The organism is Geobacillus sp. YF-1 (genome assembly GCF_052692335.1).
In genome coordinates, this window is record NZ_CP199850.1 from 739,248 (window position 1) to 796,918 (window position 57,671).

Genomic DNA, 57,671 nt, shown 5'->3' on the forward strand with positions numbered 1-57,671 from the left:
TTGGAAACGGCGGACGTCGTGCTGATGGCCGACGACTTGCGCCAATTGCCCTACACCGTTCGCCTCGGTCGCCGGACGCTTGCGATCATCAAGCAAAACATTGCCTTTGCCTTAGGGTTAAAAGCGTTAGCGCTCGTTGCCGCCATCCCCGGCTGGCTCACCCTTTGGCTCGCGGTGTTCGCTGATATGGGCGCCACATTGCTCGTGACCTTCAACAGCATGCGCCTGTTGCGGGTGAAGGAATGAGAGGGGGCTATGGCCAGCGAGGAACGGACCTTTGTCCTCTCGCATGCTCGTGAGGGAGGGGGCGGCGGCTAGTCAAGTCAAACGGTTCAGGATGGCGTCTATGGAAGGAGGCATTATGGTCTCTGACTATGAAAAAGCAACGCAAGGTACGAAACACCATGGGTAGAAGAGAGACAACGGATGGATGATCGGGTATTTTCGCTGACCAAAGAGTGGGACCGCATAGCAGCGGGAGGGGGCGATGAAGCGGGAAGTCTTCGATTAGTCGGGATTTCCCAGGTGGATTCGGTATTTTGGGTGCATCGCATTGCCCTGCTTTGTCATCGTTCCTTTGTTGACGTGGCTATTGAACGTTTGTCTTCAACGCGCGGCGAAGGGGAAGAGCTGTAGCGGAAAAAGAACAAATAGGCACAGCGGCATTCCGCTGTGCCTAGCTTTTGTGAACGTTTTCAATCACTGGTGGCATTTGTCTGGCTTAGCGTGTTCGTTCTCCTTTTGTTTGTCATGGCATGGAAAGCAGTACAACATCTCTGTTTCGCGACTGACCACTCCGTTTAAAAACCCATGCAAACAATGGATCGGCTTGCCGCATTGCGCGCAAAAGCCAACAAGCTCTTCCAACCGCCATTTCTCCTTTCATGGGGATTGCACATGTTCACCTTCGGGCTGCGACGCTCGCCATCGCACCCTAAGGCTCCAGCGGTTATGATGCAAGTATATAATTCATTATACTACAAAGAAGGCTAATGTTATGAGCAAATTTGCTGCTAAGGAGTCAGTCAAGACTTTATGGAGAACGTTTTTTTCGGTCCACTACGGGCGTTATCAATCGCTGATTAGCAGACCGTTTTCAGAAGCGGAACAGCAAACATGCTTCTTCGCCAACGGGTGATGGCTGTTCGCCTAGTCTAAGATTTGTCGCGACAGGCGGATATCTTTTTTCTCGCCGGTTCGTATGGTACGGTAGGAACAGACGAGGTCCGGTAGCGTCAAAAGTTCTATGAAAACTCCACACAGACCATCCCATTGAGCATCGTGGGGCATGCAGAGAGCCGGATTCGCCCTTGACCAACACCCGCCAAAGGTGCGGAAGAGTCGTCAAGGGCGACGGGGACAAAAAAGAAGGCAATAGGAAAGCCGCCCTTGCCTTTACCGAATTTTACCTTTGGCGGTGTTCGGTTGGTCAAGGGTTCGCTTCGCCGAATCCGGCAGGAGTTCTGTTCAACGGGCTCTGGAGGACAAAAAAGTTAGGCTGCCTCGTTTTGAAGGAAGTCCTGAGCCATGGCGATCAGCTTCGTCCACCGGGCCGGCATATGCGGCAGCTCGGCGAGCTCCGGGATGACGACCGGCACCCGGCCTTCGAGCGCGCTATGCGGGCGCAGAAAGTTAAAATACGCCACAAACAGCGTCACAAAGGACACCGAGCCTTCCTCGGCGCCAAACCCATGGGTCGGGCGGTAGTTGCCTTTAAAGGTCCGGTTGAATCGCTCGATGATCTGCTTGAGAGGGCGAAATTCTTCCGAGACCGGATCTTCGTTGGTCAGGCCGATTACCTGGCGGACGTCAAACGAAATCCCGTGCTGGGCAAAGAAGTGTTGCGCCAACAGGTAAATCGGGTTGCCATCCACGACGAACGACAAGTCGTCTGGAAGGGACGGCAGCTTCCTGAGGACATCATTGATCGCCTTGATGGCCGAGAGCGTGTCCCGGTTGGGCGAGACGCGATAGGACAGCACGATCTTTTTCACCGCGTCGAACATAAAGAATAGGTAATGCCAACGGCCCTTCACACGAATATATGTCTCGTCCCCACAGAACGAACCGGACAGCTCATACGGAAATCGGTCGACAAAGGGCTTGATCCAAAGCGCGACGCTGTTGGCGTAGTTGAGCACCGTCTGATGAGAGATCGAGACGCCATGGATGTCCTTCAGGGCGGCGGCGGTTTCCCTCGAGGACATCCCAAAGTTGACGTAGTACGTCAACACGAGCCCCAACACGTGCGGCGACGCAGCCAGCCGGGACAAATCGACCTTCGGCTTGATGAGCGACGAGGAAGCCAACGGGAGAAAGTCAAACAAGAACTCCCGAAACAAATACCGCACCTTGAAGGCTTGAGGATTCTGTTGAAACTGTTGGCGCTCTTTCTTCGTCATCCGGCGAAGGTTGGCCTGGTAAAACGGGCAATCGTTGTTCTTGCACTTATAGATGTTGTATTCCTTGCGCTCCTTGATTTTTTCCAACGTCTTTTTGCAGTGCGGACAACGAAAGACCGCTTGCTTGGTGAACCGATTTCGGTGGTTGAACCGGCATTGGCACACTTTGCATTGGTATTGCCCTTTTCCGCCGTTATTGGCGTACAGGTAAGAAGAGGGAGCCTGGCAGCGAGGGCAGGTCAACGAATCCGGCACACGGTGTTTCGCATTCGCGCGGCGCTGGATGGGCCGTAAAGGACGTCTGTGCTGGGCTTCATAGTCTGCCAACAGCTTCCGGTAATCAAGGGTTTCCGGCACATCGATGATCGGAAGGTCATCGACCTGAAGTTTCCGGTACGGCTTTTGGATGGGTTCGTCCCAGTCCTCGAGATGCAAGGATTTCCCCAATATCACACCCATTAAATACACAATGATTTGATATTGGGTCTTGATAATTTCGAGCAAATAGGCTAATAATTGAGGTAACAAAGCTTGTCACTCCTTTGTTTTGGCTGTTGGGTGTCGTTACCTCAATGATGGCCGAAAACAATGGGGGTGGCAAGCTTTTTTTCGTTCAACCGTTGAAACTCAAGGGAAAACCGTGAGTGTGGAGGATAAACTTTTGACAATACCCGAGGTCCGGAAGGGGGAGTGTGATGAAACAAACGATTGCTGGAGTGGTGCTGGCCGGCGGCCAGTCGCGCCGGTTCGGGCGGCCAAAGGCGTTCGCGTTGCATCAAGGCACGCCGTTTTTCGCCTGGTCTGTCGCCGCGCTGGCTCCGATTGCCGATGAGTTGTATCTCATCAGCCATCCGGCGCTTGTCGGCGAGTTTCGTCGGCGAACGGACATCCCGGTGCTGCTCGATGTGGAGCGTTACCGCGGTTCTGGGCCGCTTGCCGGCATTTATACCGCCATGGAACGGAGCCAATCCGATTGGGTGTTCATCCTGCCGTGCGACATGCCGTATATGGACAAAGACGTAACGGAACGGCTCGCCGCCTATGCCGATCCGTCCTTTGACGCCGTCGTCCCGCTCCATGACGGCCGCCCGGAGCCATTGGTTGCCCTGTACCACCGGCGGCTTCGCCCGCTGATCGCCAAGCTGCTCGATGCCGGCGAACGGCGGATGGTTTCGCTTCTTGACGGCGCCCGCGTCCGCTATGTTGACGCCCAACCGCTTGCCGCCGATGAAACCGTATGGCGCAATGTCAATACCGAGGAGGAGTATCGATAAGATAGGAGGATCCATCTCTTGCTGATCGGAAGAGCGGTCCTTGACCACACGGCTCTTCACCACCAAATGTACTTGATGCAGAAAGACGCTCATCATGAAAAATGATTTTGCCTGTCCAATAGCGTTCCATCGTCAGTAAAAGGTCAATGATGAAACGGCAACAGTGCGAAAAAAGAGCCGAACGACCTCGGCTCTTTTGCGTTATTGGACTGGAGATTGATTTTGGTCCATTTCCTTCGCCAACTCTGCCACTTCGGCGACAGTCAGCCCCGTTCGTTTCGCGACTTCGTGAATCGGCAGGACGTCAAGAAAGTTTTTCGCGATTTCGATGGCTTTCTGTTTTTCCGCTTCTTTGACCGCTTTCTCTTTTTCCTGTTCTAGATCTTCTACGAGTAAACGAAAAACTTTATTCATTTTCATCCACTCCTTTATATTCAAGATACTTTAAATGGTTGTCAATGAATCGTTCGTTGCTTTCGTACTCAAGAAGCAAAATGGAATCATCTTCGAGAAGAAACACGGTGTCGGCGCGTTTGTCATCTGCCCGTACAGACGGAAATTCGTTCGGCAGCAGTGCTTTGATTCGCGGGAGTCCGTGAAGTCCGTACACATCGAGGGTTTGGTTTTGGTACAATGCACTGAGCGATTTGAACAAAATATCTTTGGCGTGGTACGAGATCCCGTCTGGCATCGTCTCATCTCCACTCGTTTTTACTTATATTATACCGCCTGTTCAGACGGCTGTCATCTTCGCTCGTGGCACGAGAGTCAGTCAAGACTTTGTGGAGAACATTTTTTCGGTCTACTACGGGCGTTGTCAATCACCGGTTGGTAGACCATTTTTAGGAATTGTTGTCGTAAGCGCTTTCGGACTCTCATCCCTCATCTATATAAGTTGAAATTTTGTTTTACATCCCGCTAATTACTCTCATATCAACTTATACTTAGATGAAACCCGAAACGAAAAGTCGGAAATTCTTTATTGCAACTTATCTTATATAGTAAAGAAAGGTGGGGCAGGGAATTTTATTTTAACTGGTTATACAACTAAATAACGGAATGGAGGGTAAGATGCTTTCTTAACGTTATCTGCCTAGCGTTGTCGAATCTCTTTAAGATGTTTAGAGATAGCCATTTGGCTGATTGGAGGAGTGGTGCTTGATCAAACGTATTCTTTTTTCGACTCTCCCCTAAAACCGCGGTTACTGAAGCAATCCAAGCATAAACGCTTTTCCTACCGCTCCGGACCGTGATTTGACGTTCAGCTTTCGCAAAATGGATGATACGTGGTGTTCGACAGTTCGTTTACTAATGTTCAATTGTTCACCGATTTCACTGATATGCAGAATAACCGAGAGGTTGGCTCTTCATGTCGCATGTATATATAAGAGGGGATCCGATCATAAGCTCGATCGGTTTCGAGTGTATAACGGGTTCGTACTGTCTGAAATTAGCAAATCCCAAAATCCCCCTTGTTCTCATATGTACTAAGTGATATAATACAGTTGTAGATCACGTGCATGATCATGTTTCTCCTAGTATAGAAGTATATGGGAAGGGATGTCGAACATGTTAGGCCATCAAGTGAAAGTTGAATTTTTGAAAGTCTTTACTTGGCGACAATGGATAGTTTGGGCTGCATTGGTGTTAGTTCTGCCTTCCATTCAATTTGTGTTGATAAAGGATGGTTATGTTTACTATAGACAGTTGGATCTTTTCCTGCGTGTAAATTCCAATTTTGTGCCGTTACTTTTTCCCATTATCATGATTCTTGTGTACGCGATTTCTTTTCCAAGTGAACAAAAAAATTATTTTCTTCCCTATGTGCGGATCCGTACCTCTTTGACAACTTACTTTTTTGGCAAACTAATCGCCAATGCGATTTTGTCCTTTTTGATCGCGTTTTTCATTGTATTTCTTCCATTTGTTTTTTGTATGTATGTTGAACCTCATTTAGGGATCGTTCGTTTGTATCCAACCGATGGCAATCCAATTCCTCATACCACATTTGAGCAATTACTGGTCTTAGGGACGTTGCCATATGGAATCCTTTATTCATCATGGGTTGGTCTAAATGGGATGATGTATGCGACAATGGGGTTGTTGCTCGTCATGATTTTAGAAAAGGCGTTTGTAGCGCTTTCCATTCCATTCATCTATTATTTGCTGGGAAACTTTATTGCTCAAGTTCTTGGATATGACCAATTTTCTCCGACTTATGCTATTTTTCCTTTTAGCATATCACAGCAACCTTTATGGACGGCATTCGTGCCTTTCGGGGTTTTATGCCTTATTGTTGTTATATTGATCGTTTATCTAAAAGAAAGGTTGCATCAGTATCATGATTAGAATGATAAACTATAAATGGAGCAATTTTTTTAATGAATTACTAAAAGTCAAGTGGATTCTCTTTGGAGTGATGATTTACATATATGGTGTAAGAGCCAAAGAGCAGATGTATATTCATTCCCTTCAAAGCAAACTGCAGTTGAATAAATGGGATCTGGTGCATAGTTCTTTTGGCAATATTTATCTAATCATTTACTTTGTTTTGCCTTTTTTTCTCTATCATTCTTTAGTAATTATTACATCTAACTTTGATTATACGATCTTCATACGATTTGGTTCTTACCGAAGTTGGGTATATGCAACATTAGCTCAATTTATACAAATTGTCGGCGTATCCATCATCGTCTGGGGAGCAGTGAGCGGAGTTTTGTCAATTGGTGCTCCTCATTTTGCTGGCTGGAGCCCGTTTAGTAAGATGGACGCGTTTTTGAGCGAAACGCAAATATTACAAAAATTGATAACTAGTCCTTTTTTGGCATTGTTGCTGCATTTAGCGTTGCTTGTTTTGAGTGTGAGTTGTTTTCACCTTCTGTTGGCTATTCTTTATGTGAAATGGCAGTACAAAAGGATAGTCGTATTCGCTGCCGTTCTTATATGGGTCTATGCTGGTGTGTCATTTAAACTTCTTCCTCCCCATTCCTTACTCAATTTATGCAATTACTTGATTTTGCATTCGGGAGTTATGCAATTCGGAACTATATGGATATCGATTGTAGTGGTTACAGTGGGGATGATCCTACTTATCTTGGTTATTAACCTATTAGATTTGAATTTAAAATTATACAATTGGAATGACTATGCGGCTATCCTTTTGATTGTCATGTCATTATGGGCGGGTATGAGAGGAAAAGAAGGAACAACGATTTGGGATCAGTTTCTTTTCATGTTTATAGGCGGTTCAAATCAGGCGTTTTATTTTAAGCCATTTTTATGCTATTTGATTCTCTATTTTGGGCTGGTTTATTGGGTTCAACTGTATTTGCAGAAGGAATTGTCAGAAATGGGATATTACAAGCTTTTGCGTTATCAGTCTACCAGTCGATGGTTTTGGGGTTGGTATTGCAAGATAATGTTATATATTGGGGTATATTTGTTCGCCTTAGCTTTACTAGCCTTATTCATTTCTTTTTTGAATGGGTTCTCTTTTGATTTCTATGTCTCTATTGAGCGTTCGGTCACCGTGCTTAAAATCGTTTATCATTTTTTTGTCAATGGTTATCTTCAACTATCATTTTATGTGCTATTTGTGTTTATTATTGCTTGGTTAAGCAAAGAAACGTTTTATAGTTTCGTTGGGATCGCTCTACTTTCATTTTTTATGTTACCGCACCTTAACAATTGGGGGATCGTTCCATCTGGATTAAATAGCATGTCGTATGTACTTACCGATAGCTCGGTGTATCGCATAAGCGTGATTTTAGCGTTATGGAATGTTTTAATGATTGTTTTCTTGCTGTATGTTTTTCGCAAGCAAGATCTTCATTTCTAAAAAGGAGTGAGAATGTTGGCGCATATTCAACTGAATCAAGTGAGCAAATCATTTAAAGGGGAAACGATTTTAGAAAATGTGAATTTTTCGGTGGAAAGAGGGAAAATTTATGGAATTATTGGCCCCAATGGCTCGGGAAAGTCCGTATTCTTTAAACTTATATGTGGGTTTCTACTCCCTGATCAAGGTAGCGTGATTGTGGACGGGGAAGTGTTGGGCACGAATAAGCGCTTTCCCAGTAATTTTGGAATTATCATTGATCGGCCAGGATATATAGCGGGGAAGACAGGATTTGAAAATTTAAAAGCATTAGCCCTCATTCGAAACCAAATCGATGATGACAAAATCAAGCAAACGATGAGAATGGTTGGATTAAATCCAGAATCACCGCAAAAGGTAAAACATTATTCACTTGGAATGAAACAAAAGTTGGCCATTGCTCAAGCCATTATGGAAGATCAACAAACATTAATTTTAGATGAACCATTCAATGCTTTAGATGCTGATAGCGTCGAAACGATCCGCAATTTGCTTCGAAAGTTTAGGGAAGAGGGAAGGACGATTTTGCTCACTAGTCACAATCAAGAAGATATTGATGTTCTTTGTGACGAAGTATATAGAATCAACCGTTTTACACTTGAAAAAGTGAAATAATCTTGTTTGATGATAGTGATTTTATCACAAATGTGTGGGATTTCACTAACGCGTCCAGCCATGACAGTAAAATGGAGGCCGACGAGTGAATGGAATGTGCCATTTCCACCAAAATCTATTTCTTGTGAGATACACGCGGTAACGCTCGTTCCCCCACCGTGACGAGGCGGGTGTCGTTGGGTTCGATATAGCGGGCAAACTCCTTCGCTTGGACGGTGATGCCGTTCGGGTAGAGAATCCGGTTCGTCTTGAGCATGGCGATGACATGGAATCCTTGTTTCAAGCCGTTTTTCCTCGTTCCAAGGGCTTTTCGTGAAAAAGTGGCTCAGTGTCGTTCGATGATTCGGGTGAAAACTCCAGTACCGGACATCCGTCAATGTCCCCGAACATCCCTTGGTCGTCAAGGCGTCGACAAGATGAACGAGAGGCTTGATGACCGGCTTAGAGAAATCAAGCGCCAATCCCAACGTCATGAAAAATTGGTGGATTCCTTGATGATGTGCTCATCGATTCCTAAGACATGAACCTCCTTGTGTGAACGGGTTTGAGCACATCTATTTTACTCAAGGAATCGGGTTCATGTCTCCTTTTTTGTTTGGTTGTCAATTTGTGTTAGCAAATTTGCTCATCGACAGTCGATTTATATATATTCCGAAGGCGCTGCGAAACAAAGAAGCAAACCGCCGCTAGGCCAACGGGGGCGGCTGTCCCCGGCTTGGCTTGCCGCCCCCGGACGCAGCGGGGGCCTTTTTGCGGCGGATGGATGAACGAGCGAGCGACACGGGCCGCTGGCCTGTGGCAAAAGGGGGGCTTTGGCGTCTATTCGTGTTCGAGATCGACAATAAACGTTTCCGGCCCGGTCGGCGTCGCGCTTCCCCCTTTTGGTTCGAGGCTCGCTTTAATTTGTTTGAACCGTTTGACGTCCTCGCCGGTGATCAAAATGCGCGATGCCCCATGGCGGATCGTCAATAGCTCTCCTTTCATCTCGTTGTCCGTGTACACAATCCACAATTGGTAGTCGCGAGCAGCGAACGGCTTGAGACCTTCAATCTCCATCACCATTTCTTTCGTATCATCATTGAGCCAAATCGTTCCGTTCAGCTGTTCGAAATGGGCCGATGGTTCGATCGGAAATCGCTTCGTTTCCGGGTGATGAACGATTCGTTCGGGCGGGGCTTCGACAACGACATACCGGTAATGATTGCTGCTTGGTTCATGTGGAACAACGCTCCCATCGTCAGAAAAGGAAGAGCGGACGAAGAAAAGAAAGGCGACGAGCGCCGCGCCCCCCAGCCCGGCCGCCCACCGGAGACGGTGCTGCATTCGCTTCGCCTGTTTTTGCGCCTCCATGTTGGCCCAAATTCGCTCTTTCATGGCAGAAGGAGGCTCAACGGATCGAGATGTCGCTTCCATCCCGATCGCTTCCCACGCTTTGAGCGCGTTTTGACAAAAGGCGCATTGACGGAGATGGCTCGACACGGCTTCTTTTTCTTGTTCCGGCAGCGTCCCGAGCATCCAATCGACGATTTTCGTTTCCGGAATATGGTTATGCTTCATGCTTGTTTTCACCTCTCCCGGCTTCCAACCAGCGGAACAATGCTTGTTGTTTTCGCAAATTGCGCAGCCCGTAGCGGATGAGCGACTTGATAGTGCCTAACGGCTTGTTCATCGCCGCAGCGATTTCCCGTTGGGTTTCCCCGTGAAAATAAAAGTGAATAATGGCTTGCCGCTGCTCCTCGGGGAGATGGGTTAAGGCGTCCAAAATGACTTGTTGTTCCAGTTGACGGAGAAAGTAGAATTCCGCCCCGTTTTCTTTTAATGCCGCTTCCTCAAGGCGGTTCACTAACAAATCCCGTTTCTTGCGCAGGCGGTCGAGCGACCGGCTTTTTGTTTTCACGGCAAGAAAGGCTTGAACGCTTCCCCGTTTCGGGTCGAATTGATGGGGTTTTTGCAAGATTTCGAGAAACACGTCTTGGCTGACATCTTCCGCCTCCGCCTCGTCGCCGACGATCCGAAGAGCGATATGATAGACCATCGGGGCGTATTTTTCGTAGAAACGGTCAAAGGCGGTGCGCGAGCCTTCGGCGATCTTCTCGAGCAGCTCGAGGTCTTCCCGTCGGTCTTCCATCTTGCCCACCTCCCGACGCATGCTTGGAATGGTTGCTCTGCATCTATTCTACAACTGAATTTTTCTCCTGCAAAACAAATCCATTGATCCATTTCTGGCGTATACGAAGTGAAAACAGAAGGAGGGAGTGAATGTCGTGCGAAGCAGGATGATTGCGATGGTTGCCATGATCTTGACTCTCTTTTCTCTTTTTCTTCCGATCCGTCCAGCCTCGGCGGCAAGCGGCGTTGTTCTTTTCACGCCGTACACCGGGCTTTCCGTGACGCCGGGGGAGACGATCGACTATACAGTTAATGTCATCAACAACGGTTCCAGCATCGAAAACGTCACCTTCTCGTTTGACCACCTGCCGAAAGGATGGTCGACGTCGATTACCGCGGAGGGGCGAACGATTGAACAGCTTTCCATCCGAGGCGGGAAAGAAGAAGAGGTCACGCTGGAAGTGAACGTGCCGCTGGATGTCGACAAAGGGGATTACCGCTTTTGGCTTGTCGCCAACGGGGAGAGCGGTTCAGCGAAATTGCCGCTGCTTGTCCGCGTGACGGAACAAGGGTCATTTAAAACCGAACTGACGTCGGATCAAACGAACCTTGAGGGGCATGCCGATTCGAGCTTCACGTATGATGTCACGCTGAAAAACCGAACCGCCAAGACGCAAAATTACGCGTTAAGTTCGGCGGCGGAAAAAGGGTGGCAAGTCACGTTCAAATCGGAAGGCAATTCCGTGACATCGGTCAAACTCGAGCCGAATGAATCGAGAGACATTACCGTAGAGGTCAAACCGCCGGAACAGGTGAAAGCGGGCACGTACAAAATCCCGATCAAAGCGCAAACGAGCGACACATCGGCCGAGCTGACATTAGAGGCGGTCATCACTGGCACGTATGAGCTGAAACTGACGACGCCGTCAGGAAACTTGAGCACCGATGTGACGGCGGGGAATGAACGGGTGATCGATCTGGTCGTTAAAAACACCGGAAGCGCCCCGCTTTTGAACATCAACATGACGGCTGACGCTCCGCCTGACTGGGAAGTGGAATTCGATCAAAGCACGATCGCCCAGCTGAACCCAGGCGATTCCAAAACTGTCAAGGCGAAAGTGAAAGCGTCGGATGAAGCGATTGCCGGGGATTATGTCGTCAACTTCCAGGCGCAAACCGCGGAAACGTCGGCGGAGGCGGCGTTTCGCGTCTCAGTCAAAACGTCAACCGTTTGGGGCGTGGTGGCGGTGTTGATCATTGTCGGGGTGGCCGGAGGGCTGTATTATTTGATCAAAACATACGGGAGGAGGTAAGCATGGCAGCACCCGCCGTCATCGAGCTGAACAACTTATGCAAAACGTATGGCGACCATCGGGCGGTTGACCATTTGTCGCTTTCCATTCGAAAGGGGGAAATTTTTGGCCTTCTTGGCCCGAACGGGGCCGGAAAGACGACGACGATTTTAATGATGCTCGGGCTTACCGAGCCGACATCCGGCTCGGTGCGTGTATGCGGCATCGATCCGGTGCGAAATCCAATTGACGTCAAACGGAAAGTCGGATACTTGCCGGATGATGTCGGGTTTTACCATCACATGACAGGCTTGGAAAACTTGCTGTATACGGCGGCGTTAAACGGCATCCCTCGCACTGAGGCGGAAAAGCGGGCATGGGAGCTGCTCGAGAAGGTGAATTTGACTGATGCAGCCCATAAAAAAGCGGGGAAATACTCGCGGGGGATGAGGCAGCGGCTCGGTTTGGCCGATGTGTTGATGAAGCATCCGGAAGTGATCATTTTGGATGAGCCGACGCTAGGCATCGACCCGGAAGGAGTGCGTGAGCTGCTGCGGCTGATCCGCGATTTGAGCCGCAATGAAGGCATCACGGTGTTGCTGTCCTCGCACCAATTGCATCATGTTCAGCAAATTTGCGACCGGGTCGGTTTGTTCGTTGATGGGAAACTGCTGGCCGAAGGGAATATGGAACGTCTCGCGCAACAGCTGTTTTTGCAGGATGCCTATGTCATCCATGTGTCCGCTTCACCGCTTGACGCTTCCTTACGGGCCAAAATCGAAGCGATTCCGGGCGTCAATAAAGTGGAGCAAACGGAAAATGGATGGGATGTGTATTGCCAAACGGATGTGAGCGCCGCCATCAGCAAAACTATCATCGAATCCCACGCTTCCTTGTTCCACCTGAGCCGCCGCCATTTCGGCCTCGATGAGATTTATCACCGCTATTTTGAAGGGAGGGATGGACGTTGAAGGTCCGTAAGAAGGGGCGATGGGAAAACGGTGGTTTTTCATATGCAAAAAGATGGGGAAAACGGCTGAAGGCGGGGGCGCTTGATGAGAAGAAGCGGACAAGAGGGGCAAGCAGCGCCTTTTCGGCCATTGTCAAAAAAGAACTGGCCGATTATTTGACGAGTTGGCGCATGATCATTTTGATCGCTCTCATCTTGCTCACTTGCTTCGGGTCGCTGTATACGGCGATGACGACGATTCGGGACGCGCTCGATTCGTCGGAAGAGGCCAAGGAAATCGCGAAAGGCGCCTACTTGTTTTTAAAATTATTCACTGTCTCGGACGGAACGCTGCCATCGTTTGTGACGTTTGTCGGTTTTCTCGGACCGCTGCTCGGCATCGCGCTTGGATTTGATGCCATCAATTCGGAGCGGAATCGCGGGACGTTGAGCCGGCTCATGGCACAGCCGATCCCGCGCGATTACGTCATCAACGGCAAGTTTGTCGCCGCGTTGTTGTTGAATGCGGTGTTGTTTCTTTCCCTCGGCTTGCTTGTGACGGCATTAGGCATTTTGGTCTTGGGGATTCCGCCTACTTTCGAAGAGTTTGCCCGCATGGTCTGCTTTTTGTTGTTATGCCTTGTGTATATCGCCTTTTGGCTGAATCTCGGCATTTTGTTTTCCGTCGTCTTCCGCCAAGCGGCGACATCTGCGTTGTCAGCGCTGGCCGTTTGGCTGTTTTTCAACCTTTTTTACGCGATGATCGTGGAAGTAGTTGCGAAGTCGTTTTTGCAGTCTGATGCGATTACGTCCGTTGAGCAGGCGGTCGGCCGTCAAGAGTTGGTGCTTGGTCTCATGAGATTGTCGCCGAGCTACTTGTTCAACGAATCCACGACCGCTTTGCTTTCGCCGGACGTTCGGACGCTAGGGATCGTCACCGTGGAACAAACGGCCGGTGCTGTTGCCGCCCCGCTGCCGTTCTCGCAAAGTGTCTTGCTCATTTGGCCGCAAGCGACCGCCTTGATTGCCGCCACCCTCGTCTGCTTTGCGATCGCTTATTGGTTGTTTATGAGGCAGGAGATACGGGCGAGCGGGTGAGGGAACAGGCTGTTTGGAAAGACGTGTGTGCGCCCCAACAGTGTTTCTGCTCGTTCGTATGGGAAAACCGTTTTGCCCGATCGTCCGTTCCTTTTAGGGGACGGACTTTTTTTGTAGGTGACAAAACCGTGGCAACGACGGTGACAAAATGGTGATGACAGACAAGCATGTGATCAACCTCACAAATTCGTTTCCTTCACCTGTGTATGATGAAAGTACAAATAAAGCCACATATTTTCGAAGATTAGGAGAGCGCAAGAGGGAAAAATCGTGGTTCGCTGCCGTTCCATGATCGACAACTCCATTTGTTCGGCTATTTCTATTGTAAACAACATCACAGTGGGGACAGCGTGAAAAACATCACCGTTTGTCGCTTTTTTGTTCAGGTTGTCACAAATTTTTCTAAGCCGGATTTCCCCGCCCATATGATACAATCAATGTAAGCAGCATCACAACGTTTACCTGCTTGTTTTCGTATCGTTAGGATGGAGATGGAACAAAGAGAGGCTGACCCATGACAACGTTTTGGTCACCGGTTTGGTTATCGATCAAAGTATCGCTTCTCGCTGGCTTGATTGTCGCGGTCTTAGGGACAGCGGCGGCGAGGCGGATGGCGCGCCGTCGGTTTCGCGGCAAGACAGTGGTGGAGACGGTGTTTATGTTGCCGCTCGTGTTGCCGCCGTCGGTTGTCGGTTTTTTGCTCGTCGTCTTGTTTGGCCGACATAGCCCCATCGGCCAGTGGATCGAAGCGTCGTTTCATACCACCGTACTGTTTACGCCCGGTGCCGCGGTGATAGCCGCCGTGGTCGTGTCATTCCCGCTCATGTATCAGGCGGCCAAAGCCGGGCTTGAAGCAGTCGATCCAACCATTGAAGGGGCGGCGCGCATCGATGGGGCGAATGAGCGCCAAGTCTTTTGGCATATTTCGCTGCCGCTTGCCAGACACGCGTTATTATCCGGGGCAGTGCTGTCGTTTGCCCGCAGCCTCGGGGAGTTTGGCGCAACGCTCATGTTTGCCGGCAATATTCCGGGAAAAACGCAAACGATCCCGACCGCCGTCTACATGGCCATGGAATCGGGGCGGATGGAGTTCGCGTGGGCATGGGTGGCGGTCACGATCGGATTGTCATTCAGTTTATTGGTCTTTGCGACGAAACTCGGTCGTTTACGGGAGTGAACAAAGCCGCCTGACAACAGCGTGCGGCGAACGAAACAGAAAGGAGGGAGCGCGATGGGCGAGCGCAACCGAACGAACGTCATGGACCGCCTGTCCCGCCCGCTTCGCGATTTGCGGTTATCGGTGATCGACCAATGCAATTTTCGCTGCGTCTATTGCATGCCGGCCGAAGTGTTCGGGCCGAATTTTCGCTTTTTGGCGGAAGGCGAGCTGTTGACGGTCGAGGAAATGGCGCTTCTTTCGGAATGCTTTGTCGAGCTTGGGGTCGAAAAAATCCGCCTGACAGGCGGCGAACCGCTCTTAAGGCGCGATTTGGATGCGCTTGTGGCGCGGCTGTCTGCGATTCCCGGCCTGCGCGATATTGGCTTGACGACCAACGGCGTCCATTTAGTGAAATGGGCGCAGCGGCTGAAAGAAGCCGGGCTAAAGCGCTTCAACGTCAGCTTGGATGCGTTGGATGATGACATTTTCCGCAAAATGAACGGCATCGGCATCGGCGTCGCCCCGGTGTTAAAAGGCATTGAAGCCGCCCGGGCGGCGGGGCTCGGCGTCAAGGTGAACATGGTCGTCAAAAAAGGGTGGAACGACTCGCAAATCGTGCCGATGGCGGCCTATTTCAAAGAACAAGGCATTCCGCTCCGCCTCATTGAATTTATGGACGTCGGCACAACGAACGGCTGGGATTACTCCCATGTTGTGACGAAAAAAGAGATGTATGAACAAATCAACGCCATGCATCCGCTTGAACCGGTTGAAAAAGCGTACTTCGGCGAAGTGGCGAGCCGCTATCGCTACGTCGGCACGGAGGTGGAAGTCGGCTTTATCGCCTCAGTGACAGAAACGTTTTGCCGCAGCTGCACGCGGGCGCGCATTTCTGCGGACGGGAAGCTGTATACGTGTTTGTTTGCCTCGAAGGGCGTGTCGTTGAAAGACGACCTGAGAGCTGGAGCGACGAAAGAGGAACTGAAGTCGCTGATCACCGCGGTTTGGAACCAGCGGACAGACCGCTATTCGGAAGAACGGACGGAAGAAACGGCGAAGCAACGGAAGAAAATTGAAATGTCGTATATTGGCGGGTGACAAAGAAGCAGGGCCGCTCTTTCCAGCGAAGAGCGGCCCTGTTCATCGCTCGCTGCGCCTGCCTTTGCCTTAGAAATGGGGGAATGGCTTTGCTTGCTTATGCCTTCACCGCCGCCAGCACGCGCGGGAAGAGGACGTTGTTTTCTAAATGGATGTGGGTAAACAAATCTTCTTCGAGCGCCGCGCTTTCAACCAATCAGCTGCTTTCGGAAATGGAGTGACAATATCGCCAATCAATGATTGTTCAGTAAACCGCTGTTCCATTCATCATCCCTCCATTGATCCAATCGTTACAGCTTCAGCATACCGTGTTTTCCCCGGCCACGTTGTGATTCATCTCATAGCAGCGAAAAAATGAAGATGGAGAACGAATGTGATCAACATCACAACGGCATTTTTCGTTTTTATGTACAATCAAGACAAAAGAGCCGGTCGACCGAGTCGAACATCGGGCCCAAGACGTGCTAAACTATAGTCAGGAGCCATATCGCAATGCGGCTGAAGGGAAGCAAGAGCTCGGAACCGTCGGCCGCTTTGTTCGGCGAGACGCGGGAGATGATTTTGCAACATATCGCCGATGCGAGCGTCGTTGATGAAAAGTTGGCGGGAGGCATCAAACCGCTGCAACCGCGTGAAAAGGACGAGACCATAGCCGACAGCCATATAGTTGAAAGGAGAGAGAGACATGGTTGAAAGACGAACCCCGATTCCTGTAGCGGAAGCGATCGATCGGGTGATGCGTTACGCCGGAGTGGGAGAAGAGGAAACGGTGCCGCTTCGCCAGTCGTATGGCCGCTATTTGGCTGAAGATTTGCGCGCTGACCATGATGTGCCGCCGTTTGACCGCTCCCCGTATGACGGATTTGCCATTCGCGCCGCCGATTCGGAAGGAGCGGGGCTGGATCGTCCGGTCGAGTTTGAAGTGATCGAAACGATTGGCGCCGGACAAGTGGCGAAACAGCCCGTCGGACCGTTTCAAGCGGTGCGCCTGATGACCGGAGCGCAAATTCCACAAGGGTGCGATGCGGTCGTCATGTTGGAGCTAGCCAAACAGTATGAACGGGATGGAAAAACGTATATGTCGATTAAGCGCTCGTTCCGCCCCGGCGACAACATCTCGTTTCAAGGAGAAGATGCCAAAAAGGGACAATCGCTCGTCGAAAAAGGAACGCGCATCAATCCGGGAGTGGCGGCGCTGTTGGCGACGTTTGGCTACGCCGAAGTGAAGGTGGCGAAAAAGCCGCGGATCGGCTTGTTTGCGACCGGCAGCGAGCTGCTTGACGTTTCTGAACCGCTCGTTCCGGGAAAAATCCGCAACAGCAACGCCTACATGATTGAAGCACAGGCGCTCAAAAGCGGCGCTGAGCTGATCTATTTTGGCCAGCTGGCCGACGACCTTGACGCGTGCTTTCACGCCGTGCGCGAGGCGCTCGACCAAGTGGACATGCTCATGACGACCGGTGGCGTCTCGGTCGGCGATTACGACTATTTGCCCGCCATTTACGAGCGGCTGGGGGCGAACGTTTTATTTAACAAAATCGCCATGCGCCCGGGGAGCGTGACGACCGTCGCGGAGTGGAATGGCAAGCTGCTGTTTGGCCTCTCCGGCAATCCGTCGGCGTGTTACGTCGGCTATGAACTGTTTGTCCGCCCGGTCGTGCGGACGCGCTTGTTTTCCCCCAAGCCGTATTTGAAAAAAGTGAAGGCCACGCTCGGCGCCGATTTTCCCAAACCGAATCCGTTCACCCGCTTCGTGCGCAGCCGAGTCGAAGCGATTGACGGCCGGCTGATCGTCAAGCCGGTCGGCATGGATAAGTCGAACATCGTCACCTCGCTCGCAGCGGCCAACGCCTTGATGGTGCTTCCGGGCGGGACGAGAGGATTCGCTAAAGGTGACGAGGTGGACGTATGGCTGCTCGATGATGATGAGGGATCGAGCGAATGAACGTCTGGCAAGTTGTCGGCTATAAACATACGGGCAAGACGACGCTCGTCGAAAAATGGGTGGCGGCCGCCGTCCGTGAAGGATGGCGCGTCGGGACGGTAAAGCATCACGGCCATGGCGGAGAGCCGGCACGGCCGGAAGGCGTCGATTCCGTCCGCCATGAGCGGGCCGGGGCGGTGGCGACAGCGGTGGAAGGGGACGGGCTGTTGCAGTTGCATCTCCGCCGCCCGTTGTGGCGGTTGGATGATGTGTTGGCGCTTTATGCGCCGCTTCGACTGGACCTCGTGCTGGTCGAAGGCTATAAGCAGGCGCCCCATCCGAAAGTCGTGCTCGTGCGCTCCGAGGAAGATTGGGCGTCGCTTCAGCACCTCGCTAACATCCGCGCCGTCATCGCCTGGGAACCGCTTTCCCGGCCGTTGCCGCACCCTGTGTTTTCGCTGGCTGATGAGGCCGTATATATCCCATGGTTGATGAATGAGGTGAGAAGAGGGACATGACGGAGTCGTTGTTTGCCATTACGTCTGAACCGATTTCGGTCGAAGACGTGATGAAAAAAGTGATGCGCCCGGAAGCTGGCGCGGTCGCCGTGTTTGCCGGCACGGTGCGCGAATGGACGAACGGCAAGCGGACGCTCTTTTTGCAATATGAAGCGTACGTGTCGATGGCGGAGAAAATGCTGGCGCAAATCGGAGCGGAAATCGCCGAACAATGGCCGGGAGCGAAAACAGCGATCACCCATCGGATCGGGCGCCTTGAGATCGGCGATATCGCCGTCGTCATCGCGGTTTCCTCGCCGCACCGTGCGGAAGCGTATGAAGCGAACCGCTACGCCATCGAACGGATCAAACAAATCGTACCGATTTGGAAAAAAGAACAATGGGAAGATGGCAGCGCATGGATTGGCGATCAACTGGAAACGAAACCCTATCCGTCCGGAAAGCCGGAGGTGAATGAATGATGATCCGTCTCTTGTTTTTTGCTCATTTGGGCGAACAAGTCGGCGAGCGGCAAGTGACATGGCCGCACGTCCCCGACACCGTAGGGAAGCTGAAAGAAGAAGTGGAAGCGCGTTACGGCTTGCCGCTTGACCGCGTCATGACCGCGGTCAATGAGGAGTACGCCCGCGACGACGCGCCGCTTCAGCCGGGCGATACAGTCGCCTTTATTCCGCCAGTGAGCGGGGGGTGAGAGCGATGGCAAACAAAAGCAAATGGGTGATGCCTAAACAACACGGCGCGTGGGCGATGCTTATCATCCCGTTTTGGCTCGGGGCATACGCCGGCGGGCTCTCATGGGTTCACGCGCCGCTCTTTCTCGCTTGGCTTGCCCTCTACTTGGCGACGTATCCGCTCTTGATGGCGGTCAAAACGAAGCGGAACGAGCCGTACGTGCCCGCTGCCATTCGCTATGGCGTCATCGCCGCGCCGGCTCTGGCCGTTTCCCTTTGGCAACGGCCGGCCCTTGTTCTCTTTGGCTTGGCGATGATTCCGTTTTTTCTAATAAACATCTACTACAGCAAGAAAAAGAACGAGCGCGCTTTCTGGAATGATGTTGCGGCCATTGCATCGTTTTGCGTCGGCGGCTTGGGCGCCTTTTATGTCGGGCGCGGGGAATTGACGGTGGAGGCGTTCGAATTGGCCGCGTTTTCCTTCCTTTTTTTCATTGGCAGCACGTTTTACGTCAAAACGATGATTCGCGAAAAGAAAAACGTGCGATACAAATGGCTGTCATGGGGCTATCATGCCCTGCTTATTGGCGGCTTGATCACCATCGGCGAGCCGTTTGCCGTTTTGGCCTACGCGCCGAGCGCCATTCGCGCCGTCTACTTATACGGAAAATCGCTGCCGATCATGAAACTAGGCATCTTGGAAATCGCCAACGCGGCGTACTTTTTCATTGCGATGATCGTGCTCTACTCTTGAACGAACCCCAAACGGGAGGCATCAATGACCGTTTGGGGTTTTTGTTTGGTTAGGCGGTATGGCTTTTTCATTGCACAAGCATGATGCAAAATGGGCGTGCATTCCTTGTCACGGTGTTGCAATGGATCGTTTCAAAAGCCTCCCCCTCTTCTTCCATGCTCGTTCCCAAATCAATAAAGAAGGGAAGCATTTCAACATTCATTTATCGGATTGTGGACGTTCCAACCCTAAGAGGCTGGTGATTTAAGGGGGCAAACCGCTTGTCAAGCTCATTTCTCAAATAGAAAAGCTTTGTCGCATCAGGATCGCCTTTCAAGCGCTCCCCCATTGCCCAAAAGAAACAACCATTTTTCACCAGACATCTAAGTCATGTCGAATTTTGTCTGTCGAAAACGGTGGATGGCAGGAAGGAGGAAAGATACAATTTTATTGTAAAAAATAAGGTCCTTCACCAAAAGCTGTACTTGATTTTTTCATCACACATCTTACTGATGCATCCACGAAAGAACAGGAAATCAATCATTTTTTGCCTACACCTGTTCAGAGAAGTGCACCGTCTGTCAAGTACACGTTGTGGTGATGAACCAAAAATAATAGAAATAGGGAAGGAGAGCATATGAGAAACGTTTCTTTGCGAAGATGGTTAGTTTGGATGGTCGTATGGGCTTTAATGGTGTCAAGCATCCCGATAAAGGGATTCGCCGAAACGATCCAATCAGAAGTTGGCCGTATAGTGCCAAAAGAAGAGTCCCCCAAGGTGCCGGAAGCCCCGAAACGTCAACACAAGCCAGGGGAAATCGTGGAGATGAGAACCGCTAACACCAAAGTGTACGACAACGGTGATGGGACGTTTACCAAGAAGATCTACTTCGAACCGATTCATCGTAAGAAAAAGGGAGAGCCGCTATTTGAGGAAACATCTTCGAATTTAACGGACTCCGCGAGTGATGAGAACGGTGTGGAGACGGAGAACACCGTTTTGGAAACTACCTTTTACAAAAAAATGTTCAATGGAGAATACGCCACGTTTCGTTACAATGGACATTTTATCTCTTATTCGATTTTAGAGGCATCTGGGAATGAAGTGAAGCCGATCAAGGCGAAGGATGCAAAGGCTATCTATCAGAAAAAAGACAACAAAATTCTGCACAAAAACATTTTTCCAAACATAGACCTACAAAATATTACATTTAACGAGTCAACGAAAGAGGATTTAGTTCTTCATTCTTTTACTGGCTATCATATTTTCAAATTTCGTCTGAAAACAGATTTACAAGCAGACATCCAAGATGATGGATCCATTTTATTGACAAATAAAGAACATGAAAAGGTTTTTGAGTTGCCGAAACCTTTTATGGTGGATTCCCATGTTGATGAGCATTCTGGAGAAGCTCAACGGTCGGAGAATGTAAGTTATGAACTGCAAAAAGATGATGAAGGGTACATTTTAACGGTTAAAGCCGATCCCGAATGGCTGAAAGACCCTAAACGTGTATACCCTGTTTATATTGACCCGAGTACTTCCGTTCAGGTGTCTGCTGATGCATTTGTAATGAGCGCCTATCCGACAACCAACTATAGTTCCTCATCAAGTAAGTGGGATTCGGCGCAGGGACAATACGTTTTAAAGGTGGGGTATTATGATGGAACAACAGGCACTTGCTATGGATTTTTGCACCCGGATTTATCAAGCATCAAATATATGAATGTGACGAATGCCACGTTCCATGTCTATGTCACCCATTCGTATTATACGACAACGCCAACAGGGCTATGGCTCGATGCGGTAGACAGCTCATGGTCCGCGAGCACGTTAACGTGGAATAATAAGCCTTCCTCCACCAACATTGGCAAGGTGGATGTTGCAAGAGACCAATGGGCGCAGTTTGATGTCACGAATACAGTAAAACAATGGGCATCAGGGACAAAGCCAAACTACGGATTGAAACTTCATACGAATGGCAATGGACAAACGTATTGGAAAAAAGTTGTTTCCACTACGAACAGCAGTTATAAACCATATTTGTCCGTTACGTATACGATCCCCGTTCCCAATACGCCGACAGGAACGGCCTACAGTAATGGGGATGGCACAGGATATATCAATTTATCATGGGATCCGGTTCCTGGCGCTACGGGTTATAAAGTTTGGATTTATAACGGGAAATCGTATGAAGCGTTTGATGTAGGAAATGTCACTTCTTGGAGTACAAAAGGGAAAAAAATCTGGCCGACCCCTTCTGAAATTAGTGCCGGAAGATATGACCTGCACCAAGATCAGTTAGGGACGGAGCTTGCTGTCGATCCTTCCCCGGTCTATCGAAATTCAGGCGGAAGCTATCCGAATAGCAAGAACTACTGGTTCCGAGTCAGTGCGATTTTTCCTCAAGGCGAAAGCGCCATGTCTGGTGCGTATATGCCGACCATTCCGGATTTGGCGAAACCATCTGCTCCGACGGGGGTAAGTTATACAAACGGAAACGGAACAGGATATATTGACTTCAAATGGAATCCTGTGAGTGGCGCGACGGGATATAAAATCTGGATTTTTAATGGCTCCTACTATGAATCGCTAGATGTCGGGAACGTCACTTCTTGGACAACGAAAAACAAAAAGTATTGGCCAACATCTACGGAAATTCAAGCAGGTAGATATAAGTTGCATTTAAACGATGGTCTCGGCACGGAATTAGCTGTTAACCCTTCCCCGGTCTATGCCAATGCAGGAACAAAATACGAAACGGCTACCAACTACTGGATTCGAGTAAGCGCCTATAACTCTCAAGGGGAAACCGTCTTTTCGGATGCGTATATGCCTAGTATTCCGAACTTGCGAGTGCCGCCAGCGCCTTCGGGGTTTGCTTACAGCAACCAATTAGGAAGCAACTCGGGTTATGTCATGTTAGACTGGGAGAAAATCTCTGGTGCAACAGGATACAAAGTATGGATTTTTAATGGACTTTACTATGAAGCATTTGATGTAGGAGACGTGGACCATTGGACGACGCAAAATAAAGGAATTTGGCCAACTCCGGAGGAAATTCAACAGGGGGATTCCAGCACCTTAACATTGCATCATGATGGACAAGGATTGGAACTTCCGAAAGATCCTTCCCCAATGTATGCGAAAATGGGGACAAAATACGCCACAAGCACCAATTACTACTTCCGACTCAGTGCATACAATGCGGATGGGGAAACAGTATTTTCTAGCAATGCATTGACGGTGAAAATTCCGGAGGCGAATGAGTATTTAGGAAAGGAAGATTACTGGTCCATCATTGATGTTCCGTATGGCAGCGTGAATGCTGCTACCGGTAATCTGATTATAGACGAAGACGATGTTTCTATTTCCGGAAGAGGACCGGGGCTTGGAATCACAAGAACTTACAATAGTTTATCCACATCGGTTGGATTGTTCGGAAAAGGATGGCATAGCGATGCGGAAATGAATATCGTTGCCCAAGGAAATGAAGCAAGATTTACGGATGAAGATGGCACACTCCATATATTCACGAAATTATCCGACGGCACGTATAAAGCCCCGACAGGTGTTTACTTGGAGTTAAGCGAAACAACCAATGAATATATACTGACGACAAAAGATCAAACGAAAATCCATTTTCGAAAAAGTGATGGCAAGTTAACGAAAATCGTGGATGGACATGGGAATGCCACTATCTACAGTTATTCCAACGAAAAGCTAGTGTCGATTACCGATGCATCGGGCAGAAAACTAAGTATAGAGTATAACGCAAGCGGAAGAATCCAGAAAATTACCGCCCCAATGAATCGGACAATCACGTATGAGTATAACAACGACTTGTTAACAAAAGTAACCCAGACGGGCGGGGAAGTAACGAGATACCAATATAATGAACTTGGTCGATTAGAGAAAGTATTGGAACCGACGCATACGGAAGAAAAACCGGTCGTTAATCAGTTCATTTATAGTGGAGACAGGCTAAGCCAAGCGATTGATCCCGAAAATCGCATCTATACGATGAACTATGACCAAACAAAACGACAACTTGTCGTAACGCAACCGAATGGCCGTAAAATTCAGTATACCTTTAATGAAGCAGCGAATCCTATTCAAATCATTGAGGACGTAGATGGCTTAAAAATTACGACAAGCTACGTTTATGAGGGAAATAATTTAGTAGAATCACGGGATCCGAATGATCAAAATGCAGCGAGTCCTACTGAATCATATACGTATGATGCCAATGGGAATGTGTTAACGGCGAAAGATCGTTATGGTACGGAAACATACGAGTATAACCAAAACAATGATGTCATCTCCATGACAGATACGGAAGGCGATACAACCACGATTGCCTACGATGGCTTAAATCCTGTTTCTGAAACCGATCAATCGGGAAAAACGTCTTCTGTATCGAAGTACGACGCCTATGGAAATATCATTGAAGAGAGCGACACATTAGGCAGTGCCACGAATTTACTCTCTAATAGTGGCTTTGAACAAGGAATCACCGCTTGGAATCTGCTCAGTCATTATGATTCTGGGCAATTACTGGAAGACACGAATGTCTATAATGGATTGACAGGGAGAAAAACGTTAAAAATTGTCGCTGACTCTACTTCGCCTAACACAGAACTTGGCTATGTAGCGGCTACCCAAGAAATCGCAGTGAAGCCGAATACCACGTACACGTTAAGTGGGAAGATCAAAACGAATTTAAAGAAAGCCAATGCCTTTTTCAATGTTCAATTCCTGAATAGTCAAAATCAAACGATTTCTTGGGCGGATAATCGTTATAGCCAACTGACAGGCACAAGACCTTGGACAGAGCGGCAAGTTACGTTTACTACTCCTTCGAATGCAGCCAAAATTCGCGTCTACTTAGAGGTCGATCATAAGTCTCCCGATGCTTCCGGAGAAGCCTGGTTTGATAATGTTCAATTGGAAGAAGCGCAGGTTTCTTCCAGCTACAACCCCGTTGTAAATAGCAGTTTTGAAGGAACCACGGCGAATTGGGGTGGAACAGGCGGAAGCGTAGATTCTACGCAATCATTTGATGGAGGGTACTCACTAAAAATATCTAGAACAAGCACCACGCAATCGGCAAGTGAGTATAAGCAGACGGTGATCGTGGGTCAAACTTCAAGCGATACGCCGCTTCGTCTTACACTCACAGGTCTTTCCAAAGCGCAGGATGTCAAAGCCAATGGCACTGTGAGCGCAAGCGATTATTCCATTACGGCTAAAGTATACTTTGTGGATGGAACGACCGAAACGTACACCGCTGATTTTCCGATCGGCACGCAAGATTGGAACCGGACTGCCATTTCCATCAATCCGTCTAAGCCAATGGACAAAGTGGACGTATCCGCTATTTTCCGCGGAAACTACACGGGAACGGTATGGTTTGACGCGATCCGGCTCATGGAAGGAAACGTGGTGACGAAAAACAAGTATGATGCAAGCGGAAATGATGTCACGGAAGAAGTGGATGAAGAAGGCTATGTGGCGAAAAAGAATTATGATGCCGTAGGAAACCTGTTAAGCGAGTATGATAAGAAAGGAAACAAGAAAGAGTACACGTATGATTTATCGGATCGCTTAAAACAGCTGTTGTTAGCGAACGGTACTTCCGTCAACTACGATTATGACTTGAATGGCAATATGACTTCAAAAGTCATTCGAACCAGCGACGGCCAGTCTCAAACATTTGCCTATTCTTATGATGCGACCGGTAAACTCATTAAAACCGTCGGTCCGCTGAATGATGTGACCACCAATGAATATGATGCCAATGGAAATAAAATCAAAACGGTCTTGCCGAAAGGAAATACAATTCAATGGACGTACGACGGAACGGAACGGGTCGACACGATTTCTTACAATGGAGTTCCATATTACAAATTCCGTTACGACAAAAACGGAAACGAACTTTCTGTTCAATATCTAAAAGATGGCACCACCAAAACAAGAACATTTGATAAAGCAAACCGGCTGACGGAACTGTCAGACCGCGGTGGGCTGCAAAAATGGCTGTACCCAACCACATCGGATAAATTGCAACAGTTCATGTTCTCTCATGGGTCCTTTAGCCAAACGATCAATTACCAATATAATAAATTGGATCAAAATACGGTCGTCCAAGATGGAACGTATACGTACCGCTTTGACTATGACGAGAGAGGAAACGTTCGCACCTTCACGACAGGAAACCGAGCCGGCTCGACCTTTACGTATGATGACCGCGGCTTAGTGGAAAGCGTTTCGGTCGGTACGGCGGACGGAACAGAAATTTTATCGGAAACGTACCGTTATGACGAAAACGGCAATCGGATAGAAATCGCCACCCCGACCGGCGCGAAGACGCTCTATCGTTATGACGCCTTAGATCAACTAGTGGAAGAGCAATGGCCGGATGGAACGACGATCGCGTATACGTACGATGGATTCGGGAATCGGACGAAAATCGTGAAAACGAAAGACGGACTATCCACGACGATCACGGCTGATTATAATGCGGCGAATCAGTTGGTTCGTTTCGGCGATGAAACGATCACGTACGATGCGAACGGCAACCGATTGGAAGACGGCCAGTATCGATATGAATGGAACGAAGCCGACCAGCTCGTCTCCATCACAAGAAAAGGCGAAAGCGCGCCGTTTGTGACGTACAAATATGATGAAGACGGCCGCCGTATCCAAAAGACTGTGAATGGCGTCGTGACGAACTACCATTACCAAGGCGACAGCCTCAATGTCTTGTATGAAATCGACGCAAGCGGAAATGTGGTACAATCGTATATATACGGAGAAAACGGGCAACTCCTTGCCATGAAAAAAGGCGGGGCGACGTACTTCTACCACTACAACGCCCATGGCGATGTCATCGCCTTAACCGATGCACAAGGAAACATCGTGGCCCGTTACCAATACGATGCGTGGGGGAACGTTCTTTCCCAATCGGGCGAGATGGCAGCCGAAAACCCATACCGATATGCGGGATACCAATATGACCAAGAAACAGGTTTATATTACCTGATCGCCCGTTACTACCATTCAACGCATGGCGTGTTCCTGTCGCTCGACCCAGACCCAGGCGATGCGGATGACATCTTGACGCAGAACGGGTATACGTACGCGAACAACAATCCGGTGATGTTGGTCGATCCGGATGGGCATTTTCCTTGGTTGTTAATTAATGCAGGATTGGCGGCGTATGAAGGGTATAAGGCGTATAAATCAGGAAAAGAATGGAAGGGTATTGCGTTTTCCGCTGCGTTCGGTTTTGTTGGTGGAGGAAGATTAAAGGCAGCGAAAGAAATAATTTCGATTACTTACGCTAGGCGCAAAGCTGTTCAGGAAGCATGGGCTCTTGAAAGGCAATTAATTATTAAAACTGGAAAAGGAACGAGAAGATGGAGTAATAAAAGGAAAGCTGAGATCATTAAGACAGGTAGGGCAAAAGGATTTTACGGTCATCATATTAATAGTGTATCTTCTAGACCTGATTTAGCAGGTAACCCTGATAATATAAGGTTTGTTACATTTAGAGAGCATTTTGCGCTTCATAGCTTTAATTGGCGTAATAAAACAAAGGGTAAATTAATAAAAAGAAGATGGCTACTAAAACGTAGATAATTTTATTCGGAGGAGTTGCCATGTTAGATAGACCTACTTTATTATCGAAGTTATCTGCTTGGAAAAAAAAGGGATATAAAAAATTGAGAAATGGTACAGAATTAATAGCTATTTTAGATCCTGTAAATATGCCAGATTATTGGTTTCACGCTATTTACGCTCCTTTAACCCAAGGTGAAATTGACGAATTCCAGAAAGAGTTAGAACTGCATTTTCCAAAGCCGTACCAAAAATTATTACTACAGTTTAATGGTATCCGTCTTTTCGGTTTAGAACTATTCATATTTGGAAGAGAGCAATTCACAAAAAATATGTCCTACGACGAACAAACAAATCAACCTAAAGACTTAGAGGACGAAAGAAGCTGTTTAATAGGAGACATTCCAAACGATTTGTTTTACTTTGCTCGAAGGAGGGAAGATACATTTTTCTTTTTGAACTCTCAAGAAAAAGTATTAGGAGTAGATAATGAAGGATATCTAGTTGGGGAATGGTATGATATCAATGAATGGTTTAAGGCACAAATATTAGAATTAAATAATAAGTATACCGTTGACATTTAAGAGAAGAGGGGAATAGGGGAAGTGTTTGATAATAGTCGAAGAGAAGTATTATCATTCATTGCGTCAATGAATAAAAGAGAATTTAAATTTGAGAGTGTGGAAGTTTATATTTTTTCACCAGATGAAATAGACAATGCGCAAATAGGCTATTCTATTGATTTAAGGGGCAACTCCCTGACAGGAGAGAATAAAGGGGACTGGAAGGGAGCTTGGTTGGTTATTGGACATGATTTGGAAGTAGGGGATCCTATTTTTGTAGATTTATCTTCCCCTAACTATCCAGTTTTCACAGCTAAACATGGTTTGGGTTACTGGGAAGCCGTGTTACTTTCTGAATCATTATTCCTATTTTTTACAGGTGATGAATTAACTAATGATATTACTTAGATTCTTTGATAACTTACAGGATTCCTCGATGATGTATAAAATTTTGTGTAAAGCATTTTGCTAGACCAAAAGAAAAAGGTAGGGTATTCTCTGATTTGGCCAAAAATCTTAGAGAAAGGAGAACCCTACCTATGTCTAAAAGTATACCGAATGTAGACTGGGCAAATCAACTAGAAAATACCATTCGTCAAATACTGTAAATTAACAAAATAGGGGGATTGTCCCTTTCCCCACAGGAGACTGAATATTCAGTCTCCTGTGGGGAGGAAACAGCCCCCTCTATTCCAAATCCATTTCAGAGATACCCTATCTATCTTGCATTACACAAAATTCTTGACGGTACCCAAGCGTCACATAGTATTTATTGACTAAGAATAACAAGGTTGTGTATGTAGGAAGAACTAAAAATGTTGTTAGTCGGAGAAGTGCCCATAAACTAGGGAAACATCGAGATGCAACGTTTAATGTTGTAAAATCGAATCTGACTTATGCAGAAGCTAAGGGATTAGAGCATAGATTATATCTAAAATATGGTGGGAAAAAGAAATTGAGAAATGTTATTAGACCAATAAGCCGCAAGAATAAAAAGTATAAATATTACATGAGCGTATCTATATAAATTGAATTAAAGATTTACAACTGAACACACAAACGATCGACCGTTTGTTCTGGTTTCTGGTTGATTCTCTGAATAAAGGCTTGGACATTCTTTCTAATTTCTTGCACAGTCGAATAGAACACGTTGTAAATCACGTCTGATTTCAGCCATTTCCATAACCCTTCAATCAAATTCAATTGCGGACTGTATGGTGGCAAAAAGACGAGCTCTAACCGATCTTCGTGTTCTTTTAAAAAAGGCTGAATGAGTTTGGCATGGTGAATTCGAGCGTGATCTAAAATCATTACCATTTTGCCTGTCGGATAGCGTTCTAACACAAGTTGAAGAAACCGAAGAAATGTTTCTGCGTCATAGCGTTCTTCTTCGATGCAAAATACATCCCCTGTTTCGTAGTTCAACGTGCCAATCAGCTTCAGCCCTTGATGTTTTCCAAACGTCGGAATGATTCGTTGTTTTCCTTTGACAAACCATGTTTTTTGAATCGCTTGGTAATCACGAATCATCGATTCATCTTGAAAGAGGACATGGGCGATGTTCCCATCTAACAGTTTTTTTTTACTTCAGGGAAGGTGATTTCGACGAATTCTTTTTGTTTCTCTTCATCGGCATTGGCTAGTGTATAGGTGGGTTTCGTATAGCTTAGCCCTAACCGATGCAGAATGTTGCTTGTTCCACGAGGCGTGTATGCTGGTCCCCACTTTTGTTGAATGAGTTCAGCGATGATCGCAAGCGTCCAGTTATATTTTGCTTCGAATCCCACATCTACGGGGAGCTGATGTTCAATAATCCAAGCCAGCTCTTTTTCCTCATCAGGACTCAATCGACGTGGGGCGCTAGGTGAGTATTTCATCTCCAAGCCATCAAGACCGCGCTGGGCGTAGGCATGGATATAGTTATAAATCGTTTTCTTGGATCGACCAATAATCGTTGCGATTTCTCCTTTTTTGTATCCCTGCAAATGAAGATAAATGGCTTGGTAGCGTTCATATGCTCGTTTACTTTTCGCTTCTTTCATGGCAGTGGACAACTTTTCGATCTCGTCTTTGTGATTGGGCATCGTATTTTCTCTCCGTTCTCCTATTTTCTCTTTTATTTTATTCGCTGTGGAACGGGAGAAAACCTTTATTTCAATTTATATAGAAATGCGTACAGATCATTAAGGTAGTTGAGGGGATCATAATGAAGGAAAAAATACTAAAGTTACATGAGGTACCTACTTCTAATCTTAACGAAATTAACGATGTTACATTAAAAGAAATTGAGAATAGAATAATGGAGGCTATCAATTTTGACAATAGAAAAATACGTGATCTAACAATAACAGAAGTAAAAATAAAGTTTAAAAAAAACAGGAGCAAATATTTTAAAGAAATTAATCAAGGAGATATTTTTGAAACTGTAGATGAGCATTTTTCATTACAATAATTTCCATGCCCTAAGAGACAAACAGGGGACCCCTTAGGCGACATGGAGCTGTTTTTTGATCACATCAATGGGAATATCTTGCTTCGCGGCATCGTAGATGAACTCGACGACGCTGTGCCCTTTCCGAGACCGAAGAAGCTCCAGGCCGGAAGAGAGGTCTTGCTGAGATTCGGCGATGCTGTATACGCAGGCGAACAGCACCACGGCCCAATACCGTTTCACCGCCCGAATGTGACGAACACGGTACCCATCGAGCTTCAGCTGGTCTTTGGCCTGCCGGAAAAAGCATTCGATCGTCCAGCGCTGGGCATAATAACGCAAGATCTCTTCATCGCCTAGCTCCCGGTCGGTGCTCAAGACGACATGGAGATGATCTGGCGTCATCGGTTCATCCGCCTTCCAAGCCAGCAGCACCACCGCGTCATCGAGGCCATGGATCGCTCCCTCGTAGCGATACACGCGGTAACGCTCCTTCCCCACCGTGACGAGGTGGGTGTCGTTGGGCTCGATATAGCGGGCGAACTTCTTCGCTTGGATGGCGATACCTTTCGGATAGAGAATCCGGTTCGTCTTGAGCATGGCGATGACATGGAATCCTTGTTTCAGGCAGGCTTCGATGAGCGCTTGGGACGGATACCACGAATCCATGAGCACATACACCGGCTGAGCCCGTTTCCCCTTGAGCGAGGAAAGCATCTCGATCGCTAGGTCGATCTTGCTTCTTCCCGCCGTCTTGTCATACAGACGAAAGGCGAACGGGAACGCTTGCGAGAAAGTATGCACCATCAGCCAAACGAGCGAATGCCCCCAAACGGATTGATGATCTTTGTGCGAGTAGTGCCAATCACACCCTTGAATGGCGCGGGCAGCCCGTGACGAAGGCTTCGTTTTTTGGCAAATCGTATCATCAATCGAAACAAAAAGGGGTTGATTCTCCTGTTTGGCGATTCGCTGGATGCGATGAAGGATCCATTGCTGGAGTTTGCGAAGCAACGTCTCTTCATCCCAAGGGCTTTTCGTGAAAAAATGGCTGAGCGTGGTTCGATGATTGGGATGAAAACTCCAGTGATGGACATCGGTCAATGTTCCCGAAAATCCCTTGGTAGTCAAGGCATCCACAATATGAACGAGATGCTTGATGACCGGTTTCGAGAAATAAAGCGCCAATCCCAGCGTCATGAAAAACTTGTGGATTCCTTGATGATGTGCTAATCTATTCATGAGACATGAACCTCCTTGTGGGTAGTTTGAGCACATCTATTTTACTCAAGGAGCTGGGTTCATGTCTCCTTTTTTGTTTAGCTGTCAATTTATGTTAGCAAATTTGCTCATCTACAGTTTGAAATTTATTTGCGGGACATTAGTAAATATGTGTACGGTATTGTTGTATCGGGGGAAATAAACAAAAATAAGGATGAAGAGATTTTAATTGGTTATTTGAACAAATTCTCTCCCACAGCGCTTCTAATAGATGAAATTTTTCAGTTGGTCAAGCAAAGGAATTTTTTATTCATTGCAAATACAGGAATTAGCGGTATTAGGGAACGTAGGTGGAGATTTGTTACTAATTACTCCGATAAAGTATTTAGTGATGAAGAGCTAAGAAAGATACCATATAAGGCCTATTTTTTAGATAAGTATCGTAAGAGTGTCGGGGATAGTGTAAAAGAAATCGCAGAATGTGAAGTGATTTCGAAACAGGAAGCCGATAAGATTCCTAATCCTCTTGGGATTGTTGGTGAGAAAGCGATTGAAAATTTATTAATTGAAAAATTCCAAGACACTACTTGAACGAGGGTGCAATCTTTTTGCTAAATTCTATGATCGAATCGTAAGGACGTCTTCCAAATATTTCTCAGTGAGAGGTTATCCGAGAATTTCTACGGTAACCTCTTTTTGTTATAAAAATAGGACGAAGACGGCCGCCGCATTCAAAAGAACGTCAATGGCGTCGTGACGAACTACCATTACCAAGGCGACAGCCTCAATGTCTTGTATGAAACCGACGCAAGCGGAAATGTGGTACAATCCTATGTATACGGAGAAAACGGCCAGCTGTTGGCGATGAAAAAAGGCGGGGCGACGTACTTCTACCACTACAACGCCCATGGCGATGTCATCGCCTTAACGGATGCACAAGGAAACATCGTGGCCCGTTACCAATACGATGCGTGGGGGAACATTCTTTCCCAATCCGGCGCATTGGCGGACGAAAACCCCTACCGATATGCGGGGTACCAATATGACCAAGAAACGGGTCTCTATTACTTAATTGCCCGGTACTACCACCCAGAACAAGGTGTGTTCCTATCCTTGGATCCAGACCCGGGGGATGCGGACGATATCCTCACGCAGAATGGGTATACGTATGCGAACAACAATCCAGTTAGGTTTGTGGACCCGGATGGACATTATGCTATAGGAGTTTACTTTATTCTAGGAATTGGAGAAGTAGCATTGCTATATACATGCTCATTGAAAACTTAACATTTGACTTCTCCTGCAACGAGCTTCCTCCCCCATGGCGCAGCCTGCGGGTTGAGCCTACAAGATTTTTAGAGGAAATGATACAATACAGCGCTTAGGGTGTGCAGGATAACGGAGAGGTTAACTCTTCATGTTGCATGTATATAGTAACAGGTATGGTGGTATTAGGTGGAATAACCTACAAAGTGGGGTCCTAGCTGGGAAAACGAGCAAAAGAGTGCTATTTAAAAGCTCAAAATAATAAACAAGTGAGGAAGAGAATAGAAGGTTTAGAAAAACAAATAAAAAAACACCACGTGTGTTGATTAACCAATAATATCCATAAAAACATAGAAAAAAAAGCACCTTTCCTGTAGAATGTAAGTAACCACACAAACAAACCCAGGAAAGAGGTGCTCTCTATGAACAAGCATACCACACTCCCGAATTTGATGCAAAAAATTGTGTCAGACGAAGACATTCAAACCATCACAGAAGCAGTCGGTTATCACGACTCATCTCGTAAATTTACCGTACGTACGTTAATCGACTTTTTCCTTCTCGCGGCTGTCCATGAGTGGAAGAGTTTTCGTCATGGTGCTGATGTGGCGCCCACTTACCAATTGCCGCGTTTTCATTATTCGACGGTGGCAAACAAGGCGAAGGAGATTCCATATGAAATCATGAAGCGTTTGTTTGCACTGATCGTTTCGAGGTGTAACCGCCAAACACGGCGATCTCTTCGATTCCCGAAACCTCTTCGCATTGTCGATTCGACAACGGTGACAGTCGGAAAGAACCGCCTATCATGGGCGCCTGATCATGGGGAACGGTCAGGGATGAAACTGCATGTCGCTTATTCTCCTGAATACCAGTTACCAATGGATGCCATAGAAACAACCGGTCTACGCCACGATGGTCCTGTCGGGGAAGCGTTGACACATCCGAAGCAAATTCTTGTGGAAGATCGGGCGTATTTTAAAATCGAACGGATCGACCAATTTGCGGAAAATGGACAACTTTTTGTCATTCGCATGAAAGAAAATGTAGAGATTCATCGTCGTCACCGTTTACAGCGTCTTGTTTCTTCCGATTCCAATGTCATCGCTGATTTTACTTGTCAGCTAGGAACGAAGCAATGCCGTTCGAAGAAACGTCATCGAGTGGTCATCTTTCGTGATGCCCATGGAAAGGAGATTCGCGTCGTAACGAATGTCTTTGACGTATCGGCAGAAAAGATTGCCGACATGTATCAAGAGCGTTGGGCAGTCGAGGTCTTTTTTCGATGGATCAAGCAATACTTGAATGTACCTACCTTATTTGGGACAACAAAAAACGCCGTCTACAATCAGCTGTTCGCGGCGTTCATTGCCTATGTGTTATTGAGATGGCTATATGACCGAACAGAGAAACGAACGCAAACCACCCTCACGTTCATTTCTTTCGTTCGTCGGGTTTTATTTGGGCAACTTCCTCTCGATTGGAAATCAGAGATGGTAGCTGTCTTATTTGAGCATGCCCATTTTTACGGGAGAAGTATTCATAATTTTGGATAATCAACAGCCGTGAAAAAACACAAAGAAAAAATATCTAAAAATCCAAATTCAACAGCAGTCAAACACTGGGAAAAGGAAATAGAGGCTTGGGAGAAGGAGATAGCTAGATTGAAAAAGCGTCTAAAAAAGTAGAGTAGGGTGGGAGCAAAATTGAAAGAGATACATTTAGAACAATTAATGAAAAAACTCTCTCTCATTTCCCCTAGGAGGGAGAAAGACGAATTAGCGATAGATTTATATGATATTTATGAGAGCAGTCAGAACATAGAAAAACTGTTAAATGCGATGATTGACTCTCAACAGGATAAAGAGCAATTGATCGACACATTGATTGAAATAGAGGTAGAACTTGATCATATTAACTGGCATTACAACAGTTTCAAAAAACAACTGAAATCATTATTAACGGATTAATTGCAAGTACACGTATGAACTTTATTCGATCGTTGTTTGCAGACGGCACGTCCGCCAACTATGGGTAGAAAAGACGAGAGCACGCCGTTTGTGACGTACAAATACGATGAAGACGACCCGCGCATTCAAAAGACTGTGAATGGCGTCGTTACGAACTATCATTACCAAGGCGACAGCCTCAACGTTCTGTATGAAACCGATGCGGATGGAAATGTGGTAAGATCATATATATACGGAGAAAACGGCCAGCGGTTGGCAATGAAAAAAGGCGGGGCGACGTACTTCTACCACTACAACGCGCATGGCGATGTCATCGCCCTGACGGATGCGCAAGGAAACATCGTGGCCCGTTATCAATATGATGCATGGGGGAACATTCTTTCCCAATCGGGCGAGATGGCAGCTGAAAACCCATACCGCTACGCTGGATACCAGTATGATGAAGAGACCGGGCTGTACTACTTGATCGCCCGTTATTACCATCCAACGCATGGCGTGTTCCTGTCGCTTGACCCAGATCTAGGCGATGCAGATGACATCTTGACACAGAACGGATATACGTATGCGAACAACAATCCAGTGATGTTGGTAGATCCGGATGGGCATTTTGTATGGATGGCCATCAATGCAGGATTTGCGGCGTACGATGGGTATAAGGCCTTTAAAAAAGGCGGTTGGAAAGCGGCGGCGATTGCCGTTGGTGTGGGATTGGTTGGCGGTGCGGCGTTTAAAGGTGCCAAAATTGCCTATAGGGTGTATAAAGCGAGACGGGCTCAAAGGTTTTTAGGAAGATTGAATTTACAGTTTTTTGCTTCGGTAAGTAAGAAATCTGTACTTAAAGGAGCAATGTTACCAACTAAAGGTAAAATAAGATACGTTCCGCCGAAGAATTGGACACCATCTCAACCACTTCCGAGGAAAGGTGGGGGATATATAGATAGATTCGGAAATATTTGGACCAAAGGACCTTCTAGAACTAAAGGAGAACCATATGAGTGGGATGTACAATTATCAAAAAGAGGGAAACAAATGCTGGGACATTTATCAAGGGATGGTTCACATCTTAATGTTTCCCTTAAAGGAAGGATAACTCATTAAAAATCTTCCTAGCGTATGAGAACTCATGTTAGACTAAGAACTGCTTGGAAGCTATGCCCTCCAGTATAGGGGATCAATGAAAAGATTATGTAGGGGAGATGTTCAATAGATGCCAAGGGTATAGAATTTACAGGCAGTCAATGTTATGGAGGAGATTAGAGTGTCCTCGATGATTCTAGAATCGTTTTCAAGGACATTCAAACATCTAAAGCGCCGATGTTTTTGATTCATGGGAGGCACTTGTTCCTCTCGTGAATCATCTTGTAGTATACGATGTCTAAAGAGTAATTGGATAAAATAGAGGATCGTATGAAAAGACTTTCTTGAACTTACTGTAAGGGGGGGGGAAACTTGCTTATTCGATCATATTTATACACTCAAGATAAAAATGAATCTTTTTCAATTATAGAAAATGTAATAAGTGTATTTAAGGGGAATTTTACAAAGTACACCATTTTAAAAAACGAACCATATTGGAAAGATCCCAATTTATTTGTGGTAGAAGTGAAACTAAGCACCTACACAAGTTTTTCGATAGAAGATATAGAAGAAGGGTTGAGAAGCATTGCTGATAAGTGGCTTTATTTTGGAAATCCCGTTGATGAAGCATTGGCTTCAGATACAATGGAAGGTTGTCGGTTTCTAATAACAGGGGTTAAGATGATCAACATTTTTATTTAACATATCCACTGAGAAGTCTCCCACCCCTTAACAGAATGTAGGTGGGAGAAGCACATTTACAATAGATGAGCAAATTCAATAACATAAAATTGCATCTTAGTAACTGTAGATGAGCAAATTCGCTAACATAAATTTACAACTAAACAAAAAAGGAGACATGAACCCAGCCCCTTGAGTAAAATAGATGTGCTCAAACCCATTCACACAAGGAGGTTCATGTTTCATGAATCGATGAGCACATCATCAAGGAATCCACAAGTTTTTCATGACGCTGGGATTGGCGCTTTATTTCTCGAAACCGGTCATCAAGCATCTCGTTCATCTTGTCGACGCCTTGACGACCAAGGGATTTTCGGAGACATTGACGGATGTCCGGTACTGGAGTTTTCATCCGAATCATCGAACGACACTGAGCCACTTTTTCACGAAAAGCCCTTGGAACGAGGAAAAACTGCTTGAGAAGCTGCAAGAATGGATCCTTCGCCAGATCGAACGCCTGGCCAAACGGGAGAATCAACCCCTTTTTGTTTCGATCGATGATACGATTTGTCAAAAAACGAAACCTTCGTCACGGACCGCCCGCGCCATTCAAGGGTGTGACTGGCATTTCTCTCACAGCGATCATCAATGGGTCTGGGGGCATTCGCTCGTTTGGCTGATGGTGCACACCTTCTCGCAAGCGTTTCCGTTCGCGTTTCGTCTCTATGATAAGGCGGCGGGAAGAAGCAAGGTTGACCTAGCGATCGAGATGCTTTCTTCGCTCAAGGGGAAGCGGGCTCAGCCGGTGTATGTGCTCATGGATTCCTAGTATCCGTCCCAAGCGCTCATCGAAGCCTGCCTGAAACAAGGATTCCATGTCATCGCCATGCTCAAGACGAACCGGATCCTCTATCCGAAAGGCATCGCCGTCCAAGCAAAGGAGTTCGCCCGCTATATCGAGCCCAACGACACCCGCCTCGTCACGGTGGGGAACGAGCGTGATCGTGTCTACCGCTACGAAGGCGCGCTCAACGGTCTTGATGACGCGGTGGTGCTGCTGGCTTGGAAGGCGGATGAACCGATGACACCGGATCATCTCCATGTCGTCTTCGACACCGACCGGGAGCTGAGTGACGAAGACATCTTGCGTTACGATGCCCAGCGCTGGACGATCGAATGCGTTTTCCGGCAGGCCAAAGACCAGCTGAAGCTCGATGGGTACCGTGTTCGCCACGTTCGGGCGGTGAAGCGGTATTGGGTCGTGGTGCTCTTAGCCTGTGTATACAGCATCGCGGAATCTCAACAAGACCTCTCTTCCGGCCTGGAGCTTCTTCGGTCTCGGAAAGGGCACAGCGTCGTCGAGTTCATCGATGACGCCGCAAAGCAAGAGATTCCCATTGATGTGATCAAAAAAACAGCTCCATGTCGCCTAAGGGGTACCCTGTTTGTCTCTCAGGAAATGGAAATGACTGTAATGAAAAATGCTCATCTCTACAGTAAGTATTCTAAAGATAGGGAGATGTCTACACATGATTCGAGTTCAAGTATCTTGCATAGCTCTTTTAAATGATAAGATTGTCATGATAAAAAAAAAGGATAAAACTTCGGCAGTACATGGCTATTTTATTCCTCCGGGTGGTCATGTAGAATTACATGAGACTCTAGAACAAGCTTGTAAGAGAGAAATGTTTGAGGAAACTGGTTTAATAGTCGATGATTTAGAATTACGTGGTGTGGTTTCGTTTATAGCACATACAAGCGATTACCACTCTGTTTGCTTTTGGTATATGACAAGAAATGTAAAGGGGAAATTAGAACTAAAGGAGCCAGAGAAATTGAAACCATATCTAGTTGAAATAGAAACATTATATTATAACAAGGAAGTGACAGATTACCACAGAGCTTTTATAAAAGAAATTGTTGAAAAAGGAAATTTTCTAAATGGGATAGTTGAATGGTGTAAACCAGATAACTCTATAAAATGGAGTATATTGAAAAACGTACCTAAAAACCATGAGTCTCCCAGATACAATAAGGAGCATTCCTGTTAGAAAGGTTTTCAGGGACTTGGAAGAAAAAAGCCCCCTTGGTATGGTGCAGGGTTACACAAACACCAACATCAACCAAGGAGGGACTCTATTATGAATTGTACACACAAAAAAATTGAACAAGTCACTCATATTAGTGATTGGAATCGACAGCGTCAAGCGCAAACATGACGCCTGTATGATAGAGATGTGCGAGGCCGTGTGCTGATGGTGGTAGAGAAAACGCCGTTTACGATGGACATTGCGAATCAGACGATAGGGGGCGAATGGAGCGTTATCGGCAAAGCGAGACGCTCAAATGCCCACAGAAGCTTGTCGAAAAATATTTTTTGACACCCCTAAGATGCCAAGAAACCTTGATATATCAACATTTTTAGAGGGAAGGGATCTTTATATTATCTAATAAGGATAAAATGGTCGGTGCTTTAAAGAAAATAGTAGTCCCAGAACTAAGAAGCAGGGGATTTAAAGGGGCTTTTCCTCATTTTAGGAAGCAAGAAGGTCAGTTAGGTTATCTGCTATCGTTTCAATTTGATAAATGGGGAGGAGGATTTATAATAGAAGTTGGAGTAGCAAGGGTTAATAAGGAAGGAAACGTGATCGTTGATGGTATAGTTCGACCATTTCAAAAGATGAATGCTTTTCACTTAAACAATCGTTTTAGAATAATGAATAATAAAAATGGGGATAAAGATTGGTTTAAATTCGATAACGAAAACCAAAATTTAGAGGAAACAGAATTTATTCGCATAGCTAAGAGTGTTTTACCATATTTGGATGTTGCAGAAAATTGGTTTGAAAAAATAAAGCAAAAGCAAACAGCACGATAGAGCCAATCTAGGCGGAGGCTGGTGATTTAGTGTAAAATGTTACTGATCCCATCAATTTCTCAATTAGAGAAACTTTGTAGAATCCGCTTTCTTTTTTGAATGAAAATGCCGCCGATCCGGGGTGTGACAGCGGTTTTTCACCGGCCTTCTAGGCGACCTGCTTGCTTTATAGCAGTGTCGTCTTTTTTATAACAATTTAGCTAAGCTATTGACTCAAGAAAAAGTAGTAATAAGATGGTATGGTTGGTGATACAATGTCATTTTGGGAAAGCATAAGGAACAAGGAAACAGTTGTTTTAAGTGATGATGCAATCGATTTGTTAAGTGATGTGCTCTTAGAAATCAAAAAAATTTATCAAGAAGATTTAGAAAGAATGCCAACGGTAGCTGAATGGGAAGCATTGATTATGGAGGCAATGCAACTTGATTCAAATATAGCGGAACAATTAGAGGAAATGGAAATCACAGATGTAAAATTTAAATTGAAAAAGAGAAAAAAGGACCCTAACATTGAACCTGGTATTGTATTTGCAATCCCGCTTAAAGAAATTGAAAAATATGCTTATGGGTTAGTAGTAAGAGGAGAAGGGCTAAAGGATGACATTTATATACAATATTTTGATATCTTTACTAATGAAGTATTAGATATAAAAACCTTTAGTCATCAATTTGAAAAACTTTCTGTTCTATATACGATTAACAGTGGAATATATGGAATCGTTAATAAAGAATGGATAATTATCGGGAAATTGTCTAAAGGGAAATTCAATCCTGAAGAATATGAGTTACCGGATTTTGTGTTTTACAATGGCAAGGAATATTTTGTGAGTCGAGGGGATGCGAATACACCAATAGCAGAATTAGAGCCTATTTCTAAAGAGGAAGGGGAAAAAATAAAAAATCCAATTGGTCTAATTGGCAGTAATAATATAGCGGAAATGCTTATTAATTCTTACTATGAGAAACAAAATCAAAAATGTACTTAGCCTTTTGGTCGTGATTTAAGGGATAACTTTTTTCTTGTACAGTGAAGACGTACCCATTCAAAAGACTGTGAATGGCGCCGTGGCGAACTACTATTTACCAAGGGGCGAGTGATTAGTATGAATCAAAAGAAATTAGTTGCTTTATTAAATGAAATGTGGGCTGCCGTAGTCAAAAGTTTTCATATTGATATTTTATCTCACACGATTAGTCTAAATGTGAAAGTAGTTGATAATGAGAAAGATGATAAGATTGTGTTCAAAGGTGTTTCCTCTTTTTATTTCGTAGAAAACTCTGGAGATTCCCGCTTGAACCCTGTTGATCCAGAAGATGGAGATTACATTGAGCTAACTTCAATTGATTATTATAAGAATGGTATAGGTAAAATTCATATCAGTTCGTCAAAAGAAATTTGGGTTGGTGAATACTTTTCTTCAGCTAACTTTGTACTTGAATTTTGGGAGGCACTATTATTTATTGAAGCTAAAAGTATAGTGATCAATAGAGAGGAGTTTCTAGTAGATTATCCAGTTAATTAAAGTGCAAAGTTAAAAATTTTTGATTGATTAATATTGCAAAATGGGCGGTCACATCTATATAGGGCAGCCCTTGAAACGGAATGTAGGTGGGAGAGGTTCATTAAAAGGAAGTGAAAAAATGACTGTTATAAGGGATGTTCAACTTTCTATTCCAAGTGATATAAACTATTTTGATCATACTGTAATAGTTGACGATGATACTGGTGAGACAAGCCCCTTTACCGATTATAGGCAAAGCAAGTCCGCCATCTTTCATTATGAAACAAGATGTATTACGTCACTTTATACTCGTTTTTTGCCCGAAATTCATACAGATGGGGAAAAGGGAATTATCATTCAATGCGTACCGGATCTATCTAAATTAAGCGAGAAAGAAATGGAAATGGTACCCGATTTTATTACTGTTTATGTTGAAATGGATTATAATCACTGTAGATGAGCATTTTTCATTACAATAATTTCCATGCCCTAAGAGACAAACAGGGGACCCCTTAGGCGACATGGAGCTGTTTTTTGATCACATCAATGGGAATATCTTGCTTCGCGGCATCGTAGATGAACTCGACGACGCTGTGCCCTTTCCGAGACCGAAGAAGCTCCAGGCCGGAAGAGAGGTCTTGCTGAGATTCGGCGATGCTGTATACGCAGGCGAACAGCACCACGGCCCAATACCGTTTCACCGCCCGAATGTGACGAACACGGTACCCATCGAGCTTCAGCTGGTCTTTGGCCTGCCGGAAAAAGCATTCGATCGTCCAGCGCTGGGCATAATAACGCAAGATCTCTTCATCGCCTAGCTCCCGGTCGGTGCTCAAGACGACATGGAGATGATCTGGCGTCATCGGTTCATCCGCCTTCCAAGCCAGCAGCACCACCGCGTCATCGAGGCCATGGATCGCTCCCTCGTAGCGATACACGCGGTAACGCTCCTTCCCCACCGTGACGAGGTGGGTGTCGTTGGGCTCGATATAGCGGGCGAACTTCTTCGCTTGGATGGCGATACCTTTCGGATAGAGAATCCGGTTCGTCTTGAGCATGGCGATGACATGGAATCCTTGTTTCAGGCAGGCTTCGATGAGCGCTTGGGACGGATACCACGAATCCATGAGCACATACACCGGCTGAGCCCGTTTCCCCTTGAGCGAGGAAAGCATCTCGATCGCTAGGTCGATCTTGCTTCTTCCCGCCGTCTTGTCATACAGACGAAAGGCGAACGGGAACGCTTGCGAGAAAGTATGCACCATCAGCCAAACGAGCGAATGCCCCCAAACGGATTGATGATCTTTGTGCGAGTAGTGCCAATCACACCCTTGAATGGCGCGGGCAGCCCGTGACGAAGGCTTCGTTTTTTGGCAAATCGTATCATCAATCGAAACAAAAAGGGGTTGATTCTCCTGTTTGGCGATTCGCTGGATGCGATGAAGGATCCATTGCTGGAGTTTGCGAAGCAACGTCTCTTCATCCCAAGGGCTTTTCGTGAAAAAATGGCTGAGCGTGGTTCGATGATTGGGATGAAAACTCCAGTGATGGACATCGGTCAATGTTCCCGAAAATCCCTTGGTAGTCAAGGCATCCACAATATGAACGAGATGCTTGATGACCGGTTTCGAGAAATAAAGCGCCAATCCCAGCGTCATGAAAAACTTGTGGATTCCTTGATGATGTGCTAATCTATTCATGAGACATGAACCTCCTTGTGGGTAGTTTGAGCACATCTATTTTACTCAAGGAGCTGGGTTCATGTCTCCTTTTTTGTTTAGCTGTCAATTTATGTTAGCAAATTTGCTCATCTACAGTAATCAATATTTCTCTCTTACGGATGACTTGGAAAAAAAGAAAATGGCATTAGAAGTGTTACAAGAGGGTATGGAAAAACTTGCTGATGAGCGAGGATGGGATAAGCAAGTTTTTCGTGAAATATACAACAAGATAAAAGAATTAAATTACAAAAATACATTTATCTATAAGAAAAAGAGCAGTCCTAATCGTAGATATATATGTAGCCACGAGTGTTGATTATCCAAAATTATACATACGCCTTCCATAAATTTGGGCATACTCAAACAAAGCAGCGGCCATCCCGGATTTCCAATCGAGAGGAAGCTGCCCAGAGAAAAAACGGCGAACGAACGAAATGAAGGAAAGAGAGACGTTCGTCTGTTTTTTGGTTTGATCATACAGCCATCGCAGCAACACATACGCGATGAACGCCGCAAACAGTTGGTTGTATACCGCATTTTCCGTCGTGCCAAACAAGGTCGGGACATTCAGATATTGCTTCACCCAACGGAAAAAGACCTCAACAGTCCAACGTTGTTGGTACATGTCGGCAATGGTTTCCGCAGACGCATGGAAGAGGTTCGTCACGACCCGAATGTCGCGGCCATTCGCATCTCGAAAGATCACCACCCGGTGACGCTTGGTGGAGCGGCATTGTTTCGTCCCCAACTGGCACGTGAAGTCGGCTTGAACCGATGAGGATGTGCTGGAAAGGCGTTTCAAGCTTTTTTTCTGATGGAGTTCGATGTTGTCCTTCATCCGAATGACAAAGAGCTGATGTTGCTCCACAAATCGATCGAGGCGTTCGATTTTGAAATACGCCCGGTCTTCCACCAGCACTTGTTGAGCGTTCGTCAACTGTTCTCCCACCGGGCCATCATGACGCAGTCCGATGGTTTCCACCACGTCTGCCGGCAACGAGGATTCCGGCGAATACGCGACGTGCAGCTTCACCCCGGCGCGTTCGCCGTGATACGGCGCCCATGGCAGGCGGTTTTTCCCGACCGTGACGGTCGTCGAATCCACCACCCGAAGCGGTTTGGGAAACCGAAGCGAACGGCGGGTTTGGCGGTTGCACTTGGAAATGATCAACGCCAACAAGCGTTTCATGATGTCATAGGGAACTTCTTTCGCTTTCTTGGATACAGTTGAATAATGGAATCGCGGCAATCCATACAGAGGCCCCACATCGGCTCCGTGGCGAAAGCTTTTCCATTGATGCATGGCGGCCAGCAGGAAGAAGTGAATCAACTCGCGCAACGTAAAGGTTCGAGACGAATCACGATACCCAACCGCTTCGGCAATCAGTTGAATCTCTTCATCCGAAACAAGTTTTTGCATCAAATTCGGGAGTGTGGTATGCTTGTTCATAGAGAGCACCTCCTGGGTTTGTTTGTGTCGCTACTCACATTCTACAGGAAAGGTGCTCTTTTTTCTATACCCTTTGGATTTTATTGGATAATCAACACGCCTGATATGTAGCATTATATGTGAACACGAAGTCTCTTATGTAGATATATATTTAGAAATAAAACGTCAAAAAGGAAATAAGGTTTTAAAGAAAGAAAGATTAGTAAGAGTAGACAGACCACACGAATCTTTTTATTGGAGATATTTAGGTGATTTAATGTGGACGTTAAATCATAAGGTGACGTTTACTGATCGTTTACATCATTTCGGGTGGGTTGTAACTTTTTTAGAAAAAGAAAACGAAACACAAATTATATGGAAAATAAATAAAGTGTCTTATCTTTCTTCATAAACACAATAAAAAAAGGAAAAGATGGAGGATAAATCTAGATTTAACGTGGTGGAGCTTATGAGATATACATTTTTAAAAGGGAGAGGTTCCATTGTCATCGGCACCACATTACCTGATTCCGATCCAAGCAAAGCTTGATGATTTACGTCGAATTTCCCAATCACAACATATACGAGTATTTGTAAGTTGTTCGGATTTAGATCCTGACTATCGAGAAGCTTTTCGCTGCACGCAAGTCGTACTGCAGGTGAATCATCAGGAATGTTATGTAGTGACGGCGGAACAAACAGAAATCGCTTATAAAGCGGAGATTGACCATCTGTTGATCAAAAAGGAAATAGAAATGCCAACATTACAATCGTTCAATCCTAAAGAGAAATTAGAGTTCATCCAGATAAAAGAAATGCAATCTCAAAATGGATTTCAGCTTAGCACTTTTTTAGAGGATGCATACTATTATAAAACGAACTCTAATAAGCTCGATTTCACTTTTGAAGCAGGAGCAGCACTTATGTTCGCCAATCATAATGAAAAAATTTTCATTAGCCTTGGAAACACTCCGTATGTGCTCCTTACGACCTCAAACATTGAGGATATTCATACGATTTTATTAAAAAGGGAGTTAAAGCCTTATACATTACAGATAAAACCTAGTATTTAAAAAACAAGTTAACAGAAGAAGATTTTTCCATATATTTCCTCTCTATAAAAAGAAAGGGGTTATATATTTGAATGCTGACAAATTAATATTTACTAAATATTATGAAATTAAGGAATTGGGTGAATGCCAACCTATATCTGTAGACTTGGGATTAAAAGACGATATATTGATACTTTATTTACATGAAAATACTACTGGCAATCCCTTTTTATATAAAATAGTCCATTTAGATAATGGAGAGAAGCGATTGTATGAAGTCGTTGCAAATAAAGAATTACACTTCTTGCAGTTAATAGAAGATAACTATCTACTAATCTGTGGTTACTTAGCACATGACCAAGAAAATAATGCATTTATATATGACAAAAAAGGAAATTTATTAAAAGAATTTTGTGTAGGTAATGGAGTAAATACATGTAAAGTAGATCAAGATCACCATATATGGATTGGTTATAGTGATGAAGGAATTTTTCATGAAAGTGAAATAGGAAGTAAGGGCAGGCGTGTTGATTATCCAATAAAATCCAAAGGGTATAGAAAAAAGAGCACCTTTCCTGTAGAATGTGAGTAGCGACACAAACAAACCCAGGAGGTGCTCTCTATGAACAAGCATACCACACTCCCGAATTTGATGCAAAAACTTGTTTCGGATGAAGAGATTCAACTGATTGCCGAAGCGGTTGGGTATCGTGATTCGTCTCGAACCTTTACGTTGCGCGAGTTGATTCACTTCTTCCTGCTGGCCGCCATGCATCAATGGAAAAGCTTTCGCCACGGAGCCGATGTGGGGCCTCTGTATGGATTGCCGCGATTCCATTATTCAACTGTATCCAAGAAAGCGAAAGAAGTTCCCTATGACATCATGAAACGCTTGTTGGCGTTGATCATTTCCAAGTGCAACCGCCAAACCCGCCGTTCGCTTCGGTTTCCCAAACCGCTTCGGGTGGTGGATTCGACGACCGTCACGGTCGGGAAAAACCGCCTGCCATGGGCGCCGTATCACGGCGAACGCGCCGGGGTGAAGCTGCACGTCGCGTATTCGCCGGAATCCTCGTTGCCGGCAGACGTGGTGGAAACCATCGGACTGCGTCATGATGGCCCGGTGGGAGAACAGTTGACGAACGCTCAACAAGTGCTGGTGGAAGACCGGGCGTATTTCAAAATCGAACGCCTCGATCGATTTGTGGAGCAACATCAGCTCTTTGTCATTCGGATGAAGGACAACATCGAACTCCATCAGAAAAAAAGCTTGAAACGCCTTTCCAGCACATCCTCATCGGTTCAAGCCGACTTCACGTGCCAGTTGGGGACGAAACAATGCCGCTCCACCAAGCGTCACCGGGTGGTGATCTTTCGAGATGCGAATGGCCGCGACATTCGGGTCGTGACGAACCTCTTCCATGCGTCTGCGGAAACCATTGCCGACATGTACCAACAACGTTGGACTGTTGAGGTCTTTTTCCGTTGGGTGAAGCAATATCTGAATGTCCCGACCTTGTTTGGCACGACGGAAAATGCGGTATACAACCAACTGTTTGCGGCGTTCATCGCGTATGTGTTGCTGCGATGGCTGTATGATCAAACCAAAAAACAGACGAACGTCTCTCTTTCCTTCATTTCGTTCGTTCGCCGTTTTTTCTCTGGGCAGCTTCCTCTCGATTGGAAATCCGGGATGGCCGCTGCTTTGTTTGAGTATGCCCAAATTTATGGAAGGCGTATGTATAATTTTGGATAATCAACACTCGTGAAGTAAGGGAATTGTATGTTTCGATAAAAATGGGGCTATGATATATGATGCATTTGATATGTTAGTTGAGCAACGAAATTTTCCACCCATTGATCATTGTCATGCAGTAAACATTTCTGATTCTAACGATGTATGGCTATATTATTATAGTGCAGATGCAAAATATCCTATAGTGCAATTAAAAAAGAATAGTAATACTGCTTGTTGGTGGGAATCGAATGTTAGTCGTGGAGAAAATTTGGTTGTGGGGCACAATATGGTTTTTGTTTTAACCAATGAAGGAGATATTGTCGGAATTAATCTAGAAAATAAGCAGCATAAAGAATATACAGCCTACGATACACAAGGTAACGAATTAACATTTGATTATTATTTTGGTAGAGGAAGTATATTGTATGGAGTTAGTAAAAATAGTATTTACAAACTAAATTTAGAAAAGCTCTGAATGGAACAATGTTTTCAACAGCCTTCTAGGAGACCGGTGATTTAAGGGGGCAAGCCGCTTATCAAGACCGTTTCTTAAATAGAAAAGCCTTGTCGCATCAGAATCACCTTTCAAACGATCCCCCATTGCTCAAAAGAAACAACCGTTTTTCACCGACTTTCTAGAGCTTCCACGAGATGTTGACGGTGATATTCGATGTAGGTTCTATTTCAAAGTTGAAGGTAAGGAAGTTGACTGTCTTGGCCTTGATAGAATAAAGGAAAGTAGTATTATCGTTTCATCATCAGAAGCGAACATTTCAGAAATAATAAATCCATCATTAGAACTCGAAGGTCTTAGAGAACTATTAAAGAAGAAACCCGTTCTCTTATACCAAACAACCATTAATGAGAAACAATATTTAGGTATAGATGAAGGAAGAGCGAAAAAAGACATGGACTATAGCGATCATGGGAATCCGAAACATCATCCTTGGAGGACCACATTGACATAAATGGAAAGAGAAAGTGGAATCAATGAATAAAGGTAGAGGAAAGTAGGAAGAAAAATATGAGTTTAGAAAAATTAATAGAGCTTATAGAGATTGGACATGATATAGAATTTATCTATAAGGGTGAACGTTATTCAATAACTAATACTCAAGTAGGCATTTGCCTTACAAAGTACTATAATTTAAATCATCAAGAATATACAAATGTAAGTGATTTTATAAATCATGCGTTGATTGGTGAAGAAAAATTAAAAGACATTGTATCTCAAATTAAAATTACCGGTATTTTTTAAGCTCGTAGTGCTGGTTAAGACTAGCGCCCAACTAGCGCCGCGGGCAGAAAGTATAGGGGTTGATTTCATAACGTTTTGGAAGAGTAGTAAGAATTAAAAAATAAGATTGGGTTCAAAGGTGTTTCCTCTTTTTATTTCGTAGAAAACTCTGGAGATCCCGCTTTAACACAGTTGATCCAGAGGAGGGGGATTTTGAGCTAACATGAATAAGGATGCAATCATACAAGAGCTAGAAATGGAGAGAAAGTATCTTCAGATCCTAAAAAAGGAGGGAAAACGGCAAAAGTAAATGAATCTTGAAAAATTCTTTATTAAAAATAAAAACGATTATAGTAAGATGAAAGAAAGATTGAGTAACATTTTTATACTTAATCAATCCATGCCAAATCAGGTCTTTCGTAAAGAGTATAATGGTTTCCTTTTTGGGGAATATCATGGTATGTATGAAGAGGAGTTCTGGAACGGATTGCAAATATTAGCTCGAAAGTCAGGTGATAAATATATTCTATTGGCTGAACTAGAAAATGATTATAATGAAAGAATGAAAAGATATGAATGGGCAAAAATCCCGGTCGATCTTTCGTACGAAAATTATCTAGACATCTTAAACGCAGAACCTTTGGAGAATATTTATATTGGGCTGGTTGACTATAGTTGTAAATTAGTGTTTACCTCACCATCTCTACAATGGGGGATTTGGGGAGAAAGAGATCAGGAGCTTTATGTATTTGCTTGCAAAGAAAATGTTAAGTCCCAATTTAAAGAATCCCCTTTACCGGACGCTTTGCAGTTAAATGAAGCTTTGGATTATATTTATGCAGTCTATCATGACAAGGAAGCCGCTAAATCGTTTTGCGAGAAGTTGTTGGAAAACTACAAAAATTAATAACTCGAAGATAATACCGTTTCAAAACTTAAAGGATTAAGGTAACTCTCAAAAGGGGCTGACCCAAAAAGTGATCTCTCCTCAAGAAAGACACAACATATAGTGTGGCAGGGAAGCGGCTGGTGCTTATATATTATATAGCGATGAGAGAGGGTGTCCCAGTCGTTTTGGGACACCCTCTTTTTGATTAATGTTAGTGGATTCGGACGGGCATTTCTTCTGGTTTATAGTTAACGCTGGATTTGCGGTGTATGATGGGTATAAGGCGTATAAAACCGGAAACTGAATGGCCGTAACATGGAGGGACTATAGAGTATGAAAGAATACGAAACATTGTTTAACGAGTATGTACGTGAGCTAACAGAAGCAGTAAAGGAAGAAGAAGAAAGATTAAAAAGAATTAGAGAGATAAATCGTAATAAATTTGATACTGAAGAGGAATTGGAAAATTTCATCAAAGAAAGATTTGACCCAATATGTCATTCAGGAAGAGTTATTGCTGTATTTAGAAAGTATTGGCTTGAATGTAATAAATTAAATGAGGCAAATATCGGCTATGTAAATCCAGAGGATTTTACAGTAGATTGGTTATCAGGAAGACATGAAAGTCTTTATAAGATTGTAACTGACATGGCTTACTATCCAATAGGCATTGATAAATATGGAAATTATTGTTGATAATGATTATTCCTCAAAATTATGGTGTTCAATGGAGAACTCGTAAGGGTATAGGATACACATATAAATCATTCGAATTTCATCCCCCCTCATAACGGTCATGGTTATCATTGGCAGTTAAATAGGTAGAGCTATTATCAGGGGAAATTTAGAAGAAGTAGTAAAGGAACTAAACGTTGGACATGGTATGGTAAACGTATTAAGGGATAACTTATAAATAAAGGTGGAACTCTGTTAAGTTCCACCTTTATATTAGGAGGAATTAGAGATGAAGAAAAAAAGTTTAAAACCGCCAAACTGGATGAATTGTCAAGAACGAGAGTTTTCGAACTAGAAGAACAAATTGAAGAAATAATCGTAGATATACTTAACCAGTATCAGCAATTTTTTGTCCAAAATGGCTATATTTTAGATCAGGCGTGTTGATTATCCAATAAAATCCAAAGGGTATAGAAAAAAGAGCACCTTTCCTGTAGAATGTGAGTAGCGACACAAACAAACCCAGGAGGTGCTCTCTATGAACAAGCATACCACACTCCCGAATTTGATGCAAAAACTTGTTTCGGATGAAGAGATTCAACTGATTGCCGAAGCGGTTGGGTATCGTGATTCGTCTCGAACCTTTACGTTGCGCGAGTTGATTCACTTCTTCCTGCTGGCCGCCATGCATCAATGGAAAAGCTTTCGCCACGGAGCCGATGTGGGGCCTCTGTATGGATTGCCGCGATTCCATTATTCAACTGTATCCAAGAAAGCGAAAGAAGTTCCCTATGACATCATGAAACGCTTGTTGGCGTTGATCATTTCCAAGTGCAACCGCCAAACCCGCCGTTCGCTTCGGTTTCCCAAACCGCTTCGGGTGGTGGATTCGACGACCGTCACGGTCGGGAAAAACCGCCTGCCATGGGCGCCGTATCACGGCGAACGCGCCGGAGTGAAGCTGCACGTCGCGTATTCGCCGGAATCCTCGTTGCCGGCAGACGTGGTGGAAACCATCGGACTGCGTCATGATGGCCCGGTGGGAGAACAGTTGACGAACGCTCAACAAGTGCTGGTGGAAGACCGGGCGTATTTCAAAATCGAACGCCTCGATCGATTTGTGGAGCAACATCAGCTCTTTGTCATTCGGATGAAGGACAACATCGAACTCCATCAGAAAAAAAGCTTGAAACGCCTTTCCAGCACATCCTCATCGGTTCAAGCCGACTTCACGTGCCAGTTGGGGACGAAACAATGCCGCTCCACCAAGCGTCACCGGGTGGTGATCTTTCGAGATGCGAATGGCCGCGACATTCGGGTCGTGACGAACCTCTTCCATGCGTCTGCGGAAACCATTGCCGACATGTACCAACAACGTTGGACTGTTGAGGTCTTTTTCCGTTGGGTGAAGCAATATCTGAATGTCCCGACCTTGTTTGGCACGACGGAAAATGCGGTATACAACCAACTGTTTGCGGCGTTCATCGCGTATGTGTTGCTGCGATGGCTGTATGATCAAACCAAAAAACAGACGAACGTCTCTCTTTCCTTCATTTCGTTCGTTCGCCGTTTTTTCTCTGGGCAGCTTCCTCTCGATTGGAAATCCGGGATGGCCGCTGCTTTGTTTGAGTATGCCCAAATTTATGGAAGGCGTATGTATAATTTTGGATAATCAACACTCGTGATTTTAGATATTAAATTAGAACGAATTAATGAAGTGGATGCTTTGAAAGGTATTGAGGAGCATGGTATGGAAAAAGGTCAATGCTTTGAAACAAATTACTATTCTTTGGTTTGTTTAGCTATTAACGATTCAAGTGGAAAATTAATCGGTAATGAAGAAGAGGGGTATTTAATAGAAAATATCCATATTTGGAATGTCAACAAACCGTTTTTTTTCATCAAAAAAGGGATAATATAATCAATTTACCGCCTTTCGAAATAAAAAAGGAAATTGAAACAGTAATTAAAGATTTTGCGAGAGTTTTAACTATAACTTTAGATGATCAAATCCGCTAACATAAACTGACAACCAAATAAAGCAGGAGACACGAATCTGCTTCCTTGGTTAGAGTCGATGTACAGGGGGATGCCTCAGGAATCGATGAGCACATTATCAAGGAATCCACAAGTTTTTCACGAGCCTTTACGACAAGACGGCTGGGAAAAGCAAGGGGGAACTCGCGATCGAAACGCTTTCTTCGTTGGATGTACACCGCATCCCGCTTATGGGCGGATGGATGCGTGCGATCCTTCGCCAGCGCTCGTTGGTAGCGTCAAAAGTTCTATGAAAACTCCACACAGACCATCCCATTGAGCATCGTGGGGCATGCAGAGAGCCGGATTCGCCCTTGACCAACACCCGCCAAAGGTGCGGAAGAGTCGTCAAGGGCGACGGGGACAAAAAAGAAGGCAATAGGAAAGCCGCCCTTGCCTTTACCGAATTTTACCTTTGGCGGTGTTCGGTTGGTCAAGGGTTCGCTTCGCCGAATCCGGCAGGAGTTCTGTTCAACGGGCTCTGGAGGACAAAAAAGTTAGGCTGCCTCGTTTTGAAGGAAGTCCTGAGCCATGGCGATCAGCTTCGTCCACCGGGCCGGCATATGCGGCAGCTCGGCGAGCTCCGGGATGACGACCGGCACCCGGCCTTCGAGCGCGCTATGCGGGCGCAGAAAGTTAAAATACGCCACAAACAGCGTCACAAAGGACACCGAGCCTTCCTCGGCGCCAAACCCATGGGTCGGGCGGTAGTTGCCTTTAAAGGTCCGGTTGAATCGCTCGATGATCTGCTTGAGAGGGCGAAATTCTTCCGAGACCGGATCTTCGTTGGTCAGGCCGATTACCTGGCGGACGTCAAACGAAATCCCGTGCTGGGCAAAGAAGTGTTGCGCCAACAGGTAAATCGGGTTGCCATCCACGACGAACGACAAGTCGTCTGGAAGGGACGGCAGCTTCCTGAGGACATCATTGATCGCCTTGATGGCCGAGAGCGTGTCCCGGTTGGGCGAGACGCGATAGGACAGCACGATCTTTTTCACCGCGTCGAACATAAAGAATAGGTAATGCCAACGGCCCTTCACACGAATATATGTCTCGTCCCCACAGAACGAACCGGACAGCTCATACGGAAATCGGTCGACAAAGGGCTTGATCCAAAGCGCGACGCTGTTGGCGTAGTTGAGCACCGTCTGATGAGAGATCGAGACGCCATGGATGTCCTTCAGGGCGGCGGCGGTTTCCCTCGAGGACATCCCAAAGTTGACGTAGTACGTCAACACGAGCCCCAACACGTGCGGCGACGCAGCCAGCCGGGACAAATCGACCTTCGGCTTGATGAGCGACGAGGAAGCCAACGGGAGAAAGTCAAACAAGAACTCCCGAAACAAATACCGCACCTTGAAGGCTTGAGGATTCTGTTGAAACTGTTGGCGCTCTTTCTTCGTCATCCGGCGAAGGTTGGCCTGGTAAAACGGGCAATCGTTGTTCTTGCACTTATAGATGTTGTATTCCTTGCGCTCCTTGATTTTTTCCAACGTCTTTTTGCAGTGCGGACAACGAAAGACCGCTTGCTTGGTGAACCGATTTCGGTGGTTGAACCGGCATTGGCACACTTTGCATTGGTATTGCCCTTTTCCGCCGTTATTGGCGTACAGGTAAGAAGAGGGAGCCTGGCAGCGAGGGCAGGTCAACGAATCCGGCACACGGTGTTTCGCATTCGCGCGGCGCTGGATGGGCCGTAAAGGACGTCTGTGCTGGGCTTCATAGTCTGCCAACAGCTTCCGGTAATCAAGGGTTTCCGGCACATCGATGATCGGAAGGTCATCGACCTGAAGTTTCCGGTACGGCTTTTGGATGGGTTCGTCCCAGTCCTCGAGATGCAAGGATTTCCCCAATATCACACCCATTAAATACACAATGATTTGATATTGGGTCTTGATAATTTCGAGCAAATAGGCTAATAATTGAGGTAACAAAGCTTGTCACTCCTTTGTTTTGGCTGTTGGGTGTCGTTACCTCAATGATGGCCGAAAACAATGGGGGTGGCAAGCTTTTTTTCGTTCAACCGTTGAAACTCAAGGGAAAACCGTGAGTGTGGAGGATAAACTTTTGACAATACCCGCTCGTTTTAGGGGTGAAAAATATGAATCAATATGAGGAGACGGTGAGAGATTTAGTTAATAATTTTAATGAGCATAATATAGATATAGTTGCTCCAGATTTAGCTAAGATGGGAAGGGACATAATTACTATCTTACAAAAATACTTTTATAAAGTAGATCCTAATGGTAAGATTGGCATATTAGAAACCTTGAGATTAGTAAATGACAGTAGTGTCATCCCTTTTCTGAAAGCTATTCTTGAAGATGAGGCAGAGATATTTTTTGTTAAAGCTTATGCAGAAAGTGTATTGGATTTTTTAGAGGGGAAAGAAACTCAATTAAAAAGAAAAATTCGCAATTTATCTAAAAAAAGTGGTACAGATTTAATCGCAGAAATCGCTATGATAGGAACAATTGGCGATGACAATGCTATAAGAGAATTAGACAAAATCAAAACGGATAACAAAGAGGCACTGGAACAAATCAAGGTAGCGAAATTACAAATAATGTATGGAATAGAAGAAATAATCAAGGAGTACAGAAAACCAGATTCCCGTTATTCTCACAAAGCATTAGCAGAGGCTATTTATCATTCATTTGATCATCCAGAAGCATCAAACGTTATAATAGAAGATCTCTTTAGTGAGGAATTTGAGCGTATTTTTAGTGCCGTTACTCTACTTGCTTTCGCAGAAAAATTTCCTAAGGACAAAGTTACGAGAGATGTAGTAAATAAGTTCTTTGAAATTTTAACGGGTGATTTTAATACAACTCTAAAGACTCATGCCATACTCGCAATAGGTAGATATGGAAATGCTGATGATGCATCAAGACTTGAAAGAATTGTTGAGGAAAAAACGTATTTAACAAAAAAGAAATTTTGGAAATGGCTAAGTGAAAGCGCGCTGGTCGACGATATCAACATCACGATAAAGAAATTGAAACGAAAGAAATAGACCTTTCCTAATCCAAAAGGGAGCAAAAGAAGTTAAAATAGGGTGATTCCAGTGAATTTAGAAGCTTTGTTTGTTAGGGATAAAAAGGAATTTAATAAGCTAATAGAAATGGCTAGTGATGCGTTTTATTTGGAAAATAGATTGCCTAAACAGGTATTCCGAGAACAATTCAATTATTTTTTGTTTGAAGAGTTTGACTGGGGAATGGACGAAGATTTTTGGAGCACAATCCAACAATTATCTAAAGAAACGAAAGATGATTATGTCCTTACCGCAGTGTTGGACCCTAATCCAGTAGAATATTTTTATAAAGAGTTTAATTATTATAATTGGATGAAACTCCCGGTCCATTTATCACCTGATGAATATTTAGATGTTCTTGAATTAGGCCCTGAGGAAAGTCCGGCGGATGCGTTGTTATACAATTCTTATACCATTATTTGGCTACCTCCTTCAATGAAATGGGCAATATGGGGAGAAAGAAGTTATGGGATTTGTGTTTTAGGGCTTCAAAATAGGAACAATGGTGCGGATTTATTGCCGATTTTAAAAACTTGGCGTTCTATTGATCAAACAGTTCTATCGTGGGTGGCACTCAATTTTGTAAATCAACAAATTCCACAAGAAATTGCTAATACGTTGTTCCTAAATTATTCTAACGGCATCAAGTAATGTGTAACGCGGAGGCTCCTCACCACAACATGTACTTGACAGACGATTCACTTCTCTGAACACGTGTATGCAAAACATGATTCGTTTCCTGTTCTTTCTTGGTTGCATAAGTAAGGTACGTGATAAAAAAATCAAGTACAACTTTTGGTGAAGAGCCAACGCGGAGCGATGGGGGAAGCTAGATGTAGACGGGCGGTGACGAAAGGGCACATCATGCTCTCGAGCATCATTTCTTAAATCGAAAAGTTTTGTAGCATTGGGATCGCTTTTCACACGTTCTTCCCATTGATCAAAGGAAATTGCCGTTTTTCACCGGCCTCTTAGAAAAGTTCTATATACATGAAGGGAGTCGTATACATGATAATCCCTGAATTGTTTTGTTTAACGATAATGGAGGAAGACTGGGGAGAGAAGGTTGATGATTTTTGGATAGAAATTGAAGCGGATATTGGTATCAAGGGGAACTCGGATTCTGCTGAAGTATTTACTATTTATGTTACAAGTCCAAAAAGGTTAGAAAATATGGTGGAAAAGTCAGGATTGGAGATAGCGAGAGGATTGTTTATCATGAAAGATTTTAATATCAAAAGTGTAGAGGATCGTCTCAAAAAATACTTGCCCATTGTTCAAGAAAAACTTGGGGCGAAACAGCTTTAGCTATTAGTCGTTACGCTATTTGGGAGTATGAAAATTAAATCGAAGTATAAATCAGAAATTTTTTAGAAGGCCGGTGAAAAACCGTTGCCACACACCAATTGGAGGCATTTTCATTCAGAACAGAAAGCCGATTTTGCGAGGTTTCTCTCATTGAGAAATGGGTGGAACTCAGCGGTATTTTGCACGAAATCACCAGCCTCTTAGATATACACGCACAATGTGAACGGCAACCGCTTCCAAGACGGCCAGTATCGGTATGAACGGAGCGCCGCTGATCCGCTTGTCGCGATCACCCGAAAAGGCGAAAGCGCGCCGTTTGTGACGTACAAATATGATGAAGACGGTCGACGCATCCAGAAGACCGTGAATGGCGTCGTTACGAACTATCATTACCAAGGCGACAGCCTCAACGTTCTGTATGAAACCGATGCGGATGGAAATGTGGTAAGATCATATATATACGGACTGTAGATGAGCAAATTTGCTAACATAAATTGACAGCTAAACAAAAAAGGAGACATGAACCCAGCTCCTGGAGTAAAATAGATGTGCTCAAACTACCCACAAGGAGGTTCATGTCTCATGAATAGATTAGCACATCATCAAGGAATCCACAAGTTTTTCATGACGCTGGGATTGGCGCTTTATTTCTCGAAACCGGTCATCAAGCATCTCGTTCATATTGTGGATGCCTTGACTACCAAGGGATTTTCGGGAACATTGACCGATGTCCATCACTGGAGTTTTCATCCCAATCATCGAACCACGCTCAGCCATTTTTTCACGAAAAGCCCTTGGGATGAAGAGACGTTGCTTCGCAAACTCCAGCAATGGATCCTTCATCGCATCCAGCGAATCGCCAAACAGGAGAATCAACCCCTTTTTGTTTCGATTGATGATACGATTTGCCAAAAAACGAAGCCTTCGTCACGGGCTGCCCGCGCCATTCAAGGGTGTGATTGGCACTACTCGCACAAAGATCATCAATCCGTTTGGGGGCATTCGCTCGTTTGGCTGATGGTGCATACTTTCTCGCAAGCGTTCCCGTTCGCCTTTCGTCTGTATGACAAGACGGCGGGAAGAAGCAAGATCGACCTAGCGATCGAGATGCTTTCCTCGCTCAAGGGGAAGTGGGCTCAGCCGGTGTATGTGCTCATGGATTCGTGGTATCCGTCCCAAGCGCTCATCGAAGCCTGCCTGAAACAAGGATTCCATGTCATCGCCATGCTCAAGACGAACCGGATTCTCTATCCGAAAGGTATCGCCATCCAAGCGAAGAAGTTCGCCCGCTATATCGAGCCCAACGACACCCACCTCGTCACGGTGGGGAAGGAGCGTTACCGCGTGTATCGCTACGAGGGAGCGATCCATGGCCTCGATGACGCGGTGGTGCTGCTGGCTTGGAAGGCGGATGAACCGATGACGCCAGATCATCTCCATGTCGTCTTGAGCACCGACCGGGAGCTAGGCGATGAAGAGATCTTGCGTTATTATGCCCAGCGCTGTGTTTAGTGCAAAATGAAAGTACAGAGTTCTGCAACAAAAAAGTGCAGAGCTTCATGGCATAAAAAAAAGGCTTGCCAGCTCCTAAAATTCCCTCTACTGTTAAGGTTGTG

The 57,671-nt window shown here is 45.5% G+C and carries 51 protein-coding genes and 12 pseudogenes (1 of these 63 only partly in view); 50 read left to right on the top strand and 13 right to left on the bottom strand.

What is annotated here, in order from left to right:
- Both ACTVIM_RS03720 and ACTVIM_RS03725 read left to right on the top strand, forming a co-directional pair.
- Positions 1 to 246, top strand: partial view of a heavy metal translocating P-type ATPase gene (locus ACTVIM_RS03720; RefSeq protein WP_445613678.1) — the 3' portion only. 1,881 nt of this gene lie to the left of the window's left edge; 246 of the gene's 2,127 nt are visible here — the last part of the coding sequence; the start codon falls outside the window, past its left edge; its stop codon occupies positions 244 to 246.
- A 180-nt stretch (positions 247 to 426) separates the two neighbouring features.
- Positions 427 to 636 carry a hypothetical protein gene (locus tag ACTVIM_RS03725; RefSeq protein ID WP_445613679.1) on the top strand — a complete coding sequence of 70 codons (210 nt, stop codon included), beginning with the start codon at positions 427 to 429 and terminating at the stop codon, positions 634 to 636.
- Between the two features lie 857 nt (positions 637 to 1,493).
- Here the strand turns inward: ACTVIM_RS03725 and ACTVIM_RS03730 are convergent.
- The gene (locus ACTVIM_RS03730) at positions 1,494 to 2,930 is read right to left on the bottom strand and encodes a DDE-type integrase/transposase/recombinase (protein ID WP_445612449.1); all 1,437 of its coding nucleotides are present in this window, start codon (positions 2,928 to 2,930) and stop codon (positions 1,494 to 1,496) included.
- Between the two features lie 167 nt (positions 2,931 to 3,097).
- On the opposite strand from ACTVIM_RS03730, the gene ACTVIM_RS03735 reads away from it, so the two are divergent.
- Complete coding sequence (locus tag ACTVIM_RS03735; protein WP_445613680.1) at positions 3,098 to 3,676, top strand: molybdenum cofactor guanylyltransferase; 579 nt, start codon at positions 3,098 to 3,100, stop codon at positions 3,674 to 3,676.
- 201 nt (positions 3,677 to 3,877) lie between these two features.
- On the opposite strand, the pseudogene ACTVIM_RS03740 reads toward ACTVIM_RS03735, so the two are convergent.
- A pseudogene (locus ACTVIM_RS03740) lies at positions 3,878 to 4,367 on the bottom strand (hypothetical protein).
- A gap of 511 nt (positions 4,368 to 4,878) precedes the next feature.
- Positions 4,879 to 5,013 (bottom strand): annotated as a pseudogene (locus ACTVIM_RS03745) (response regulator transcription factor); the annotation flags it as partial.
- Positions 5,014 to 5,245: 232 nt separating this feature from the next.
- On the opposite strand from ACTVIM_RS03745, the gene ACTVIM_RS03750 reads away from it, so the two are divergent.
- Genes ACTVIM_RS03750 through ACTVIM_RS03760 form a run of 3 tightly spaced genes read left to right on the top strand, consistent with a single transcriptional unit; the run spans position 5,246 to position 8,168 of the window.
- Positions 5,246 to 6,025: an ABC transporter permease gene (locus tag ACTVIM_RS03750; protein WP_445613681.1), complete on the top strand. Its 780-nt coding sequence runs from the start codon at positions 5,246 to 5,248 to the stop codon at positions 6,023 to 6,025.
- Entirely contained in the window at positions 6,018 to 7,514 is a 1,497-nt protein-coding gene (locus ACTVIM_RS03755) for a permease (protein WP_445613682.1), read from the top strand. Before ACTVIM_RS03750 ends, ACTVIM_RS03755 begins: the two co-directional genes overlap by 8 nt.
- Positions 7,515 to 7,529: 15 nt before the next feature.
- On the top strand, positions 7,530 to 8,168 hold the full coding sequence (locus tag ACTVIM_RS03760; protein WP_445613683.1) for an ABC transporter ATP-binding protein: 639 nt from the start codon (positions 7,530 to 7,532) through the stop codon (positions 8,166 to 8,168).
- A 148-nt stretch (positions 8,169 to 8,316) separates the two neighbouring features.
- Here ACTVIM_RS03760 and ACTVIM_RS03765 read toward each other — a convergent pair.
- The 4 genes and pseudogenes from ACTVIM_RS03765 to ACTVIM_RS03780 form a co-directional block, all read right to left on the bottom strand.
- Positions 8,317 to 8,439 (bottom strand): annotated as a pseudogene (locus tag ACTVIM_RS03765) (IS701 family transposase); the annotation flags it as partial.
- Between the two features lie 10 nt (positions 8,440 to 8,449).
- Positions 8,450 to 8,641 (bottom strand): annotated as a pseudogene (locus ACTVIM_RS03770) (IS701 family transposase); the annotation flags it as partial.
- Between the two features lie 346 nt (positions 8,642 to 8,987).
- Positions 8,988 to 9,725, bottom strand: coding sequence for an anti-sigma factor domain-containing protein (locus ACTVIM_RS03775; RefSeq protein ID WP_445613684.1), 738 nt, complete (start codon positions 9,723 to 9,725; stop codon positions 8,988 to 8,990).
- The gene (locus tag ACTVIM_RS03780; RefSeq protein ID WP_445613685.1) at positions 9,715 to 10,296 is read right to left on the bottom strand and encodes a sigma-70 family RNA polymerase sigma factor; all 582 of its coding nucleotides are present in this window, start codon (positions 10,294 to 10,296) and stop codon (positions 9,715 to 9,717) included. The genes ACTVIM_RS03775 and ACTVIM_RS03780 overlap by 11 nt, the downstream gene beginning before the upstream one ends.
- Before the next feature lie 127 nt (positions 10,297 to 10,423).
- On the opposite strand from ACTVIM_RS03780, the gene ACTVIM_RS03785 reads away from it, so the two are divergent.
- From ACTVIM_RS03785 to moaA, 5 genes are all read left to right on the top strand, one after another.
- Positions 10,424 to 11,590 (top strand): COG1470 family protein, encoded by a 1,167-nt coding sequence (locus ACTVIM_RS03785; RefSeq protein ID WP_445613686.1) that lies wholly within the window; start codon positions 10,424 to 10,426, stop codon positions 11,588 to 11,590.
- A gap of 2 nt (positions 11,591 to 11,592) precedes the next feature.
- Entirely contained in the window at positions 11,593 to 12,540 is a 948-nt protein-coding gene (locus ACTVIM_RS03790) for an ABC transporter ATP-binding protein (protein WP_445613687.1), read from the top strand.
- Complete coding sequence (locus tag ACTVIM_RS03795) at positions 12,537 to 13,616, top strand: ABC transporter permease (RefSeq protein ID WP_445613688.1); 1,080 nt, start codon at positions 12,537 to 12,539, stop codon at positions 13,614 to 13,616. The genes ACTVIM_RS03790 and ACTVIM_RS03795 overlap by 4 nt, the downstream gene beginning before the upstream one ends.
- Before the next feature lie 514 nt (positions 13,617 to 14,130).
- Positions 14,131 to 14,793, top strand: coding sequence for a molybdate ABC transporter permease subunit (gene modB / locus ACTVIM_RS03800; RefSeq protein ID WP_445613690.1), 663 nt, complete (start codon positions 14,131 to 14,133; stop codon positions 14,791 to 14,793).
- A 54-nt stretch (positions 14,794 to 14,847) separates the two neighbouring features.
- Positions 14,848 to 15,873 (top strand): GTP 3',8-cyclase MoaA, encoded by a 1,026-nt coding sequence (moaA, locus tag ACTVIM_RS03805; RefSeq protein WP_445613691.1) that lies wholly within the window; start codon positions 14,848 to 14,850, stop codon positions 15,871 to 15,873.
- A gap of 97 nt (positions 15,874 to 15,970) precedes the next feature.
- On the opposite strand, the pseudogene ACTVIM_RS03810 reads toward moaA, so the two are convergent.
- Positions 15,971 to 16,057: pseudogene (locus ACTVIM_RS03810) on the bottom strand (iron-sulfur cluster repair di-iron protein); the annotation flags it as partial.
- Positions 16,058 to 16,365: 308 nt separating this feature from the next.
- Here ACTVIM_RS03810 and ACTVIM_RS03815 point away from each other — a divergent pair.
- From ACTVIM_RS03815 to ACTVIM_RS03855, 9 genes are all read left to right on the top strand, one after another.
- Positions 16,366 to 16,566, top strand: coding sequence for a hypothetical protein (locus tag ACTVIM_RS03815; protein WP_445613692.1), 201 nt, complete (start codon positions 16,366 to 16,368; stop codon positions 16,564 to 16,566).
- The gene (locus tag ACTVIM_RS03820; RefSeq protein WP_445613693.1) at positions 16,559 to 17,818 is read left to right on the top strand and encodes a molybdopterin molybdotransferase MoeA; all 1,260 of its coding nucleotides are present in this window, start codon (positions 16,559 to 16,561) and stop codon (positions 17,816 to 17,818) included. Before ACTVIM_RS03815 ends, ACTVIM_RS03820 begins: the two co-directional genes overlap by 8 nt.
- Positions 17,815 to 18,315, top strand: coding sequence for a molybdopterin-guanine dinucleotide biosynthesis protein B (mobB, locus tag ACTVIM_RS03825; protein WP_445613694.1), 501 nt, complete (start codon positions 17,815 to 17,817; stop codon positions 18,313 to 18,315). Before ACTVIM_RS03820 ends, mobB begins: the two co-directional genes overlap by 4 nt.
- On the top strand, positions 18,312 to 18,776 hold the full coding sequence (locus ACTVIM_RS03830) for a molybdenum cofactor biosynthesis protein MoaE (RefSeq protein ID WP_445613695.1): 465 nt from the start codon (positions 18,312 to 18,314) through the stop codon (positions 18,774 to 18,776). Before mobB ends, ACTVIM_RS03830 begins: the two co-directional genes overlap by 4 nt.
- Positions 18,776 to 19,006 carry a molybdopterin converting factor subunit 1 gene (gene moaD, locus ACTVIM_RS03835; protein WP_031405156.1) on the top strand — a complete coding sequence of 77 codons (231 nt, stop codon included), beginning with the start codon at positions 18,776 to 18,778 and terminating at the stop codon, positions 19,004 to 19,006. The genes ACTVIM_RS03830 and moaD overlap by 1 nt, the downstream gene beginning before the upstream one ends.
- A gap of 5 nt (positions 19,007 to 19,011) precedes the next feature.
- Complete coding sequence (locus ACTVIM_RS03840) at positions 19,012 to 19,740, top strand: YwiC-like family protein (RefSeq protein ID WP_445613696.1); 729 nt, start codon at positions 19,012 to 19,014, stop codon at positions 19,738 to 19,740.
- Between the two features lie 1,354 nt (positions 19,741 to 21,094).
- Positions 21,095 to 27,364 carry a DNRLRE domain-containing protein gene (locus ACTVIM_RS03845; RefSeq protein ID WP_445614300.1) on the top strand — a complete coding sequence of 2,090 codons (6,270 nt, stop codon included), beginning with the start codon at positions 21,095 to 21,097 and terminating at the stop codon, positions 27,362 to 27,364.
- Between the two features lie 20 nt (positions 27,365 to 27,384).
- On the top strand, positions 27,385 to 27,927 hold the full coding sequence (locus ACTVIM_RS03850) for an SMI1/KNR4 family protein (protein WP_445613697.1): 543 nt from the start codon (positions 27,385 to 27,387) through the stop codon (positions 27,925 to 27,927).
- Positions 27,928 to 27,948: 21 nt separating this feature from the next.
- Entirely contained in the window at positions 27,949 to 28,314 is a 366-nt protein-coding gene (locus ACTVIM_RS03855; RefSeq protein WP_445613698.1) for a hypothetical protein, read from the top strand.
- A 633-nt stretch (positions 28,315 to 28,947) separates the two neighbouring features.
- Here the strand turns inward: ACTVIM_RS03855 and ACTVIM_RS03860 are convergent.
- Positions 28,948 to 29,990 (bottom strand): IS630 family transposase gene (locus ACTVIM_RS03860; protein ID WP_445613699.1). Its coding sequence is split into 2 segments (ribosomal slippage): positions 28,948 to 29,487 and positions 29,490 to 29,990, totalling 1,041 coding nucleotides; the frame shifts between segments, so codons are not numbered across the junction.
- A 122-nt stretch (positions 29,991 to 30,112) separates the two neighbouring features.
- Between ACTVIM_RS03860 and ACTVIM_RS03865 the strand changes: the two genes are divergently transcribed.
- Entirely contained in the window at positions 30,113 to 30,358 is a 246-nt protein-coding gene (locus ACTVIM_RS03865; RefSeq protein ID WP_445613700.1) for a hypothetical protein, read from the top strand.
- Positions 30,359 to 30,391: 33 nt separating this feature from the next.
- Here ACTVIM_RS03865 and ACTVIM_RS03870 read toward each other — a convergent pair whose 3' ends face one another.
- On the bottom strand, positions 30,392 to 31,579 hold the full coding sequence (locus ACTVIM_RS03870) for an IS701 family transposase (protein ID WP_445612376.1): 1,188 nt from the start codon (positions 31,577 to 31,579) through the stop codon (positions 30,392 to 30,394).
- Between the two features lie 150 nt (positions 31,580 to 31,729).
- On the opposite strand from ACTVIM_RS03870, the gene ACTVIM_RS03875 reads away from it, so the two are divergent.
- From ACTVIM_RS03875 to ACTVIM_RS03930, 12 genes and pseudogenes are all read left to right on the top strand, one after another.
- Positions 31,730 to 32,149: a hypothetical protein gene (locus ACTVIM_RS03875; protein ID WP_445613701.1), complete on the top strand. Its 420-nt coding sequence runs from the start codon at positions 31,730 to 31,732 to the stop codon at positions 32,147 to 32,149.
- A 120-nt stretch (positions 32,150 to 32,269) separates the two neighbouring features.
- Positions 32,270 to 32,845 (top strand): annotated as a pseudogene (locus ACTVIM_RS03880) (RHS repeat-associated core domain-containing protein); the annotation flags it as partial.
- Positions 32,846 to 33,246: 401 nt separating this feature from the next.
- Complete coding sequence (locus ACTVIM_RS03885; protein ID WP_445613702.1) at positions 33,247 to 34,380, top strand: IS4 family transposase; 1,134 nt, start codon at positions 33,247 to 33,249, stop codon at positions 34,378 to 34,380.
- Between the two features lie 177 nt (positions 34,381 to 34,557).
- Positions 34,558 to 34,794 carry a hypothetical protein gene (locus ACTVIM_RS03890; protein WP_370454555.1) on the top strand — a complete coding sequence of 79 codons (237 nt, stop codon included), beginning with the start codon at positions 34,558 to 34,560 and terminating at the stop codon, positions 34,792 to 34,794.
- A gap of 66 nt (positions 34,795 to 34,860) precedes the next feature.
- Positions 34,861 to 35,892 (top strand): annotated as a pseudogene (locus tag ACTVIM_RS03895) (polymorphic toxin type 17 domain-containing protein); the annotation flags it as partial.
- Between the two features lie 351 nt (positions 35,893 to 36,243).
- A complete protein-coding gene (locus tag ACTVIM_RS03900) occupies positions 36,244 to 36,573 on the top strand; it encodes a hypothetical protein (RefSeq protein ID WP_139788030.1) in 330 nt (109 codons plus the stop codon).
- 265 nt (positions 36,574 to 36,838) lie between these two features.
- A pseudogene (locus ACTVIM_RS03905) lies at positions 36,839 to 37,985 on the top strand (IS701 family transposase).
- A 96-nt stretch (positions 37,986 to 38,081) separates the two neighbouring features.
- Positions 38,082 to 38,603, top strand: a complete 522-nt coding sequence (locus tag ACTVIM_RS03910) for an NUDIX hydrolase (RefSeq protein WP_445613704.1) — start codon at positions 38,082 to 38,084, stop codon at positions 38,601 to 38,603.
- A 410-nt stretch (positions 38,604 to 39,013) separates the two neighbouring features.
- Positions 39,014 to 39,430, top strand: coding sequence for a DUF4304 domain-containing protein (locus tag ACTVIM_RS03915; RefSeq protein WP_445613705.1), 417 nt, complete (start codon positions 39,014 to 39,016; stop codon positions 39,428 to 39,430).
- Positions 39,431 to 39,684: 254 nt separating this feature from the next.
- Complete coding sequence (locus ACTVIM_RS03920; RefSeq protein ID WP_445613707.1) at positions 39,685 to 40,416, top strand: immunity 26/phosphotriesterase HocA family protein; 732 nt, start codon at positions 39,685 to 39,687, stop codon at positions 40,414 to 40,416.
- Between the two features lie 117 nt (positions 40,417 to 40,533).
- Positions 40,534 to 40,953 (top strand): YxiG family protein, encoded by a 420-nt coding sequence (locus ACTVIM_RS03925; protein WP_445613709.1) that lies wholly within the window; start codon positions 40,534 to 40,536, stop codon positions 40,951 to 40,953.
- A 70-nt stretch (positions 40,954 to 41,023) separates the two neighbouring features.
- Positions 41,024 to 41,392 (top strand): hypothetical protein, encoded by a 369-nt coding sequence (locus ACTVIM_RS03930; protein WP_445613711.1) that lies wholly within the window; start codon positions 41,024 to 41,026, stop codon positions 41,390 to 41,392.
- Between the two features lie 52 nt (positions 41,393 to 41,444).
- Here ACTVIM_RS03930 and ACTVIM_RS03935 read toward each other — a convergent pair whose 3' ends face one another.
- On the bottom strand, positions 41,445 to 42,632 hold the full coding sequence (locus ACTVIM_RS03935) for an IS701 family transposase (protein ID WP_445612376.1): 1,188 nt from the start codon (positions 42,630 to 42,632) through the stop codon (positions 41,445 to 41,447).
- A 61-nt stretch (positions 42,633 to 42,693) separates the two neighbouring features.
- Between ACTVIM_RS03935 and ACTVIM_RS03940 the strand changes: the two genes are divergently transcribed.
- Complete coding sequence (locus ACTVIM_RS03940; protein WP_445613712.1) at positions 42,694 to 42,969, top strand: hypothetical protein; 276 nt, start codon at positions 42,694 to 42,696, stop codon at positions 42,967 to 42,969.
- Here the strand turns inward: ACTVIM_RS03940 and ACTVIM_RS03945 are convergent, their stop codons facing one another.
- A complete protein-coding gene (locus tag ACTVIM_RS03945; RefSeq protein WP_015375695.1) occupies positions 42,970 to 44,103 on the bottom strand; it encodes an IS4-like element IS5377 family transposase in 1,134 nt (377 codons plus the stop codon).
- Between the two features lie 482 nt (positions 44,104 to 44,585).
- On the opposite strand from ACTVIM_RS03945, the gene ACTVIM_RS03950 reads away from it, so the two are divergent.
- The 11 genes and pseudogenes from ACTVIM_RS03950 to ACTVIM_RS04000 all read left to right on the top strand — a co-directional run.
- Positions 44,586 to 45,155 carry a hypothetical protein gene (locus ACTVIM_RS03950; protein ID WP_445613714.1) on the top strand — a complete coding sequence of 190 codons (570 nt, stop codon included), beginning with the start codon at positions 44,586 to 44,588 and terminating at the stop codon, positions 45,153 to 45,155.
- A gap of 67 nt (positions 45,156 to 45,222) precedes the next feature.
- Complete coding sequence (locus tag ACTVIM_RS03955; protein WP_445613715.1) at positions 45,223 to 45,726, top strand: hypothetical protein; 504 nt, start codon at positions 45,223 to 45,225, stop codon at positions 45,724 to 45,726.
- A gap of 30 nt (positions 45,727 to 45,756) precedes the next feature.
- Positions 45,757 to 46,890, top strand: a complete 1,134-nt coding sequence (locus tag ACTVIM_RS03960; protein ID WP_015375695.1) for an IS4-like element IS5377 family transposase — start codon at positions 45,757 to 45,759, stop codon at positions 46,888 to 46,890.
- Positions 46,891 to 46,960: 70 nt separating this feature from the next.
- Positions 46,961 to 47,347, top strand: coding sequence for a hypothetical protein (locus tag ACTVIM_RS03965; RefSeq protein ID WP_445613716.1), 387 nt, complete (start codon positions 46,961 to 46,963; stop codon positions 47,345 to 47,347).
- Positions 47,348 to 47,896: 549 nt separating this feature from the next.
- Positions 47,897 to 48,130 (top strand): hypothetical protein, encoded by a 234-nt coding sequence (locus ACTVIM_RS03970; protein ID WP_445613718.1) that lies wholly within the window; start codon positions 47,897 to 47,899, stop codon positions 48,128 to 48,130.
- Between the two features lie 337 nt (positions 48,131 to 48,467).
- Complete coding sequence (locus ACTVIM_RS03975; protein WP_445613719.1) at positions 48,468 to 49,016, top strand: hypothetical protein; 549 nt, start codon at positions 48,468 to 48,470, stop codon at positions 49,014 to 49,016.
- A 187-nt stretch (positions 49,017 to 49,203) separates the two neighbouring features.
- Positions 49,204 to 49,296 (top strand): annotated as a pseudogene (locus ACTVIM_RS03980) (RHS repeat-associated core domain-containing protein); the annotation flags it as partial.
- A gap of 35 nt (positions 49,297 to 49,331) precedes the next feature.
- On the top strand, positions 49,332 to 49,694 hold the full coding sequence (locus ACTVIM_RS03985; RefSeq protein WP_445613720.1) for a hypothetical protein: 363 nt from the start codon (positions 49,332 to 49,334) through the stop codon (positions 49,692 to 49,694).
- Between the two features lie 517 nt (positions 49,695 to 50,211).
- Positions 50,212 to 51,345 carry an IS4-like element IS5377 family transposase gene (locus ACTVIM_RS03990; protein ID WP_015375695.1) on the top strand — a complete coding sequence of 378 codons (1,134 nt, stop codon included), beginning with the start codon at positions 50,212 to 50,214 and terminating at the stop codon, positions 51,343 to 51,345.
- Positions 51,346 to 51,354: 9 nt separating this feature from the next.
- Positions 51,355 to 51,594, top strand: a complete 240-nt coding sequence (locus tag ACTVIM_RS03995) for a hypothetical protein (protein WP_445613721.1) — start codon at positions 51,355 to 51,357, stop codon at positions 51,592 to 51,594.
- Positions 51,595 to 51,805: 211 nt separating this feature from the next.
- A pseudogene (locus ACTVIM_RS04000) lies at positions 51,806 to 51,942 on the top strand (IS701 family transposase); the annotation flags it as partial.
- A gap of 265 nt (positions 51,943 to 52,207) precedes the next feature.
- Here the strand turns inward: ACTVIM_RS04000 and ACTVIM_RS04005 are convergent.
- Positions 52,208 to 53,644 (bottom strand): DDE-type integrase/transposase/recombinase, encoded by a 1,437-nt coding sequence (locus tag ACTVIM_RS04005; protein WP_445612449.1) that lies wholly within the window; start codon positions 53,642 to 53,644, stop codon positions 52,208 to 52,210.
- Positions 53,645 to 53,811: 167 nt separating this feature from the next.
- Between ACTVIM_RS04005 and ACTVIM_RS04010 the strand changes: the two genes are divergently transcribed.
- From ACTVIM_RS04010 to ACTVIM_RS04030, 5 genes and pseudogenes are all read left to right on the top strand, one after another.
- Positions 53,812 to 54,726: a hypothetical protein gene (locus tag ACTVIM_RS04010; RefSeq protein WP_445613722.1), complete on the top strand. Its 915-nt coding sequence runs from the start codon at positions 53,812 to 53,814 to the stop codon at positions 54,724 to 54,726.
- 51 nt (positions 54,727 to 54,777) lie between these two features.
- Positions 54,778 to 55,398, top strand: a complete 621-nt coding sequence (locus ACTVIM_RS04015; RefSeq protein ID WP_445613723.1) for a hypothetical protein — start codon at positions 54,778 to 54,780, stop codon at positions 55,396 to 55,398.
- A gap of 357 nt (positions 55,399 to 55,755) precedes the next feature.
- Complete coding sequence (locus ACTVIM_RS04020) at positions 55,756 to 56,055, top strand: Imm8 family immunity protein (protein WP_445613724.1); 300 nt, start codon at positions 55,756 to 55,758, stop codon at positions 56,053 to 56,055.
- Between the two features lie 210 nt (positions 56,056 to 56,265).
- Positions 56,266 to 56,520, top strand: a pseudogene (locus ACTVIM_RS04025) (hypothetical protein); the annotation flags it as partial.
- A 117-nt stretch (positions 56,521 to 56,637) separates the two neighbouring features.
- Positions 56,638 to 57,558 (top strand): annotated as a pseudogene (locus tag ACTVIM_RS04030) (IS701 family transposase); the annotation flags it as partial.
- Positions 57,559 to 57,671: the final 113 nt, after the last annotated feature.

Coding starts and splice junctions, on each gene's coding strand:
- ACTVIM_RS03725 (WP_445613679.1), top strand. CDS start 427: ATGGATGATCGGGTATTTTCGCTGACCAAAGAGTGGGACCGCATAGCA.
- ACTVIM_RS03755 (WP_445613682.1), top strand. CDS start 6,018: ATGATTAGAATGATAAACTATAAATGGAGCAATTTTTTTAATGAATTA.
- ACTVIM_RS03920 (WP_445613707.1), top strand. CDS start 39,685: ATGTCATTTTGGGAAAGCATAAGGAACAAGGAAACAGTTGTTTTAAGT.
- ACTVIM_RS04020 (WP_445613724.1), top strand. CDS start 55,756: ATGATAATCCCTGAATTGTTTTGTTTAACGATAATGGAGGAAGACTGG.
- ACTVIM_RS04010 (WP_445613722.1), top strand. CDS start 53,812: ATGAATCAATATGAGGAGACGGTGAGAGATTTAGTTAATAATTTTAAT.
- ACTVIM_RS03790 (WP_445613687.1), top strand. CDS start 11,593: ATGGCAGCACCCGCCGTCATCGAGCTGAACAACTTATGCAAAACGTAT.
- ACTVIM_RS03885 (WP_445613702.1), top strand. CDS start 33,247: ATGAACAAGCATACCACACTCCCGAATTTGATGCAAAAAATTGTGTCA.
- ACTVIM_RS03915 (WP_445613705.1), top strand. CDS start 39,014: ATGGTCGGTGCTTTAAAGAAAATAGTAGTCCCAGAACTAAGAAGCAGG.
- moaD (WP_031405156.1), top strand. CDS start 18,776: ATGATCCGTCTCTTGTTTTTTGCTCATTTGGGCGAACAAGTCGGCGAG.
- ACTVIM_RS03925 (WP_445613709.1), top strand. CDS start 40,534: ATGAATCAAAAGAAATTAGTTGCTTTATTAAATGAAATGTGGGCTGCC.
- moaA (WP_445613691.1), top strand. CDS start 14,848: ATGGGCGAGCGCAACCGAACGAACGTCATGGACCGCCTGTCCCGCCCG.
- ACTVIM_RS03870 (WP_445612376.1), bottom strand. CDS start 31,579: ATGAATAGATTAGCACATCATCAAGGAATCCACAAGTTTTTCATGACG.
- ACTVIM_RS03945 (WP_015375695.1), bottom strand. CDS start 44,103: ATGAACAAGCATACCACACTCCCGAATTTGATGCAAAAACTTGTTTCG.
- ACTVIM_RS03940 (WP_445613712.1), top strand. CDS start 42,694: ATGTCTCCTTTTTTGTTTAGCTGTCAATTTATGTTAGCAAATTTGCTC.
- ACTVIM_RS03990 (WP_015375695.1), top strand. CDS start 50,212: ATGAACAAGCATACCACACTCCCGAATTTGATGCAAAAACTTGTTTCG.
- ACTVIM_RS03970 (WP_445613718.1), top strand. CDS start 47,897: ATGAGTTTAGAAAAATTAATAGAGCTTATAGAGATTGGACATGATATA.
- ACTVIM_RS03865 (WP_445613700.1), top strand. CDS start 30,113: ATGAAGGAAAAAATACTAAAGTTACATGAGGTACCTACTTCTAATCTT.
- ACTVIM_RS03850 (WP_445613697.1), top strand. CDS start 27,385: ATGTTAGATAGACCTACTTTATTATCGAAGTTATCTGCTTGGAAAAAA.
- ACTVIM_RS03830 (WP_445613695.1), top strand. CDS start 18,312: ATGACGGAGTCGTTGTTTGCCATTACGTCTGAACCGATTTCGGTCGAA.
- ACTVIM_RS03965 (WP_445613716.1), top strand. CDS start 46,961: ATGTTAGTTGAGCAACGAAATTTTCCACCCATTGATCATTGTCATGCA.
- modB (WP_445613690.1), top strand. CDS start 14,131: ATGACAACGTTTTGGTCACCGGTTTGGTTATCGATCAAAGTATCGCTT.
- ACTVIM_RS03935 (WP_445612376.1), bottom strand. CDS start 42,632: ATGAATAGATTAGCACATCATCAAGGAATCCACAAGTTTTTCATGACG.
- ACTVIM_RS03820 (WP_445613693.1), top strand. CDS start 16,559: ATGGTTGAAAGACGAACCCCGATTCCTGTAGCGGAAGCGATCGATCGG.
- ACTVIM_RS03750 (WP_445613681.1), top strand. CDS start 5,246: ATGTTAGGCCATCAAGTGAAAGTTGAATTTTTGAAAGTCTTTACTTGG.
- ACTVIM_RS03890 (WP_370454555.1), top strand. CDS start 34,558: ATGAAAAAACTCTCTCTCATTTCCCCTAGGAGGGAGAAAGACGAATTA.
- ACTVIM_RS03735 (WP_445613680.1), top strand. CDS start 3,098: ATGAAACAAACGATTGCTGGAGTGGTGCTGGCCGGCGGCCAGTCGCGC.
- mobB (WP_445613694.1), top strand. CDS start 17,815: ATGAACGTCTGGCAAGTTGTCGGCTATAAACATACGGGCAAGACGACG.
- ACTVIM_RS03975 (WP_445613719.1), top strand. CDS start 48,468: ATGAAAGAAAGATTGAGTAACATTTTTATACTTAATCAATCCATGCCA.
- ACTVIM_RS03845 (WP_445614300.1), top strand. CDS start 21,095: ATGGTGGATTCCCATGTTGATGAGCATTCTGGAGAAGCTCAACGGTCG.
- ACTVIM_RS03985 (WP_445613720.1), top strand. CDS start 49,332: ATGAAAGAATACGAAACATTGTTTAACGAGTATGTACGTGAGCTAACA.
- ACTVIM_RS03960 (WP_015375695.1), top strand. CDS start 45,757: ATGAACAAGCATACCACACTCCCGAATTTGATGCAAAAACTTGTTTCG.
- ACTVIM_RS03815 (WP_445613692.1), top strand. CDS start 16,366: ATGCGGCTGAAGGGAAGCAAGAGCTCGGAACCGTCGGCCGCTTTGTTC.
- ACTVIM_RS03775 (WP_445613684.1), bottom strand. CDS start 9,725: ATGAAGCATAACCATATTCCGGAAACGAAAATCGTCGATTGGATGCTC.
- ACTVIM_RS03910 (WP_445613704.1), top strand. CDS start 38,082: ATGATTCGAGTTCAAGTATCTTGCATAGCTCTTTTAAATGATAAGATT.
- ACTVIM_RS03840 (WP_445613696.1), top strand. CDS start 19,012: ATGGCAAACAAAAGCAAATGGGTGATGCCTAAACAACACGGCGCGTGG.
- ACTVIM_RS03780 (WP_445613685.1), bottom strand. CDS start 10,296: ATGGAAGACCGACGGGAAGACCTCGAGCTGCTCGAGAAGATCGCCGAA.